This window comes from Spirillospora sp. NPDC048819, from assembly GCF_040650055.1.
Classification (GTDB): domain Bacteria; phylum Actinomycetota; class Actinomycetes; order Streptosporangiales; family Streptosporangiaceae; genus Spirillospora.
Map to the genome: position 1 here is coordinate 1 of NZ_JBEZGN010000053.1, position 46,862 is coordinate 46,862.

The following is a 46,862-nucleotide window of genomic DNA, read 5'->3' on the forward strand; positions in this document are numbered from 1 at the left end:
AGGGCGTGGACGCGGGCCGCGTGGCCCTGGAACCCATCCGCACGGAGCACTCCCCGAGGGTGACGCACCTGACCTACGCCGTCCGGGAGCGGTAGACGCACGGCGGACGACACACCGCGGACGCGAAGGGAACACCCCATGCGGTTGGCACGCAGACGGGTTTTCCTGCCGGGATGACCAGCCCACCAGCTGAACGGCCAGGACGGCGCCGCCCATGCGGGAGAATCGCCAGGTGGGAAGGCCAGGAACGAGCCTTTCACGTGAGCCGAGTCAAGGACCAATTGATGAGGTGCGCACTAGCCGGAGGCGAGTTAGGGGAGACGGCCGCGAGTCGGAGCAGATCCCGGGCCGGTGATGGCTTCTTCGACAAGCCGTCCCGGTGCGGCAGCCCGAGATCGTGGTCTGTGTGAGGATTGCTCCAGTCTGTGACTCAGACCGTACGGAAACCCCCGGCTGGAGGGTTCAGGACGATCCGGGCACCACCTCGATCCGTGGGGTGGTGCCTGCCGAGCCGTGCACCACTACCCGGTCGGTGCCGACCGCCAGCCGCACCAGTTCCCTGCGACGCAGAAGCATCCCGTGCTCGGTCGTCCAGTCCGCGGTCAGTGCCTTGTCGTCGACCAGCGCCTCAGTCGGCCCAAGGTCCCGCCACTGGGTGCCGACGAGGAGATCCCAGAACCGGTCCTGGGCCTCCTCCAGACGCCGGGCGGCGGCGAGGCTCGGCCGGAGGAGCATCGAGGCGGACATCGCCGAGGTGTAGGCGGTCCGGGCCTCGCGCAGGGCGTCCACCCGGGTACGGCCGGCGGCCCGCACCGGCCGCCCGGCCAGCGCGACGACCTGTCCGGCGAGCTCGTTCCCGAGGTTGTACAGCCTCTCGCGCACTTCCCCCAGCGGCGTATATCCGATCAGCATGGACGGCAGCATGTGTGGTGCGCGCCACCAAGCGAAGGCGCGCGCCACCTGCCGCCGGTGCTGCGGGTCGGCATACCAAGCCCATAACTCGCGTGCTTTGGTCAGCTCCGCATCGATGAGGGTGAGCCGGGCGAGTTGCCATCCAGCGCTGGGTGAGGGGTCCGACAGCCGACGACGGGTGAACTTCTGGAGTTCGCGGTCCACCAGTTCGGTGCAAACCCAGACCACCAGCCCGCAGTCGTCGTCCGCGCACTGGTAGTACATCGCCCCATAGCCGTAACCCGACTGACGCGGCAGCGTGGCGTGCAGGACGTGGCCGCAGTGGGCGCAGTGGATCAGGCCATTCCCGACGCGCATCACGCGGTTATGCCTGACGTTCACGTGCCGCGCGAGCACCGTCGTGAACACGTCCAGATCCAAGGCGGTACCTCCTCGACGCGACCGTGTTCGGCGTCAAGACGTCACCGTAACCGCTGGCGGCCGGGACCGGTCCCGGCCGCTGCGGTGTGCGGACACGACAGCGAAGGCCCCATGGAAGGCCGGGGGCGCCGCGCCTGACCGGAGTGGACCAGCACCAGGTCTGTCACTGGACCGCGATCCGCGCCGTACGTGCGCTGCAGCTCGCGTTTGGCCAGTGCCGGCCAGGGCGTCACGGCGGCTCGCCGCCTACAACTCGATTCTTGAACATCACAGGCACCGGCCCCCTTCGGTCGCCAAGCACCTCGTTCGTCCCACCGCAACGACCCGAATAATCTCAAACTCACCAACACAGCCCAACCGTCAAGGCCAGCCGCTCTCGGGTCTTGAGGCAGGCTCTCCGTGTGAACCGCCGATACCACTATGTCGGGCCTGCTGAGATCCGTGAGCAGTTGGCAGTCGGTGGTTGTCCCGGGCATCTGCTGCACGGAGCGCGAGAGAGGGCCGCGGCCTGGATGTGGTCGAAGCCCTCTCGGCGCGTGTGGGGCGTGCGGGTCATGCGGTTGCCGGGCGGCCGCGGCCGAGGCGGCGGGCGATGCGGCTCATGAGTTGGGACATCTTGGACGGGAACGCGTTCGGCTCGGGGACGGCGATGGGGCGGACCCGGCCGTTGTGGATGGCGGTGATGCGCCAGCCCTCGTCGGTGTTCACGACCACGATGGTCTGGCGCGACAGACGCCGCTTGGGGAGCTTGGACCTCCAGGGCATCAGCACCGAAGCGGTGCCGTACAGGATGGCGACGTCCGGGGTGATGTAGCGGATGGACTCCAGGTCGCCGACCAGGGCCGAGCCGGCGAGCACGCCGCGGAAGAGCTTGTCGTGGTTCTCCTGGTGCTGTTCGCGGCCGGTCGCGCGGGTGCCGTCGTAGGAGACGTAGTCGGAGTCGTCCGTGAAGCAGGCGCCGAAGGCTTGGGCGTCGCCTGCGGTCCAGGCCTGCATGAACCGCTCGAACAGGTCCTTGATCTGAGCGTCGGTGTGCTGGGTGCTCATGGCGTCCTCCACAGTGCTATCGTTTCGATCAACGAAACCTACGATAACAGAAAGCTTCGAATGTCGAAAGATGGATTCGCGGAGAAGATCGCGATGCAGTTCCGACTGCTCCAACAGAGCTTTGACGCCTTCGACGAGGCCGTCGCGGCCCGCCTCAAGCTCAACCGCACCGACCTGCGCTGCCTGGACGTCGTCCTGGGCGGCGGGCCGCTGTCGGCAGGACAGGTCGCCGCCGCGCTCAAGCTCAGCCCGGCGGCCACCACCACCGTCATCGACCGCCTCGAACGCGCCGGCTACGTCCTGCGCTCCCGAGACGCCGCCAACCGGCGACGCGTACTGGTGGAGGCCACCGGCGCCGCACGGAAAGTGGAAGAGGAGATCTACCTGCCCGTCGGGGAGGCGGGCGCGCAGGCGCTACAGCGCTACGACCAGGACCAACTCGCCACCATCCTCGACTTCCTCCAAACCGCCCGGAAGGTCCAAGAGGACCAGACCACACGCATCAGCACATCCCCCGACGCGGCGGCGCCTCCGGCCGACCGGGAGTGATCGGACGGACCCTTCTCCCCCGCCCGCTGCCCATCAGGCACGAGCGAGGCGCCATCGCGTGGCGGCGGCGGAGTCGCGCTCCACCTTGCCGTTGTGGTGAGGCGTGTACGGCGTGATGCGTTGGCGCCCTGCGCCCAGTAGGGCTTGGGTGAACGTGCCGGCGCAGCAGGCGAGCCCCGTTGTCGGTGACGATGCTCTTGCGGCGCTCGACGGTCGTGGCCTGGGCGCTTCCCCGTCCCGGGACTCGCGAGCCGCCGCCGTCGGGGATCCGTCCGACCTCCTTCACGTCGATGTGGACCATGTGGCCGGACGACGAGCGGTGATCTTCTGCGGGGTCCGGTTCGTGCCGCCGCCGGCAGCGTTGGACGAGGCGGAGGCGCCCCTCGGGGACGGCGGGGCATTGCGGTGAGTCACGGGTGGTTAGCGCCAGGGATCGAGGGCGTGCTTGCCGTGGGTCTGGCCGGCTTCGAGTTGCTGCAGCACCTTGGGCCCTTCGGCCAGGGGGTGAACCCGGGGGGTGCCTGGCGGGTAGACGCCGTAGGCGATGAGTGCCTCGATCTCGGTGAGCAGCGACTGGTAGAGGGCTGGGGCCTCCGCCGCGAGCGCACCGATGTGCAGGCCCTTGATCTGGGCGTGATGGGTGAAGACCAGATCGTGCGTGGTCACGGTGGCATCGCCGGAGGCCGCACCGAACACCACGACACGTCCGGTGAAGGGCTTGGTGACCGCCAGACTGGTCTCGAGGGTGGCCTGGCCCACCGATTCCAGGACCAGGTCGACGCCGCCGGTCAGGCGGGAGATCTCCGCGGCCAGCTCGGGATTCCGGCTGTCCAGGACCTCGTCGGCGCCGAGCGCCTTGACGGTGGCGTGCTTGACCAGGGACGCCGTGGCGATCACGCGGGCACCGTAGTGGCGGGCGAGGCGGACCGCGGCCTGCCCCACACCGCCGGCCGCGGCATGAACGAGCACCACATCACCGGACTTGATCTCACCCAGCGGCTTCAGCGCCGCCAATGCGGTGGCCCAGTTCAGCACCATTCCGAGGGCCTCGGCGTCGCTCCAGCCGGACGGCACTGGGAGGACGCCCGCGGCCGGCATCGTCATGTACTGGGCGAAGGCGCCCGGGCCGACTCCGACGACGTGAGTGCCGGTCGGAAGTGGGCTCTCGACGTCCGGGCCGACGCCCACGATCTCGCCGGCGGCTTCGAACCCTGCCACGTAGGGCGCCTGCGGTCCACCGCCGTAGGTGCCACGGGTCTGCATGACGTCCGCGAAGTTGACGCCCGCGGCGCCGACGCGGATCAGGTACTCGCCGGCCACCGGGGCAGGGAGGCGCTGGTCGGTTGCGAGGGTCAGGTCCTGCGGTCCCTGGTGCGAGGGCTGGATCAGTGCTCGTATGGTCTGCTGCTCGTTGATCTCCATGTGGTGAACGTAGGAGTCTGACACTTACGTCAAGGTCAAGCAGCTGTTCATGAAGCGGTGCGGCGGGCCTGCTGAAGGTAGGTGTCGAGTGCTGCCTGCTGATCGCTGAGAGCGGCGATACGGGCAGCCAGTCGATCGCGGTAGCTCTGCACCTCGTGCAAGAACTCTGCGCACACCACGTCGGTGCCGACATCGGGTTCATCAGTCAACTGGGGCAGAACTTCCCGGATCAGCCGCACCGGCAGTCCGGACTCCAGCAGCGAGCGGATGACGAGTACCCGGTCGATCGTGGACTGGCAGTAGTCGCGGAACCCATTGCTGAACCGGCCGGGGACGATCAAGCCCTCATTCTCGTAGTGCCGCAGCGACCTCGCACTCACACCGCTCACTCGGGAGGCTTCGCTGATCTTCATATCTGGAGGCAACGTCGGTGAGCACCCCGATCTTCCAGCGCCAGTCACCCCGACGTGGTCAGGCGCCAACCACCTCATGTCCCGCAGCACCTAGGCGTCCCCGGCAACGGCATCTACCCGCGCTGCCGAAGGCACCACTTCCAGTGCAGAGCCAGGCACGGGTTAGAGCGCAGAGATGATCAGCGCGTCGCCCTCAGACAGCCGGCCCCCAGTCGCCCTCAGACAGCCGGCCTCCATGGGACCGTCCGCAACGTCACGGACACTCGTCGGCCGTGAGGCACCCGTCCGTTCGGGTCAAGGTCGGTCCTGTCGGTCGGCGACCGCCAGCGGCTGGATCAGAAACTTAAGTCTCCACTTGACTTTGCGGGCTCGGCGAATAAAGTTAAGTGCATGCTTAAGTATGAGGCGGAGGCGGCGGACCGGGTGTTCCACGCGCTCGCGGACGCGAACCGGCGAGCGATGATCGAGCGCCTGACCCGCGGCCCGGCCACCGTGAGCGAGCTGGCGGCCCAGCTCGGGGTGACCGTCGCCGCGACGGTCCAGCACCTGCGGGTACTGCAGGACGCCGAGCTGGTGCGGTCGGAGAAGGTCGGGCGGGTACGCACCTGCCAGATCGATCCGGCCGGCCTCCGCAACGCCGAGGCGTGGTTGCGGCGCCAGCGCACGACGTGGGAGCACCGCCTGGACCGCCTCGACGCCGTCCTCGACGACCAAGCGAAGGAGCAAGGGTCATGACCGACCACACGGTGAAACACAGCACGTTCACGCTGGAGCGGACCTACGCCGCCTCCCCCGCCGCGGTCTTCGCGGCCTGGTCCGACCGCGACACGAAGGCGAAGTGGTTCGCGGCCGAGGACGGCCGCTACTCGCTGGACTTCCGGGTCGGCGGCACCGAGGCCGTGCACGGCGGCGACGGGGTCGACCTCGTCGCGAGAAGCGACTACCACGACATCGTCGGCGACGAGCGCATCGTCTACACCACGGCCCTGTTCACCGACGGGGTCCTGTCGACCGTGTCGCTGACCACCGTGCAGTTCGCCCGCGACGGCGACGGGACCCGCCTGGTGCTGACCGAACAGGGCACCTTCCTGGACGACCGGGAACAGCCCGGGTGGCGCGAGCAGGGCACCGGCGACTGGCTGGACGCCCTCGGCCGCCAGGTGGCCGAGCGATGACGGCGGACGACGACCGGCAGATCCGCGAGCTGCTGGAGGCCCGCACCCGGGCGTTCGGCCGCCGGGACGCCGCAACCGCGGCCGCCGGCTACGACGACGACCTCGTGCTGTACGACGCGGTCGGCCCGTTCGTCCGCCGCGGCGAGGACCCGGCCGCCCGGATGGACGAGTGGATCGCGTTGTACCGGACCGGGATCGGGCACGAGATCCGCGACCTGGAAATCACCGCCGGAGCCGATCTCGCGTTCTGCCACTTCCTCGTCCGGATCAGCGGCACGATGCGGGACGGCACCGAGGTCGGCATGTGGGTGCGCGCGACGAGCTGCCTTCGCCGGCGGGGCGGCGCCTGGACGATCGTCCACGAGCACGCGTCGGTGCCCTTCGACGCCGACACCGGCCACGCCGTGCTGCGCGGGGAGCTTTGATGACCCTCCAACACCGGATTCAGGACATCCTGGACGAACTGGTCGCCTCTGGGGCCGAGACCGGCCTGCAGGTCGCCGTCCACCACCGGGGCCGTCGGGTCGTCGACGCGGTCGCCGGTGTCGCCGACGGCACGACCGGACGGCCGGTGACCGCGCAGACCTTGTTCTTCAGCTTCTCCACCGCCAAGGGCGTGGCCGCGTTGATCGCCCACCTGCTGGTCAAGAACGGCCTGGTCGGCTACGACACGCCGGTGGCGCAGGTGTGGCCGGAGTTCGGGGTGCACGGCAAGGAGACCGCGACCCTGCGGCATGTGCTGACGCACACGGTGGGAGTGCCGGCGATGCCCGGCGGACTCGGCCCCGCCGACCTGGCCGACTGGCCACGGGTCTGCGCGGCGATCGCCGCGGCACATCCGCGGTGGCCACCCGGCACGCGGACCGGCTACCACTCCTTCACTTTCGGCTTCCTGGTCGGCGAGATCGCGCGCCGGGTCACCGGGCAGCCGGTGCGGCGGCTGTTGCACGACTGGGTCGCCGCGCCCCTCGGGATCGCCGGTGAGTTGTACTTCGGCGTCCCTTCGACCGAACTCGCCCGGCTCGCCCGGCTGGAGGACGCCGAGCCGCATCCAGCCGGACCGGCCGAGCACGACAGCATCCTGGCGCCGTGGGAACTGCAACCGCGTGCGTCGATGGGCAACAGCCCCGACTTCCTCCAGGCCGACGTCCCGTCCGTGGGCACCTTCACCGCACGCGGGATCGCGACTGTGTACGCGGCGATCCTGGACGGCCGGCTGATCTCCGCGGACCAGCTGGCGGAGCTGTCGGCGGTCGCCTTCGAGGGAACCGACCAGGTCTTCGGGAACCCCGCACGGCTGGCCCTGGGCTACCCGCTCGGTCGCGTCGGCGCTCCGGCGGACGAGGCTCCCACCACGTTCGGCTGGCCCGGCGGAGGAGGCGGCTACGCCTACGCCAACCCCGCCACGGGCACGTCGTTCGCGGTCACCAAGAACCGCCTCACCCCCGACTTCGCCACCGCACAACGCCTCGCGGACGTGGTCACCGCCGAGCTCGACCCGCTCGCCTAATGCCGGCCGCCGGGATGGCGGCCTCGGTCAGCGTTCGGCCGCGAGGGTGACGCCCAGGCCGATGAACACGCTCCCGGTCGCGGCGTCGATCTTGCGGCGCACCGCCTGACGGCCGCGCAGCCAGCCGCCGATCCGTCCGGCCAGGACGCCGACCGTTCCGTCCGCCAGGAACTCCAGGACGATCAGGATGCCGCCGAGGACCGCGAACTGCAGCCAGACGGGCCCCGCCGCGGGATCGATGAACTGGGGAAGGAACGCGACCATGAACGTGAACGTCTGCGGGTTGGCCATGGAGGACACCACGCCGTTGAGGAAGGCACGCCGACTCGACATCCCGCCGACGGCCGGATCGTCGGCCTGACCGTTCTTCCGGCGGCGGATCATCTGGACGCCAAGGTAGATCAGGTACGCGGCACCGGCGATCCGTATCACCGTGAACACGACCGGGAACGCCGTCAGCAGCACGGCGAGCCCGGCGGCGGCCGCGACGATGTACAACGCGTCACCCGTGATCACGCCGACCGTGGCCAGCAACCCGGCGCGGGCGCCGCCCCGCACGCCGCACCCGAGCACGAACAGCATGTCGGGCCCCGGAGTGACCAGGGCGACGATGGTGGTCACCGTGAACACGGCAAGCAGATGCGGTTCGATCGGCACCCGATGATCATTTCATCTTCCCGCCACCGGCCAGCCCCGAGCCCGGATATCGGCTCGGACAGATAGTCGCGCCCGGACGCTACGGCCCGTCGCGCACCCAGGTGCACGCGCCGACGCGGGACGCGGCACCGACCGGCAGCACCGAGTCATGGATGTTCACCGACGCCGCTCTTTGGCGACGAGGTGGGGCCAGCATGTTCATGATCACCCATCCGACCTTGCGGTGGGCGGCGGCGACCTTGGTCTTGGCATTTGCGCCGGTTGGCCGAACCCCGCTGGCGGCGGGCCATGCGCCACTGGGTACCGGGCCAGGTTGCGCTGCTTGCGCTCCAGAGCTTGGGGTTGGCGATGCGGCCCCCGGCCGAGGTCAACGAACGCGGTGTGCTGGTGACGCAGCGCCTGCTGCAGCGGAACGCTGGACACCTCGTTCAGGAACGCCAGCTCTGGGGTCTTCTACCAGGCGGTCAGCGCGGCGTCGGTCTGCTTGTAGGAGGTGCGCTTGCGGCCGGTGCGCCAGGCGCGTTGGCGTTCGGTGAGGGTCTTGTTCCACACCAGGCGGACGCAGCCGAAGGTGCCGCGAAGAGGGCCGCGGTAACGGGTCTTGCCCGCGTCTAGATGGTGGTTGCGGAGTGTCGACCGTGGAGGTCGTAGGTGTTGAGCAGGGCGCCTGAGGCGAACCTTCGAGTGTTGGTGAGCCGGAGATCTTGCTTTGGATACGTCCCGTCGTACAGCGGTGTTCCGCCGCCGAGGAGGACGGGATTGACGAGCAGTCGCAACTCGTCCAGGACGCCGAGGCGGATGGCGGCGGTGGCGGCCTGGCCGCGGCGAAGAGGGCGAGGTCGCGGCCCTCTTGGTGCTTGAGGTCGGTGAGGGCGGTCGCCGGGTCGTCGCCGAGCAGGTGGGAGTTGTGCCACGCGGTGTCGCGGAGGGTGCGCGACATGACGTACTTCGGCAACTCGTGCATCCGGCGCCGCTGTGTGGACGAGACCTCATCGCCGGCCGTCGGCCAGTAGGCGGCGAGTTGTTCGAAGGCCGTCCGGCCGAAGACCATTCCGTCGATCGACTCCAGCATGTCGTCCAGGTGTGCCTGGAACTCCTCGTCGGCGAACCGCCAGTCGATGTCGCCCGCGGGGTCGGTGATGTAACCGTCGATCGACACGTTGATGTGCAGGAACAGACGCCTCATGGGATCTCCTCGGGTTGTTCTTGAACGGCTACGACTTTTTGGACAGTTGACCAAGAAGTCGCAGCCAGCACGCTACACTTTTTGAACGACATGTCAAGAAGTCGTACGATGCGGCCATGTCACGAACCGGACGGCCGCGCTCCTTCGATGACGACCAGATCATCGGAGGCGCCCTCGAGCTCTTCTGGCGCCGCGGCTACGCGGCCACATCGCTCCGGGACCTCAAGGAGGATCTCGGCGTGCTGCCGGGCAGCCTGTACGCCGCCTACGGCAGCAAGCACGCACTGTTCCTCCGTGCGCTGGGGCGTTATGCGGACGCCGCCCGGGAGCAGGCCGACGACATGGCCGCCGAGGGCGCCGTTCTGCCCCGCATCCGGGCACTTCTCCTCGACGTCCTGCAGGCCGCGCACACGACCCCCGGACGCGGCTGCATGCTGGGCAACACCGCGGCCGAACTGCTCCCCGGGGACGAGGCCGCCGGCCGGTTGGTCCACGGGGGCTTCGGCGCCTTGGAGATCGGCCTGAAGCAGGCTCTCCAGGCCGCACAGCGATCCGGCGAGGTCGGCCCCGCCATCGACTGCGGGGCCCAGGCGCGCCTCCTGCTCGGGCTCATGCAGGGACTCCACGTCCTCGCCCGCGCCGAACCCGAACCCCTCCGCCTGGCCGATGCCGTCGACGCCGCCCTTGCCGCGTTGACCAACCACCACGGGACCGACCAAGCATCCCAGTAGTGGGACACGACGCATTCGTGGAGGAAGGGACGGTCTCGCCCGGTGGCCATGGCATCGCCTTGTGTTCATCTGCTGGTTGGTTTCGGGGGCCCATTTGGACCTATCTGAGGTCTGCCTGGTCGGCCTCCTTGCGCAGGGCTAGACCGAGCAGCGCCCAGAGGACGCCCCAGCCTGCGATGGCGAACATCGGCGGTTCGGGGCTGGTCGCGGCGAACGGGATCATGAAGAGGAGCGGGTACACGCCGATGCCCAGGGGCACCAGGCGTCGCCACCCGGTCCAGTGACCCGAGCGCAGGACGACGATGCCGACCAGGATCATGCTGACCGAGGTCAGCATCGCCGCGACCGGCAGAAGAGGGGTTTCGTCGTTGCCCTGGGCCAGGGCCTGGATCTCGGCGGCGATGAACGCGAACCGTCCGAGGACGGCACCGCCGATGCCCGCGAGCCCGAGCCGTCCGGCCGCGGCCCTGGACGAGCCCAATCCCAGCAGCGCCACCAGCAGGAGGGCGTCCGCGACGATCCAGGCCACCTCGATGGTCGAGAACACCGTGCGGTCGTCCAGGTCGGCGACCCCGGCGGCGACCCCGGCGAGTAACCAGGCAACGCCGCCCAGCAGGGCCAATGCCCCGGCCGGCCGCAGCCGATCAGGCGTCCATGTGGTTGTTTGTGCCATCTTTCGCTTCCTTTCGGTGGGGATTCAGTGGGTCGCCGCGGAGCGGGCGATGAGAGCGGCGGCGCCCGGGCCGGTGAGGCCGGGCAGGACGGCGTACCGGCCGGTCAGCAGGAGCAGCAATGTGGCGATGGGAGCCTGGACGTCGTCGCCGTCCCCGGCCGACCAGGACACGTCGGTGGCGGTCAGCCGGAAGCCGCGCAACCGCCGATCAGGGTGAAAGGGGAAGCCCCGGTGCCAGATGTGCTCGGCGGACACGCGGGCCGCTTCCAGTGGCATGGGCCGATCGATGCCCAGGGGCAGCGCGATGTCCTGGCCGTGGACCAGGACGTCCATCATGGCGTCGGGGAGCCGCTGCCCCGGCGCCAGATGCCGGGAGCCGGACGCCGCGCGCAGGGCCGCGACCAGCTCATCGCGCGGGCGGACGGCCTCCCGCCGCGCGGTCCCGTCGACGAGACGGTTGAAACCGCCCCGGGCGCGGACGATCTCGACGAGGAAGGTGCCGAGCCCAATGCGCGGCCCCAGGCTCAGGTGCGCGGCCACCTCACGGACGGTCCAGCCCGCGCACAGCGACGGATGGGCCCACTGGCCGGCGGTCAGTGAGCCGAGCAGGTCGGCCAGACCCGCCCGCTCATCGTCGAGGACCTGCCACATCGCCGCCTCGTCCATGCCGGGCCCCCTGGATCGTTTAGTACGATGATCGGACGGATTTAGTCAGCCTCTCTGTCTAAATTAGACAGAACTTCTGACCAACGTCAAGGAGTCGCATTGGCCGAGAACCTCAACGTCGGTCTGCTGCTGTTCATCCCGTACCGCGCCGTGGAGAACCGGGTGTTCGCGGCGCTGGCCGCGGCGGGGCACGGTGACATCACCCTGGCCCAGGGCAGGCTTCTGCAGCGTGTCGACGACGGCGGCTCCCGGCTCAGCGAACTCGCCGAGGCGGCCCAGGTGACCAAGCAGACCGCCGGCTATCTGGTCGACCAGCTCGAACGCGCCGGATACGTGGAACGCACGCCGGACCCCACCGACGCCCGGGCCCGGCTGGTACGGCTGACCGAGCGCGCCCAGGCCCTGAAGCCCATCGGCGACGCGGCGGTGGCGGAGGTCGAGGCCGAGTGGGTCGCCCACCTCGGGCGGCGCCGCATGGAGCAGCTCCACGACACCCTCACCCGGCTCCGCGAGATCACCGACCCGTACTGGAAACCCTGACGCCCGCCCACCTGGTCGCGGGCGGCCGGCGCTTGCGGACGCTAGACGGTGACCAGCCGGGTGAGGGTGTTGTTCAGCCATTGCTCGTACTCCTCTGGGCTCCAGTGGTTCATCCGGGTGCCGAGCAGGTAGGTCTCGGCCGATGTCAGGATCGCGGAGGTCTCGGTCAGCCAGTCGATGTCGCGGCCGGCGGGGAGCAGGCCGTCGTCGTCCGCCCGCGTCCAGAAGAGCCGCATGTTGTCGCGGGTCGCCTCGCGGCCGGCCTGGGCCGCTTGTTCCAGATCCGGCTCGACCGGCGCTGCCTCCAAAACCACTGCGAGCAGGTCGCCGGCGCGGGCCATCATCTCGCGCACGCCGCGCGCCATCGCGTCGATCCGCTCGGCGAGGGCGGGCGCGGAACCGGCCAGGACGAACCAGGATCGGCCCTGGACGTCCACCGGCGCGGTGTCACCGACCAAGGCGACGTCGACGACCCGCTTGAGCAGGACGGCCTTCGTGCCGAACCGTACATAGACGGTGCGTGCGCCGACGCGGGCCTGCGCAGCGACGGCGGTGAGGGTCGTGCCCGCGTAGCCGTGTTCGCGGAACAGCCGGGTCGCGGCACGCAGAATCTTCTCCTCGGTGTCGGCCACTCGGCCCGCCCGCAGATCGGCCTTGACATCGTCTCCCATGCGTTGCAGTGTAACTGCATCAATGCAGTGTTACTACACTAAGTTGGGGGCGTCATGGAGAACGTGCCGGTCTTGGCCGGGGTCCATCACCTGAAACTTCCAGTCAGCGATCTCAAGCGGGCACGCGCCTGGTACGAGAGCCGCCTCGGCTACGAGCTCGTGCTCGAATTCGTCGAGCAGGGCGCGCTGATGGGCGTGGTGATGCGGCATCCACGCGGCGGACCCGACCTCGGCCTCCGGCTCGACCCCGAGCGCGCCAAGGCGGCGGCCGGATTCGACTACTTCGCCATCGGCGTCCCGCACAAGGCGGCGATGGACGACCTCGCGGCCCACCTCACCGAACTGGGCGAGTCCCACGCCGGGGTGCACTTCGCGACCATCGGCTGGATCCTGCCGGACCTGCACGACCCGGACGGCCACGAGGTCCGCTTCTACACGGTCGAGCACCACACCGAGCCCGCCGATCCCATGACCGTCCTAGACCCGCGCGAGACCGCGGAACACCACGAACGCGAACTCCGGCAACGACCGGCTGATCCGCCCCGATAACGGTGAAGATCACTGAGACGTCGTGCGCAGGAGTGCTTCGGCGCCCAGCCGGGCATGGTGAGCCGCCGCGGTGCCGCCATGGATTCCCGCCACCACGATGGCTCCCTCGGCCAGCAGGTGCACCGGTTCGGTGAAACGGGCGTCGACGGGGGCGACCAGTTCGGCGACCTGGTCATGGAACGCCTGCTTGTGCGATCGCACTTCGGCGGCGACCGCAGGGGATGACGACCCGAGTTCACCGTGGACGTTGGCCCATGCACATCCGCGGAAGCCGGGTTCGGCGAACCAGTCGCCGAGCCAGTCGAACATCGCGAGGATGCGTTCCCGAGGGTCGGGCACCTGGTCCAGGTAGGCCGCCAGGCTTCCTCGCCACCGGCGGTCGCGGCGTTCCAGCATCGCGACGACGAGGGTCTCCTTCGTCGGGAAGATCCGGTAGATGCGCTTGAGGGGCAGACCCGACACGGTCCGCAACTCGTCCATGCCGACCGCCTGGACGCCCCGCCGGTAGAAGAGATCCTCCGCGACGTCCAGCAGTGCGTCCCGGTCCAGGAGGGTCTGCTCCTCGGTGATCGCCGCCGGCATGGGCGCCTCCTTCCCTTGACGTTGAGAACGATCGTTCCCTATCTTAGGGCGAGCCCAGTCGAGAACGGGCGTTCTCAACAGAGGGGGAGTGCAGTGTCCGGAGAAGAAGATCGTCCGCCCTACCCGCCGTTCACCGAGGAGACCGCTCTGCAGAAGGTCCAGGCGGCCGAGGACGCGTGGAACACCCGCGACCCGCGTCGGGTGGCGCTGGCCTACACCCCCGACTCGGTCTGGCGGAACCGCGACGTGTTCGTCACCGGCCACAAGGAGATCATCGCCTTCTTGGAGTCGAAGTGGGAACGGGAGCTCGACTACGCGCTGCGCAAGAGCCTGTGGGGATTTCGCGGGAATCGGATCGCCGTCCGGTTCCAGTACGAGTGGCACGACCGCGACGGGCAGTGGTGGCGCAGCTACGGCAACGAATTGTGGGAGTTCGACGAGCGCGGACTGATGCGGCGCCGCGAGGCGAGCATCAACGATCTGCGGATCGACGAAGCCGACCGGCGCATCCACGGCACGCGGCCGGAAAGCGAGTACGGGGAGGTCATCCCGCTTCAGTAGGCATTTGCAGCGGGGGCGGGTCGTCCGCTCAGTCGTTCGCGTGGCGCCGGTAGTGGCGCGCGACCCTGCCCCGGTTGCCGCAGCCCGCTGAGCACCAGCCGCGTCGCGGGTGCGAACGGTGATAGTAGAGGACGCAGCCGGGCCCGTAGCAGGCGCCGATCCGGACCTCCGGTCGCTCGGACAGCAGCTCGCCGGCTTCGAGCGCCAGGGCGGCGAGTTCGCGTCCGAACCCGTCGACGCTGAACCGCCAGTCCCGGTGGAACCCCCCTTCGCCGTCCCGCCTCAGCTCGGGGGCGCTCGGCGCGGTGAAGCCGTTCAGTGTCGCCAGGGCGCGATCGACCGACAGACCCGCGTCCACGGCGGCGGGACGTTCGTCGTTCGCCACGGTGGCGGCCAGCCGGCGCAGCGCATCGCGCAGTTCCCGGGCCCGGAGCAGGTCGGCTTCGCCGAGCGGGCCGACGGTCGGGATCCCGCATTGCCGCACCCACCGGTCCAGTTGCCCGACCGTCGCCAGGGCGTCGTGCGTCCCTGCCTTGTCCGCCCAGATCGTGTTCATCAGGCGCACCGGCCGCGGCTCGGAGGGATACAGGTCGGGCACGTCGTCGGACGCCATGGCCCCTCCTCCTCGCAGTCGATCCCGGCTCGGCCCGCAGCGCGCTCGCGCCGAGCCTCACCGTCCGCTTCCTAATGTATCAGCGCTTGCTTTGCATTAGTGGAGCCTCTAGTCTGCACCTAATGGCAAGCGTCTTTCTAAGCATTAGAGTCATCCGCCGAGGGTGACGAGACGCATGGCCGGCCTGGAGGAACCATGAGCAACCCGGCGCTGAAGACGGGCCACGTCGCGCTGAACGTGACGGACCTGAACCGGTCGACGGAGTTCTACGAGAAGCTGTTCGACTTCGACGTCGTGGCCCGCTCGGACGCCGAGCGGAAGTTCGCGCTCCTTGGCAGGGACGGCCGCGTGATCGTCGCCCTGTGGCAGCAGGCCGACGGCAGGTTCCCCACCGGACTGCCCGGGCTGCACCACCTGTCGTTCGAGGTCCCGACCGTCGACGCCGTGCGCCGGGCCGAGCAGACGCTCAAGACGCTCGGTGTCGAGTTCGCCTACGACGGCGTCGTCGCCCACGCCGAGGGGGCGGGCTCGGGGGGCGTGTTCTTCACCGACCCCGACGGCGTCCGGCTCGAGATTTACGCGCCCAGCGGCGTCGACGGCGACAGCGCCCCCGTCAAGGACGCGCCCACCTGCGGCTTCTTCTGATCCCCCGCGCTGAAGCCACTGGGCCCGGGGCCGCGTGCCCCGGGCCCTTCCTTGAAAGGAGAACCGGATGTTCCACCCAGGCGAAGTGGACGTCCAGCAACGCGCCGGCGTGCACGCGGACGCACACGGCAGCGCCGGCGTCGGCGACACGATCCCCGACGTGGCCCGGCAGTTCCTGACGGCTCAGCGAATGATCGTCGTGACGGCCGAGCACCGCGGCTCGCCGTGGACCACGCTCCTGGCCGGCGAGCCGGGGTTCATCGGCGTCCCGGACGAGTCGACGCTCCACATCGATGCCGGCCTCCCCGCGTTCGATCCGCTCGCCGGGGCGTTCACCGCCCCCGTCGAGATCGGCATGCTCGCCATCGAACCCGAGACACGCCGCCGCATGCGCGTCAACGGGCAGGCGCACCAGGCGGACGGCGGACTGCTGGTGCACGCGCACCAGGTCTATTCGAACTGCCCGAAGTACATCCAGACCCGCCGCGCCGACTCGGTGGAGCAGTCCGGATCCACGACGCGGACCGAGGGCAAGGCACTCGACGCCGCGCAGCTCGCGTGGGTCCGCGAGGCCGACACGTTCTTCGTCGGGACCAGCGCGCCCGGCCTCGGCGCGGATACGTCCCACCGTGGCGGCAGCCCCGGGTTCCTCGACGCCGAGCCGCAGCGCATCAGCTGGCCTGACTACGTCGGGAACTCGATGTACATGACCTTCGGGAATCTCCTGCTGGATCCCCGGGCCTCCTTGCTGTTCATCGACTGGACGGCCGGACGCACCCTGCACCTGAGCGGAACGGCCGCCGTCGACTGGGACCCGGACCGGGCCGCCCGCCGCCCGGGAGCCCAGCGTTTCGTCGACTTCGACATCGATCGTGTGATCCAGCTCGACCACCGCGTCGCTCTGCGGTGGCGGCTGGAGAAGCCGTCCCGGTTCAACCCGCCCGCGAGAGGAACATGACCATGCAGATCGACGTCGACCGGGCCGTGTGCGAGATCCACGCCCAATGCGTCTTCGCGGCGCCCGAGGTCTTCGAGCTGGACGATGACGACGAACTCGTCTACGACCCCTCACCGGACGCCCGGCACGACGACGCCGTCCACCGAGCGGCGCGCGCCTGCCCCGTCCAGGCGATCCGGCTCGGGGCGGCGGCGCCATGACGTACCCGGCCAAGTGAGACGAGAAGCAGCTTCTTGGGGCATCGACTTTGGTCGTTCTGAGGCAATGGGGCGGCTGACGCCCCAAGCTTGAGTTGCTGCTGTTTCGCTTGCGGTGGGCCCATTGCTCCCCGCGTCCCCGGAAATGGGTGGTTGTGGTGGTCGACGAGGTTCGTGGCGGAGGGAAAGTGCGCACCCGTCAAGAGCAGCCGTCAGCGAGCGGCTCGGGCCGGCAAGTGAGCTGAACCGCGGGGTGGTTCCGGCCGTTTGGGCTTGGCTCGTCCGGCGTTCATCTGCTGGTTGGTTTCGGGGGCTAGTCATGCTTTGTGCGGTGCATTCTGGGGATTCTGGTGCTGGCTTTCGGGCTTGTGGCGTGTGCGGCCGCGGAGGCGTCCATTGCCGACGGTGACGTCATTGTGATCGGGGTCAAGGCCGATCAGCCGCGGCTCGGGTTCCGGGAGAAAGGCGTCTTCACGGGGTTCGAGGTCGATGTGGGGACGTACATCGCCCGGCATCTCGGGGCTTCCCGGGTCACGTTTCGTGAGGTCAGGTCGGACAACCGGGAACAGAAGCTGAACGATCACACCGTCGATCTCGTGCTGGCGTCCTACTCGATCACCCCTGACCGCGCCAAGCTCGTCACCTTCGGCGGCCCCTACTACGTCGCCCACCAGGACGTCATGGTGCGGCGCGGGGAGACACTGATCCGGGGTGTGCGAGATCTGGCCGGGCGCCGGATGTGCCAGGCGAGCGGGTCGGTTTCCACCGAGCGTGTGGTGGTCGGGTTGAGCATTCCGGCGAAGCTCGTTCCCGGGGCGTCCTATAGCGATTGTGTGGCCAAGCTTCGGAGCGGCGAGGTCGACGCGGTTTCGACGGGGGATCTGGTGCTGGCCGGGTTCTCGGCGCCGGATCTGGAGATCCTCAACTCGCCGTTCACCGACGAGCGGTACGGCGTCGGGATGCGGAAGGGCGACATCGACGGATGCGAGGCGGTGAACCGGGCCGTCACCACGATGTACCAGGACGGGACGGCCGTCGAGCTGCTGCGCAAATGGTTCGGGCCGAGCGGTCTCAAGCTGGTCGGGGAAGTGCCGCAGTTCGAGGGCTGCTCATAATGTCGGTGCCCGCGGCTATCGTCGAAGGGTGGCTGAGGACCGGGTTGCGTGGGACGAGCTCTTGGCGGCGGGCTTCCTGCACGGTGTGCGGGAGGCTCACCGTGAGGCGACGCTGGCCCTGTTCGGAGGGTTGAGCCGGGCGGCGGGCTTCAAGGAGCGGACGTACGGGGTCGGCGCGTTCGAGTTGCTGGAGAGCCACCTCGACCGCGTGTTCGGCAAGGGCGACCTGGCGAAACAGGTCGTCCGGGACGATCTGAACGGCTCGCCCGGATGGCGGTACGGGCCGTACCGCGTCCTCCTCAAGAGGCACGAGTTCGGGAACGTCAAGGGCATCCGCTGGGACAGGGACAGCCCCACCAAGCAGGCCGTCGCGCGGCAGGGCTACATCGAGGACCCGCAGCTGACCCTGCCGCTCGGGCTCGAAGCCCACGACACGCCCGGGGTCGTCACGCTGGTCCTCGCGCACAGCGCCAGCGAGGAGCCGCTGGAGCTTGAGCTCTTCCTGGGCCGTCCCAGGTGGAACGCCGACGGCGGCACCGCCTGGCATTGGGTGAAGCAGCTGGACGACACCATCGGGCGCGATCCACGCCGTAAGCTCGTCGAGCGGACCATGCCGCTGTGGGACGAGCACGAAGACGTCCCCATGCGGCTTCGCGGGGAGACGAAGACGGCCTAGCAAAGGGTGGCGCAGGGTGCTGTTCGACTGCGAGCGGCTGACGCTTGCCCGGCGGCTCCGAGGGTTGCGCAAGAACCAACTCGCGCAGGCCGTGGGGACGACGCCGAAAGCGATCGGGCAGTACGAGGCGGGCGTGCAGCGGCCCGAGGAGCCGACGATGAGGCGCCTGGCCATCGCGCTCGGGGTCCCGGTCGAGTTCTTTCAGGCGGGGCGAAGTCCGGTCTCCATGGACGGCGCCCATTTCCGGTCGCTGAGGTCGACGAGTCAGATCGAGCGGGACCAGGCGCTGGCGTACGGCCGCATCGCCACGGACGTCGTCGCCGTCCTCGAAGGCCTCGTCGATTTCCCCGGGGTTGACCTGCCCGAGTATCCGGTCTCGCCGGACGAGATCGCCGGGAGCGGCCCCGTCGAGGCGGCGCGGCTGACCAGGAAGTCGCTGGTGGAACAGCCGGGGCCGGTGGCACATGTCGTCCGTTTGCTGGAGGCGCAGGGAGTGATCGTCCTCGTGCTGCCGGACGCGGCGGAACGGGTCGACGCGTTCAGCGTGGGGATTCATCCGAGGCCGATGGTCTTCTTCAATCCCGCGAAGGGCGATTACTGGCGTAACCGGTTCGATGCGGCCCATGAGCTGGGGCATTTGGTGATGCACGCCGACGCCGAACCCGGGGAGAAGGTCGTCGAGGACCAGGCGCACAGGTTCGCGGCGGAATTCCTGATGCCGGAGGCCGACATCGCCGCCGAATTGCCGGCGAAGGCCGACTGGGAACGGCTGGGCGAGCTGAAGGCGGTCTGGGGTGTCAGCATCGCGGCGCTGCTCTACCGGGCGCGGACACTCGGGATCATGACGGAGACCGTGTACCGCAACGCGATGAGCACGATGAGCTCGCGGGGATGGCGGAGGCATGAGCCCGGAACGGCGAGGCCCCTTGAGCAGCCGACGATGCTGACGCGGGCGATCGAGATCGTGGGGCAGGCCGGAACCGGCCGCGACCGGGTCGCCGAACTGGCGCGGGTGACGAGGGCCGATCTCGACCTGCTGATTTCGCGGCGGTAACGCGGCCCAGCTCCACTAACGGCGGCGCCACTAATTGGAACGGTCCCCGAGAGATCGATTAACACGATGCCGTGTTTTGTACAGGCGTCCTGCAGTGACATATCTCTGTCCGGAGGTTTCCTGCGCGCTCGCCATTGCCTGTGAGACCCTCCGATGGTTGCCGTGACGTACGGAGAACGCTGGAGATCTTGTGCTGGACCATCGGCAGGCCGGCCCGAGTCCGACCGCCCTTCGCATGCAGATCGGCGCACGGCTGCGGCGGATGCGTGAGAACAAGGGAATAGGACGGGCGGAGGCGGGGGAGGCGATCCGCGGGTCGGCCTCCAAGATGAGCCGCCTCGAACTCGGAAGGCACGGCTTCAAGGTGCGGGACGTCCTCGACCTCCTCGACCTCTACGAGGTGGACGACCCCGACGAGCGCGACAGCCTCATCGAACTCGTGCGGGAGGCGAAGAAGCCCGGCTGGTGGCAGAGGTACGGCGACCTGGTGCCGAGCTGGTTCGAGCAGTACCTCGGCTTGGAGCAGTCGGCGACGACGATCCGCGGCTACGAGGTGCAGTACATCCCCGGCCTGTTGCAGACCCGCGAGTACGCGCGGGCCGTCATCGGCCTGGAGTACCACGACGCCGCGTACGAGGGTCTCGACCGGCGTCTCACCCTGCGGATGACCCGGCAGGAGATCCTCCACCGGCCGGTCTCCCCGGTGCGGCTGTGGGCGATCCTCGACGAGGCGGCGCTGCGCAGGCCGATCGGGGGGCCGGCGACGATGCGCGCCCAGATCGAGCACCTGATCACGGTGTCGGAGTCCATGCCCAACGTGAAGGTGCAGGTCCTGCCGTTCTCCGCGGGCGGCCATGTCGCGCTCGGCGGCCCGATCACGATCGTCCGGTTCGCGGAGCACGACCTCGACGACGTGGTCTACCTCGAACAGCTCACCGGCGCCCGCTACCCGGAGGGGCAGGAGGCGGACCGCTACCAGGAGATCATGGACCTGCTCGCGATCCGCGCCTCCCCTCCCGCCCGCACCACCACATGGCTGAAGGACCTCCTGAACGACTTCTGAGGCCGATACCGCCAGAGGCGCCAGAGACGCCGAGACCTCCGAGCCCGGCGGACCGTACGCCGGTCCCGCGCCGCTTCGGCCGGTCCCCCGCCCGGGTGAGGGGCTCCCCCGGCGGCGGGAGGCCGGGCACGGAGGCCGCTCGTTAGCGTCGCCTGCGGCAGTCAGGCACTCAGCAGGCGGTGGGCGGCTTTGGATACTTCGGCGACGGTGGTCGCGTTCGTCATCGGGACGACGATCAGCACATGGGTCATGGCGTACGGGGCGCGGCGGCTCCTCAACGTCCGGTTCTCCCTCTTCCGGACGATCACGGCGGGCGCGGTCGGGCAGGGCATGGCGAATCCGATCACCACCTCGCTGATCGGCGACCTGGGCGAGCGCCGGCAGTTGACGCCGATGCTGTGGTTCGTCTGCCTCGGCTTCGCGTGCGCCCTCCTCGTCTCGATGACCCTGCTGGTGCTCTGGGAGGCGTTCGTCCCGACCGGTTCGGTCCCGTCGCCGCTCTCCTGGTTCGGCGGCGTCCGGTCGCGGGTGGCGCGCACCCGGCGCTACTGGCGGATCACGTTCATCTTCCTGCGCCACGGCCTGGGCCCCTACCTGCGCGGACGTGCCCGTCCGACGTCCCCGGAGGGACGCGAGCGGCTCGCGCGGGAGCTGACGCAGGCCCTCGAACAGGCGGGCGTCGCGTTCGTGAAGCTCGGCCAGGTGATGTCGACGCGGCGGGACGTCCTGCCGCCGGAGTTCGTGTCGGAGCTCGGGCGGCTGCAGGACCGCGCCGCGCCCGTCCCGTGGCCGGAGATCGAGAGGGTGATCCAGGAGGAGTTGGGCGCGCTGCCCGAGGACGTCTTCGCCGCCTTCGACCGCACCCCGCTGGCCGCCGCGTCGGTCGCGCAGGTGCACACGGCCACGCTGCGCTCGGGCGAGGACGTCGTGGTCAAGGTCCAGCGGCCGGGCATCCGAACGGTGGTGGAGCGCGACCTCGACATCGTCGGCCGCCTGGCGCGGACGCTGCAGGGCCGCGCCGGGTGGGCGAAGGCGTTCGGCGTCGTCGATCTCGCCGACGGGTTCGCGGCCGCGCTGCGCGAGGAGCTGGACTTCCGGGTCGAGGCGCGCAACATGGCATCGGTGGCGGCGGCCGGGACGGCGCGCGGGTCGGACATCGTCGTCCCGCACCCGTACGACGACCTGTGCACCGGGCGGATCCTGGTGATGCAGCGTCTCCACGGCGTCGCGATCGGCAAGGCCGGTCCGCGCATCGACCGCCAGGGGATGGACCGGGCGAAGCTGGCGCACACCCTCCTCGACACGGTGCTGCGCCAGATCGTCCTGGACGGCGTGTTCCACGCGGACCCGCATCCCGGCAACATCATGCTGCTCGACGACGGCCGCCTCGGGCTGATCGACTTCGGTTCGGTCGGGCGGCTGGACACCGAACTGCGCGGCTGCCTCCAGCGCATGCTCCTCGCCATGAACCGGGGTGACGCGGTCGCGGTGACGGACGCCTTCCTGGAGGTCGTGGCCCGTCCGGACGAACTCGACGAACAGGGCCTGGCGCGGGCTCTCGGCGCGTTCATGACGCGGCATCTCGGCGCGGGCTCCATCCCGGACATGACGATGTTCACCGACCTGTTCCGGCTGGTCGCGCGGTACGACCTGGCGGTCCCGGCGGAGATCGCGGCGGTGTTCCGGGCGCTGGCGACGCTGGAGGGCGGCCTGACGGAGCTGGCGCCCGGCTTCGGCATCGTCGGCGAGGCGCAGGAGTTCGGTGAGACGTACCTGCGGGAACGGCTGCGTCCCGGGTCTCTGCAGGAGGCGGCGGCCGACGAGCTGATGGGGCTGCTGCCGATGCTGCGCCGCCTGCCCCGCCGGCTGGACCGCATCACCGCGGCCGCCGAGGCCGGGCGCCTGACGTTGAACGTCCGGCTGTTCGCGGACGAGGGCGACCGGCGGACGGTCACCGGGCTGCTCCAGCAGGTGCTGCTCACGATCCTCGCCTCGACGTCCGGGGTGATGGCCGTCCTGCTGCTCGGCCTGAAGGGCGGCCCGGTCATGACCCCCGCCGTGTCGCTGTACCAGTTCTTCGGGTACTGCGGGCTGGTGGTCTGCAGCGTCCTGTCCCTGCGCGTCCTGGCGGTGATCTTCCGCCGCTGAACGCGCCCACGGATATGATCGAACACATGTTTGACTTGCGCGTTACAGTGGGGGCATGTTCCAAGGGTCGCTGCTGGACGACACGGACGAGCGCGGTCCGCGTCCGCTGAGTTCCGCGCGGCGGACGCGGCTGGCCCACGGCGCCTGGGTGGACGTCCTGCCCGCCTGGATCCGGGGGGCGGACGCGCTGTTCGAGCGGCTGCACACGTCCGTCCCGTGGCGCGCCGAGCGGCGCCACATGTACGACAAGGTTGTGGACGTGCCGCGTCTGCTGGCGTTCTACGACGAGGGCGAGCCGCTCCCCGATCCCGTCCTGGACGAGGCGAAGGCGGCGCTCGACGCCCATTACGCCGCCGAACTCGGGGAGCCGTTCCGGACGGCGGGTCTCTGCCTCTACCGGGACGGCCGCGACAGCGTGGCGTGGCACGGCGACAGGTTCGGGCGCGGCGCCACGCACGACACGATGGTCGCGATCCTGTCGGTCGGGACGCCGAGGAGCCTGCTGCTGCGTCCCCGCGGCGGCGGCGAGACGGTCCGCCACGAGCTCGGGCACGGCGACCTCATCGTGATGGGCGGGAGCTGCCAGCGCACGTGGGAGCACGCGATCCCGAAGAGCACCCGTGTGGCCGGGCCGCGGATCAGCGTCCAGTTCAGGCCCCGGGGGGTGCGCTGACTACGCCGGACCGGGCCGCCTCATGGCACCATAAACGGTGATTTCATGAGGAGGCCCGTTTGCTTCGTCTGGTGGTGTCACAGACCTCCCCAGGTGCGTATCGGACGATCCTGGACGCGCTGCAGGCGCCGGCTCCGCCGTACGGGCCGCCCGGCCGGCACATCCTGATCGAGCCTGGCCACTACCCCAACACCGGGTTCCGCAGCTCCGGCGACTTCATGCTGACGGCGGTCGGCGGGCCGGGTTCGGTCACGCTGGACGGCGCGACGGACGCGACGATCGAACTCACCGGCAACGTGACGCTGCAGGGCCTCATCGTCCGGAACTGGAGCGAGGAGGGCGCCGCGCTGGACGTGTCCGAGGGCAGCGTCCTGGTGGAGCAGTGCCAGTTCGTGAGCCGCGCCGAGACGGTGGCGGTGCGCGGCTGGGGCGGCGCCCGGCTCGCGCTCAAGAACTGCCGGGTCCAGGACGGCGCCGTCGTCTACGCCGCCGCGTCCGGGATCATGGAGGCCACCGATGTGGCGGGGCCGAACGGCAACGCGGTGGCGTTGCGCAAGGGCAGCGCCGTGACGGTCCGGTCGTGCCGGATCGAGGGCTCCGGCGGCAGCGGCATCTGGGTGACCGAGGGGTCCAAGCCGCTGATCGAGCAGTGCACGATCAAGGACGCGGGGGCCGCCGCGGTGCTGGTGGACGACCGCGCGGACGCGGCGATCCGCAACTCGGCGATGCACGGGTCGCAGCGCTGCTCGCTGGTCGTCCGGGACAACGCGACGGCGGTGGCCGAGGACTGCCTGATCACGGGCGCGGCCATGGAGGCGGTGTGGGTGACCGCCGGCGGGACGCTGACGGGGCGGCGCATCCGGATGGAGTCGCCGCGCCGCAGCGGCGTCGCCGTCGAGGACGGCGCCGGGGTCTTCGAGGACTGCGAGGTCGTCGGCGCGGCCAAGCACGGCGTCGTCGTCGGCGACAAGGGGCGGGCCACGTTCGTGCGCGGGCGGGTGGACGGCGCGCAGGAGATCGGCATCGCCGTCGCCGGGGGCGGCGCCGGGACGGTCGAGGGCACGACCGTCACCGGCAGCGCCCTGTTCGGGGTGAGCGCCGACCCCCGTTCCGAGCTTTCCCTGCGCGGCTGCACGGTCGTGGAGAGCGGCCGGGCGGGCGTGTTCGCGGACGCCTCCGCACGCGTCCACATGGACGGCGTGACCAGCGAGCGGAACGCCGCGCCCGACGTCCTCGACTTCCAGACGGAGGCGGAGGCGGGCGAGACCGCGCAGGTCAAGGAGCCGGTGACGGTCGTGGACGCGGGCGCGGCCGGGGCCCAGGCGGCGCCGGAGGAGCCGGGCGCCCCGACGGCGGACGTCCTGCTGGCCGAACTGGACGCGATGGTCGGCCTCGCCGCGGTGAAACGCGAGATCAGGAAGCTGACGAACCTGCAGAAGGTCGCCGAGCAGCGGCGTCTCGCGGGGCTGCCGCCCGGACCGACGATCGGCCGGCACATGGTGTTCGCGGGGCCGCCGGGGACGGGCAAGACGACCGTCGCCCGCCTCTACGGACGGATCCTCGCGGCGCTCGGCGTCGTCGAGAGCGGCCAGGTCGTCGAGGTGAGCCGGTCCGACCTGGTGTCGGAGAACGTCGGCGGGACGGCGCTGAAGGCGACCGGTGCGTTCGAGCGGGCCAAGGGCGGCGTGCTGTTCATCGACGAGGCGTACACGCTCTCCCGCAAGACCACCGGCACCGACTTCGGGCAGGAGGCCATCGACACGCTCGTCAAGCTCATGGAGGACCACCGCGACGAGGTCGTCGTCATCGCGGCCGGGTACTCGGCGGAGATGCGCGAGTTCCTCGCCGCCAACCCGGGCCTGAAGTCGCGGATCTCCCGGACGGTGGAGTTCGAGAACTACAGCCCCGCCGAGCTGCTGCAGATCACCGAGGCGCAGGCGGAGAAGGACGGCTACCGGCTCGCGGACGGCACGCGCGAGGCGATCCTCGAACATTTCACGTCCGTGAAGCGGGACGCGAGCTTCGGCAACGGGCGGGCGGCGCGGCGCGTGTTCGAGGCGGCGGTGGAGCGGCAGGCGCAGCGGTTCGCCGACCTGGAGGAACTGCCGTCCGGGGAGGAACTGAGCCTCCTGCTCGCCGAGGACCTCGACGTCGAGACGGGCCTCGCGGCGCGGTTCGGGAAGGCCCGCGACTCCGACCAGGTCACGGCGGTCCTCGGCCGGCTCATCGCGATGACGGGGCTCGCCGAGGTCAAGCAGGAGATCAGCGACCTGCTCGACCTGCTGGCGTCGTCGCGGCGCCGCCGGGACGCGGGGCTGGAGGCCGAGCCGTTCACCGGGCACCTGATCTTCGCGGGGCCGCCGGGGACGGGCAAGACGACCGTGGCGCGGCTGTACGGGGAGCTGCTCGCGGCCCTCGGCGTCCTCGCGCAGGGCCAGGTCGTCGAGGCGGCGCGGATGGATCTCGTCGGGCAGTACGTGGGGCACACGGCGCAGAAGACGGCGGAGGTGTTCGAGCGGGCGCGCGGCGGGGTGCTGTTCATCGACGAGGCGTACTCGCTGTCGCGGCCCACCGGGAGCGGTCACGACTTCGGGCAGGAGGCCATCGACACGCTCGTCAAGCTCATGGAGGACCACCGCGACGAGGTCATCGTGATCGCGGCCGGGTACACGTCCGAGATGGACGGGTTCCTGTCCGCGAACCCGGGCCTGGCGTCGCGGTTCGCCCGGACGCTGACGTTCCGCCCCTACGACGTGGACGGCCTGGTGGCGATCTTCCAGGGCAAGGCGGAAGCGGCGGACTACCGCGTCCCGGAGCCGACCCGGGAGGCCCTCACCGCACACCTCGGCGCCGACCGCGACCGGTACAGGGAGGGCAACGGCCGCGAGGTGGACAAGCTTTTCCGGTCCGCCGTCACCGCGCACGCGCGCCGCACCGAGCAGCTCGCGAGCGGCGGCGCGGACCTCACGACGGAGCAGCTCACCACGCTGCTCCCCGAGGACATCACTTCCTGACCGGCGCGGTCTCGCAGGCCGCGCGTCCGTCCGGGAGCAGCGTGCAGAGCAGGTCCCGGATCGCGCTGCGGTGGTCGTCGGCCCGCCACGCCACCGCGAGACGGCTCGGCGACAGGCCGGTGACCGGAACCGCCGCGATGCCCGGACGCCGGTAGATGGCGGCGTTCCCGGACGCCATGAGCACGACGCCGCTGCCGTCCTCGATCGCGGCGAACGTCTCATCGGCGTTCGACACCGTCGCACCCACCCGGACGGGACGTCCCCCACGTTCATCGGTGGCGAGCCAGAAGTCGCGCAAGGGGCCCGCGTCGTCCGGAAGCGCGAGGAACGGCTCGTCCAGGAGTTCCTCGAACGCCACGGTGTCGCGTCCGGCGAGCGGGTGGTCGTCCCTGAACGCGACCCAGCGCGGCTCCTCGGCGACGACCTGCACGTTGAACGTCTCCTGGCGCGGGATCGGCAGCCACACGAACGCCACATCGACGTCACCGTCGGCCAGGCCCGCCGTGGGGTCCTCCCAGTTGACCTGCCGGAACCGGATGCTCCACGTGGGGCGCCGCTCGGTGAACCGCTCCCGCACGTCCGCGAGGAGGCCGCGCCCCACGCTGGTGGACATGCCGACCGTCAGGACGGACGCCTCCCTCGCCGCGGCGTCGCTCACCGCACGCTGCGCCTCGTCCCACGCGCCCAGCATCTCCCGCGCCGCCGGAAGCAGCGCCCGTCCCGCCGCGGTCAGCGACACGGTCCGCCGGTCGCGGTCGAGGAGCCGCACCCGGAGCTGCTCCTCAAGCTGCTTGATCTGCTTGCTGAGCGCCGGCTGCGACACGAACAGCCGCTCCGCCGCCCGGGTGAACGACAGCTCCTCGGCGACCGCGACGAAGTAGCGCAGATCCCGCAGATGTGCGTCCATAACCGAAGGTAATCACGACGGCCATTGGACGCGCACCCGTTCCCTGTTTGATCCTTTTCCTGTCGGCGAGGGAGGGGGCAGCGTGACGATCTCACTGGTCACCGGCGGGAACCGGGGCATCGGCCTCGAAGTGTGCAGGCAGCTCGCCGCACGCGGCCACGACGTGCTGCTCGGCGCCCGCTCACCCGGGGCGGCCGAACGCGCCGCCAAGGAGGCCGGGGCGACGCCGCTCCGCCTGGACGTCACGTCCCCCGCCGACATCGACCGGGCCGCCGCCGAGATCGGGCGCCTCGACGTCCTGGTCAACAACGCCGCGATCACCTACGACACGTGGCAGCGGGCGGCGACCGCCGACCTGTCGGTCGTCCGGGAGGCGGCCGAGACCAACCTGTACGGGCCGTGGCGGCTGACTCAGGCGCTCCTCCCCCTGCTGCGCCGCAGCGCCCACGGGCGGATCGTGAACGTCTCCAGCGAGATCGCCTCCCTGACGAACATGGGCGGCGGCACCCCCGCCTACACCGCGTCCAAGGTCGCCCTCAACGCGCTGACCCGCATGTTCGCCGCCGAACTGCGCGCCGACGGCGTCCTGGTCAACGCCGTCTGCCCCGGCTGGGTCGCCACCGACATGGGCGGCCCCGGCGGACGTCCCGTCGCCGACGGCGCGGCGGGCGTCGTGTGGGCCGCGACCCTTCCCGACGACGGCCCGACCGGCGGGTTCTTCCGCGACGGCCGCGCGCTCCCCTGGTGAAAGGACTACCTGAAATGATCTTGGTCACCGGCTCCACCGGCAACATCGGCTCCGAACTCGTCGGCATCCTGGCCGCGTCCGGCGAACCCGTGCGCGCCCTCGTCCGCAAACCGCCCGCGTCCCCGGTCGCCGGCGTCGAACACGTCGTGGGCGACCTCGACGACCCCGCGTCCCTGGCCCCCGCCCTCGACGGCGTCACCGGCGCCTTCGTCCTTCCCGGCTACAGCGACATGCCGGGCGTCTACGCCGAGGCCCGGCGCGCCGGCGTCCAGCGCATCGTCCAGCTCTCGGGCGCCTCCGCGGGCAGCGGCGACATGACCAACGCCGTCACCCGCTACATGGCCGCCACCGAACGCGCGCTCCACGAATCCGGCCTGCCCTGGACGATCCTGCGCCCGAGCGCCTTCATGTCGAACGCGCTGCGGTGGCTCCCCCGGCTCCGGGCGGGCGACACCCTCCGGCTGCCGTTCGCGAACGTCCGCACCGCCACCGTCGACCCGCACGACGTCGCCGCCGTCGCCGCCACCGCCCTCCTCGACGACGGGCACGAAGGCCGGACCCACTACCCGACCGGCCCCGAATCCCTCCTGCCCGCCGAACAGGTCGCCGTCCTGGCCGACGTCCTCGGCCGCGACCTCCGCTTCGAAGCCCAGCCCGACGACGAGGCCCGAGCCGAGATGACCGCGCAGATGCCCGCCGAATACGTCGACGCCTTCTTCGACTTCTACGTGAACGGCTCCCTGGACGAATCGATCGTCCGTCCCACAGTGCAGGACGTCACCGGCACCCCGCCCCGGACCTTCCGCCAGTGGGCCTCAGCCCACGCCGCCGACTTCGCATGACGCCCGTCGAGCCCCTCACCAGGATCGAGGCGGCGACCGGCGACCTGCTCGCCACCGCCGACCGGCTCACCGACGACGACGTCCGCGCCCCCTCCCTCCTCCCCGGCTGGACACGCGGCCACGTCCTCACCCACCTCGCCCGCAACGCCGACGGCGGCACCCGCCTGCTCACCTGGGCCCGCACGGGCGTCGAGTCCTGCGAGTACTCGAGCATGGAGGCCCGCGCCGCCGAGATCGAAGCCGGCGCACGGCGACCCGCCGCTCTCCTCGCCGCCGACGTCCGGGCGAGCGCCCGCCGCTTCGCCGACGCCTACGCGCTGATGCCCGGCGAGGCGTGGGAACGGACCGTCCAGTGGACGTCGGGCGCCCGCCACCCCGCCGCCCGCGCCGCCGACGCCCGCCTCACCGAGGTCCTCGTCCACCACGTCGACCTGGACGCCGGCTTCGGGCCCGGCGACTGGCCCGCGGACTTCACCGCACGAACCCTGGCCGGCGTCGTGGCGTCGTTCGCGCGCCGCGACGACGCCCCGCGCCTGCGGCTGCACGCCACCGACACGGGCACCGTCCTGGGCGACGGCGACACCATCGTCACCGGCACCGAGGCGTCCCTCCTCGCCTGGCTGATGGGCCGCTCCCCCGGCCACGACCTGACAGGCGCCGCCGGAATCAGCGTCCCCTTCCTCTACTGACTCATGTGCCGGCGGGCGGGGTGGCGATGCGGTCGGTGAAGGAACCGTGGAAGCCCATGGGGATGTGGTGGCGCAGGTGCGCGACGGCGACGGGTTCGGCCTCCACGTCCCGGGCGTCCAGGATGATCAGGCGGGAGCGGTGGGCGTCCGGGTCGTAGGCGAGGGTCATCAGCCATCCGTCGCCCTCCGCGGCGTCGGGCGCGCGCGGCACGAAGACCGGCTCGCCGAAGCCGTGACCCGGGGGCAGCTCGTGGACGGTGCGCCGCCCGGTCGTGTGGTCGTAGGCGTGGATGCCGGTGCTCGCCTCCGTCCGTCCCGCGAAGTAGGTGTAGCGGTGCGGGCGGCCCGCCTGCCGGACGTCGGCGTGCGGCAGCTCCATCGGCAGCGCGCACACCTCCTGCCCCTCGACCTTCCCGGACGGGGTGACGCGGTAGCGCATCAGCGCGTCCCCCCACGGGAAGTCACTGGTGCGGAAGTCGCGGAACCTTGTCGCGACCTGGTCCCAGTCGGCGAAGCGGACGAACTCGATGACGGTGTCGTCGCCGTCCTCGAAGGCGTTGACGAAATGGAACCCGAGCAGCGCCTCGTGCTCGATGACCCGCGCCTTGCCGCCGTCCCGGGGGACGAGGGTGAAGCACGTCGGCCGGTGCGGCTCGTAGGTGAGGCCGTCGGCGATCGACCCGCTCCCCAGCAGGATCGGCGCGGCCTTCGGGATGACCGGGTTGACGACGAAGACGAGATGCCGGCGGGTGAGCGCGAAGTCGTGGTTCCACGGGGTGTACGGGAGTGACACGCGCGGCATGTGGTGCAGCGCCCCGGACGGGTCGACCCGGTAGCAGCGCAGGCTGCGGACCCGCGTGAAGTCCATCCCGAAGTTGAACAGCTCGCCGGTCACGGGGCAGCGGGACGGGTGCGCGGAGAACGCCGACGCCATCTTCAGGCGTCCGCCGAACGAATGCTCGCCGACGGTGTCCAGGCTGTCGGGGTCGAGGCGGAACGGCCGTCCGCCCTCCCAGAGCGCCAGGAGCTGCCCGCCGTGCAGGACCACGCCGGTGTTGGCGACGTTCGCGGGCGGGCGGAACATGTTGCCGAGGCGGCCGCCCGGACGCTGGGTGCCGAGCCCGCGCAGCCCCACCCGCCCCTTGCGCTGCCCGTACCGGTAGTGCCTCGTCCGGACGTACCGGTTGCGGTAGCGGATCCGGCCGTCGCCGGGGAACACGAACATCGACAGCATGCCGTCGCCGTCGAAGATGTGGTCGAGGAGGCTCTCGCCCACCTGCCAGCGCCCCGGGCCGTTCCGGTAGAGCGTCCCGGCCAGGCCGTCCGGCAGCCTGCCGTCGATCTCTCCGACGTCGTAGTCGCGCTCCTCGTCGAGGGCCTCGTAGATCCGATGCCACGCGCCGATGTCCACGGGTGACTCCTCGTCCGGCGGTCGACGGTCCGGTGACGGCAGGCTGTCACACCGGCAACCCGTAGTTCAATGCCTAACGACTACACCCGTCCGCCTGGACGGCCGGAGGCCGGACTCAGCGTGGATTCAGGTTCTATTCAGGTTTCCGAATCCACGCTCCCCATTCGCAGTCTTGTCAAGAGTCGCTAGTCAATGCTTCGGGAGGTCGTCAGTTTCGACAATTTCTGCGATAGGCGCGATAAATGAGGCGCGTGACTCAGCGTCCGTCCAGCCGCCCGTGGTGGATGGCGTCCACCAGCGCATTCCACTGGGCGGAATCGAGCGCGAGGACACCGGTGGAGCGATCTCGCGAGTCACGGACGAGCACCGCCGGGCCCAGGGCGGCCACCTCCACGCAGTCCTCGACGTTGCTCGCGCTGCTCTTGCGCCAGTACAGCGCCGCCTCTTGCATCGACCGGTCCACCATCCAGCAACCCTCCATCCATTGCCGGCGGGTGCCGTCTCGCCGACCGATCGGACAAGAACACCCACCCGGCGAGTACCAAGCAGGGCACGACAAACCACGACCTTGTGGATAATTTCCCGGTCACGAGTGTAAACGGTTCTAGTTACCTCGCCTACAACCGGGCCACAAGATCACGCTGCGTGTTATGAAGGCCACTCGCCTTGTGGGTGCCTGCGGCGGCTGTCACCTCCGGTGGAAGTCGGGTCGTCGAGTTGCGGTCCTGGAGTCAGGCCATGAGGTCCTCGGCCGCCTGCCGCATCAGTGCGATCGATTCATCGGCCGGCAGTGCCTGCTCGCGGAGGATCTCGAACGTGTCGCGGTACTCCGGGATCTTGTCGTCGTCGCCGGAGACCATCACGCTGGCCCCGGGCCGCCCCTCCAGGTAGAGGACGTCGTCGAGGTCGCCGTCGAACTCGAGCAGGCTGAACGGCCCGTCGAGACCGGGGTGCGCGCCCGCGCCGAACGGGATGACCCTGATGGTCAGCAGATCGTCGCGCTCGGAGGCGTCGGCGATGTGGTTGAGCTGGGCGGGCATGATCCCGGGATCGACCAGGATCCCGACATGGCGGCGTATGACCGCCTCGTCGATGATGTAGTGCTGGCGCGGGGGGTTCTGCCGTCTGGCGAGCTCCTCCTGCCTTTGGATCCGCAGCTTGACCGCGAGCCCCCGGGCCCGGTCGGTCGCTTTGCTGGTGGACAGCACATCCGCGTATTCGGGCGTTTGGATGAGCCCGGGGACGAGGGTCCCGTGGAACTGCCGGATGTAGGCCGCGCCCGCGCTGTACGCCACGTAGTTGAGGAAGCCGGGGTCGAACTCCCCGCGGTAGGCGTTCCACCAGGCCGGCTCCCGCGCGCCGCGGGCCAGTGCCTGCAGCCGCTCCTGGCGCTCCTCCGAGGTGACGTCGTAGACCCCGAGCAGGGCCTGCAGGTCGGTGCGGGTGATGGCGTTCTTGCCGCCTTCGACCCTGATGAGCTTCGACGGGGACCATTCGAGCTGCCGCGCCACCTGCTCCTGCGTCAGCTTCTTCGCCTTGCGCAGGCGGACGAGTTCGCTGCGCAGCAAGGCGCTCTGGACGATCGGGCCCTGATCACTGGTCATCTCATTCGCTCACTCTGAGTAGTAGGTGACACCAGCCTGCATGCAATCTGGCAGCGCGCCATGTTGCGCGGTACACCCCGGCATAGCGCTACCTGACCTGGTCACATGAACCCACATCCCCAGGCACAGACCCGTCATATCGCCTAAAACTCGCCCTGAAGCTTCCAGACTGCTGCATGACTGAGAACAATGTTGTAATGTGCTAGGTAGCATATAGCAGACTCCGGCTTGCCACCAGGCGGCCTGCTACATCGGAAATCTGAACGATCTCGACGCAGAGTGAGGGCTCGGACGGGACGCGCGCGTCCCCCGCCCGAGAACTCCCCACCGGCGGACACGGGCCACGGACGCCGCCGGCCAACCAAGGACGGACGCGCCTGACGGGGAGGTCGCCACGAGACACCGATATTTCGGCACTGCCAGAAAAGACAAAAGAGTCGCTCACCGCTTCCCGCCGATCACCGGTTGCGAGCCAAGACGATCGATGGAAAGCGGAGAGCGACTCCCCGGGCCCGCGTGAGAATGAGCTGACCGATCGTCACCGGACCACTCGCGACAAGCAGCGAGATCCGGGGCTGACCTGCCAAAACGTTCCCTGCGGACTCACCCAGTCTAACCGCGACCCCGCGGTGCGGGCTATAGGTGAAAGCGACTTCGGGCCCCCGAACGGCCAATGCCGGGCAATCCCCGGCAACCGGGCGGACGGCATCCGAAGATGCGATTCGAGGCATGGGGTTCTCGATATGTCAAGACAAAAGATGGTGCACTCCCCGACCTTTGACATCCACCCCGCAAACCCATCAAACCCATCAATCACCGTCCGGCCGAGCGTCAGGCGGGTGTGCTGATGGTCGATTACACCCGCCAGCACAACCCGGACCAGGTCCCGTCCGAAATGGGTCCCTACGAGGGTGCCCAGCCTCCGCAGATCCACGACACCCCCGAGGCCGTGTGCCGGGACACCGAGTGCCCGCGCCAGCTCCAGCCCGCCACGCCGCCGCCGCGGCACGGTTTCTGGGATTCGCTCACCGAGATCGAGCGGGCCGCGCTCCTCGCGTCCGCCGAGGAGATCGTCTACCCGGTCGGGACGGTGCTCTGGTTCGAGGGCCAGGCCGCCGACCAGGCCGTCATCATCCGCTCGGGCTCGATCAGGGTCTCCGTGGAACGCGGCGGACACGAGCGGATCATCGCCTTCCGCGGTCCCGGCGACATCGTCGGCGAACGCGCCGCCCTGCTGCTGCGCCGGCGGTCGGCGACCATCGTCGCCATGGACACCGTCCACGGCCTGCGCATGACCACGCAGCAGTTCGTCACGTACCTGAGCGACCACCCCCGCGTGGTCGCCATCATGGAACGCGAGGTGTACGACCGGCTGACCGAGCAGCCGGGCGTCCCGCAGCAGACGCCGCCGTCATACGCCCACACCGCCCACCACGAACCCCAGTCGCCGTACCTGACCGGGACTCAGCCCGGCTACACGATCGCAGCCCACCAGCCCTATGCGCCCGGGCCCCAGCCCAACACGGTGGCAACGCAGCCATACGCGACGGGGATGCAGCCATACGCGACGGAGATGCGACCCCACGCGATCGGGGCGCAGCCCTACGCAGCTGGGACGACACATCCGCACGCGACCGCAGCGCAGCCCTACCGGACCGACGCGCAGCCCTACGCGGTCGGAACCACGCAGCCCTACGCCGTCGGCACGCAGCCCTACGCGGTCGGCACGCAGCCCTACGGGACCGCTGGGCAGGCCTACGCGCCCGGGCCGACACCGTTGACCTACCCGGCGGCTGGCCAGGCCCCGGACCCCGCAGCCGCCGGAGGGGCGGCCTACATGGTGCAGTCGCAGGGCGGCGGGTCCTGGCCGGTCCACCCGGTGGCGGCCACCAGCGCCCCGTCCCATGCACAGGCGACGCAGCCCATGGCCATCTCCCCGCCCGGTCCGGAAGGCCTGTCCTGGGCGGGCCAGAACTGCACGATCGTCTACACCGACATCGCCGGCTTCAGCGCGTCCCACCGCAACGACGCGGACCGGCTCGACATGCGGCGCGCCATGTACGCCGTCCTGCGCGAGGCGTTCGAGGCGTCCCGGGTCCCCTGGGACGCCTGCCACACCGAGGACCGCGGCGACGGCGCGTTGATCGTCGTCCCGCCCGAGGTGCCGACCGCCGCCGTCATCGACCCGATGCTCACCGCCCTCGCCGTACGGCTGCGCCGCCACAACCAGCGGTCGAGCGGCGCCGTCCGCATCCAGCTCAGGGTGGCGGTGGACGTCGGGCCCGTGATGCCCGACCCGCCGGGCGTCACCGGCTGGGCCCTCATCCACACCGCCCGGCTCCTGGACGCGCGTCCCCTCAAAGACCGGCTCGCCGCGACCGGCGCCGACCTCGGCTTCATCGCCTCGCAGTTCGTCTACGAGTCCGTCATCACCCACAGTGCCGGCCACGTGAACCCCGCCGAGTACGAGCCCATCAGCTGCCGGGTGAAGAAGCTCAAGACCGAAGGCTGGATCCATCTGCGCGGCGTGCCCGCCCAGTCGGCCGTCTGACCTGCAGCACCACGCCCGGCCCGTCCCCGCGCGGGCCCGCACACCCCCGCTGACCCCGCGTGCACGCCGCACCGCGGGGTTTTCCGCGTCCCGCCCCTTTCCGCGGTCCGGGTTCCTCTTCCGCGGCCCGGGTTCCTCCTCCGCTGCTCATGCGGGGTTGTTGTTGATCTTTGGGACGGACTGGGGGATGCGCAGGACGAACCGGGCACCCCGGTCGCTGTCCTCGATGGTGAGCGTCCCGCCGTGGAGCCTGGCGATCTCGCGGGCGATGGGGAGGCCGAGGCCGGTTCCGCCGGCGTCGCGTTCCTTGCCGGCCTCAAGGCGGGCGAAGCGCTGGAAGACGAGGTCCCGGTCCTCCTCGGCGACGCCGGCGCCGTCGTCCTGGACTTCGAGGACGGCGGCGTCGTCGTCGCGGCGCACGGTGATGTCGACCCGCGTGTCGGCGTGGCGTTCGGCGTTGTCCATCAGGTTCGTCAGCAGCCGGACGAGTCGGAGCCGGTCACCGCGCACCGTCACGCCTTCCTGGAGGTGCGGGACGATCCGTTTCGTGCGTTCGGACCTCGCGACCTCGATCGTGACGAGGGCGCCGAGGTCGACCGGCTCGGCGCCCTGCCAGGCCGCGGCGTCCAGGCGGGCGAGCTGCAGCAGGTCGATCACGATCGCCTGCAGCCGTTCGAGGCTCTGCAGGACGGCGCGGCCGGTCTGCGGCCAGTCGACCTGGTCCGGGAACAGCAGCGCCTCCTCGATCTGGGCGCGGGCGGCGGTAATGGGGCTGCGCAGGTCGTGGGACGCGTCCGAGGTGAAGGTGCGCTGCCTGCTCAGGGCGCTGTCGAGGCGGTCGAGGGTCGCGTTCACGGCCTCCGCGAGCCATCTGATCTCGTCCTGGTTCTTCGGCACCGTCACGCGGCGGCCCGACTTGCTCGCGGTGATCTCCGACAGTTCGGCGCGGATCGCGTCCACCCGGGCGAGGGTGCGGTCGACCGTCCCCCACGCCCGCAGGCAGACCAGCAGCGTGACCAGGAGGGACGTGCTGATCAGGAACAGGAGGAGACCGGGGCTGACATACCAGGGGGTGACGGGGGTGGCCGCGTAGACGATCCAGTCTCCGCCCTGCCTGTAGACGCGGATCCCGATCACCCACATGCAGCGGTCGAGCCCCGGGGGCGGGCAGAGGACCCGCGCCGAGTAGATGTTCCTCTCCGCCGGGCGGAAGTGGGCGATCGGCGGGCCGTTCAGCACCTTCTCCGTGCCGGCGATCACCTTGCGCCGGTCGTTCAGGAGTTGAAGGACGACGTCTTCGGGCGCGGTGATGCGGCCTCGCACGCTTCGCCGGTCGACCTCGTAGGCGAGGCGCAGCGCAGACGACGCCGCCTCGTTCCGTTCGAAGTCCTCCGCGCGGCCACGGACCCCGACGACGATCGACGTGTTCAGGATCGCGCAGATGAGCGCGGCGACCGTCCCGGCAATCACGGTCATCCGCACCCGTATGGACCATGTGCGCCGTCCGTTCACCCGACCTCCCGCAGGTGAGGTAATCACCGCCCAGACCGGAATCAGTCCTCTGAGCAGCCGCGACGCACCCAAGAGACGACAAAGAAATCGTTGTCCGCCCTCGGGCGACGGCAGAAGCCCCAGCGCTGGCAGAGCCCGCTGTTAGCATCACCGGTTATGGAGCTGCGCCAGCTTGAGTACTTCGTGGCGGTGACGGAAGAGGCCGGCTTCACCAGGGCGGCGGCGCGGCTGCACGTCGCCCAGCCGGGCGTGAGCGCCCAGATCCGGCAGCTGGAACGGGAACTGGGGCAGCCGCTGCTCGACCGGTCCGGACGGACGGTCCGGCTGACCGAGGTCGGCGCGGCCGTCCTCCCCTACGCGCGTGCGGCGCTCGCGGCGGTCGAGGGCGCGCGGCGGTCTGTGGACGAGCTGACGGGGCTGCTCCGCGGGCACGTAACGATCGGCACGATCGACTGGATCCAGTCCCTGGACCTGCCCGGCATGTTGTCCGGTTTCCACCGGGACCACCCGAACGTGGAGATCACGGTCATCCAGGACGACGCCGCGTCGCTGGCCGACGCGCTGCGGGACGGACGGGTCGATCTCGCGTTCCTCAGCCTCGGCGGCGAATCACCCGAAGGCATCGCGACCCGCGTCATCATCGAGCAGCGCCTCTTCGCCGCCGTGGGCCGCGGCCATCCGCTGGCGCGGCGGTCCACGATCCCGCTGCGGGCCCTCGCCGACGAGGACCTCGTCAGCCTTCCGAAGGGCACCGGGCTGCGGGCCGTCCTGGACGAGGCGTGCACGGACGCCGGCCTCAGCCCGCGCATCGCGTTCGAGGCCGGCGAACCGCCCGTCCTGGCGCAACTCGCCGCGCACGGTCTCGGCGTCGCCGTCCTGCCCGAGTCCGCCGCCAGGGACCTGCCCGGCGGCCTGCACGCGGTGCCGATCGTCCGGCCCCGGCTGACCGGGCGGATCGCGCTCGCCTGGCGAACCGAGGGCCCGCGCAGCCCGGCGGCCCGCGCCGTGATCAGCCGGGCCCGCGAGCACCTCCCCGCACCCCCGGACCAGCCGGCCCCATGATCACGGCGATCTCAGCTCAGGCCGCCGCCGAGCCTGGGGCGGACTCCCGGAGGACGCGGCGGAGCACGTCCGGCCTGTTGGTGATGATCCCGTCCACGCCGAGTTGGACGGCCTTCCTCATCTGCCCGCGGTCGTTCACCGTCCAGGTGAACACGTCCATGCGGGCCGCGTGCACCTTCTTGACGTAGGACGCGGTCAGGTCGCCGTACGCGGGGTTGATCTGATCGGCGTAGGACGCCAGCTTGCGCAGGTCCTTGACCTTCGGCTTACCGAGCAGCCCCGTCGGCACCCGGGGCATCACCGAGTGGAAGCGGCGCACGGACCTCCGGTCGAACGACTGGACGGCCAGGCGGCGCTCGCTCGGATCGTGCCGCAGCCAGGACGGCGAGCGCTTCAGCGAGGCGGCGATGCGCTTCTCGATGCCCGGGTACAGCGCCGGGCTCTTGATCTCCAGCAGCAGCCCGAGGCCCTGCCCGCGCATGGCCTTGAGCATCTGGTCCAGCGTCGGAACACGCTCACGCTTGTACTTCTTCGCGAACCAGGAACCCGCGTCCAACCTCTTGATCTCGGCGAGGGTGAAGTCGGAGACCCTCCAGGGCGCCCGCTTCGGATACACCTTCTCGACGTTCGTCGTCCGGGTGAGCGTGGTGTCGTGCATCAGGACCAGCTTGTGGTCCTTGGATTCCTGGACGTCGATCTCGAACACGTCCGCACGCTGCGCCTTGGCGAGCCTGACGGCGGCGAGCGTGTTCTCCGGCGCATAAGCGGACGCCCCGCGGTGCGCGACATTCGTGACCCCGCCGCCCGGCGCGGCGTTCAGACGCGGGCGCGGCTCCGGCGCGTCCGGCTGCCGCGCCGGGACCGGACCGGGATCCGCTACGGCGGACGCGGCGGGGACGGCGATCGCCGTCGACGCCGCGACGGCGATGAACGCGATACGAGTACCTCGATGCATGGTCACCTTCCGGGAGCTGAGGCGTGTCCGCCCCAACCCTCGGGCCGTCCGATGACACCAGAGTTACAAGTCGGTAGCAGACCGTGTACGGCCGCTGACGATACGCATTGGGCCCGGCGGACACACCGGCGGACACGGTCCTTTGATCAGAACAGAGGGACTATTCGCCGTCGTCCTGCTTGGCGTCCTTGGCCGCCTTCGACAGGATCAGCGCGCCGAGCAGCAGTTTCCGGCTCCGCCGCAGCGGACGCGGGATGCGGACACGCCGCACGGGCGGCGTTCTCACCGTCACCCGCTCACCGGACAGTGCCGGCACGGCCGGCCGAGGCGTGCCCAGCCGGGTCGGGCGGCTCCGGCCCCGCAACGTCACCGACCTGCCGAGGTCCCACTCGTCCGACTCGGCGAGGTGCGCGAGCTCCAGGACGACCGCCGACGCCAGCACCCGCCCCGCCGTCGTCTTCGCCATGTCGCTGAGCCGGGCCGCCTCGTTCACCGGATCACCGATCACCGTGTACTCGAACCGCTGCTCCGCCCCGATGTACCCGGCCACCACGGGACCCGCCGACACGCCGATCCCCGCGTCCAGCATCGGAACCTCGACCCGGAGCCGCACCGCCAGCTCCCGCGCGGCCCCGAGCGCCGCGCCGGCCGAATCCTCCACCTGCGTCGGCGCCCCGAAGATCGCGAGCGCCGCGTCCCCCTCGAACTTGTTGATCCATCCCCCGTGCCCGGCCACCACCGTCACCACCACGCCGAAGAACCTGTTGAGCAGCCCGACCACCTCGTCCGGGCTCCGCGTGTCGGCCAGCCGCGTCGAACCGGTGAGGTCGACGAACAGAACCGCCACCTCCCGGGTCTCCCCGCCGAGCGTGATGTCGCCGCGCTCCAGCGCCAGGTCGGCGACCTCCTCACCCACATGACGTCCGAAGAGATCACGCAGCCGCTCATGCTCACGGAGCCCCGCGACCATGTGGTTGAACCCGGCCTGCAACTGCCCGACCTCACTGGCGTCGTACACGGCGACCTCGGCACCGAGATCCCCCCGCTCGACCCGCGCCATCCCCTTCCGAACCGCCTTGATCGGATCAGCGATCGCCCGGGTCGCCATATAGGTGACATAAACCCCCGCCAGCAGCGCGACCCCGCCAAGCCCCAAGATCGTGATCGCCAGCTGCGCGACATTGATGTCCGGCGCGGCCAACGCGGCGACGGCGACACAGATCAGCCCGAACACCGGAATCGCCGTCCCCAGCGCCCACGCGAGCATCACCCGCGTCGTCACCCCCGGCAACCGGAACCGGCGCGGCCGCTCCGCCGCCAGCACCAGCGCCGCCGCGGGCCGCAGCAGCCGCTCCGACAGCAGATAGACGATCGTGCACGTCGTCGCCGCACCCAGCAGGCACGTCAGCCCCGTCTTCACGGCCAGCCGCCCGGTGAACAGCACAAGATCGAGAACAGCCCACCCCAGCGCCCCGACAACCCACAACCCACCGACGAGCAGCGTCAACCGAAGCGGCCCGAGCAGCACGGCCCGCCTCTGCTGCCGATCGGCACTGCCCCCGTCCCGGACCAGCGAGACGACAGGCCGCCACAGCCACAACCCCGAGACCAACGCCACAGGCACCGCGACCACGGGATAACTGAAGAACGCCACCGCGTTCACCTGGTGGGCATAGTCACGATCGTCCAACGGCGGATCAGGCACCACGAACGTCGCGAACAACAGCACGACCAGGGCACCGACCAGATTCGCGGACCCCACCACCACAAGCAGGACCCACCGCACCCGGATCTCGAGCATGCTGGTCACGTGCGCCTCCGGAGGGAAGGAACCGCCACGACGGATCATCCCACGCCCGCCCCCGACGCACATACCGCCCCGATGACCCCCACGGATATCGAGTTGGCGACCACCTCGGCCATCGCGTATGCTCTCGGACGTCGCCAAGCGCGGGGCAACCCGCCAAGACATCCCTCCGAAGCCACTAAGCTCGGAACAGCAAGGTCCTGTGGAGCAGCTAGGAGTGCTCGCCACCCTGTCAAGGTGGAGGCCGCGGGTTCAAATCCCGTCAGGACCGCCAGGCGCACCAAGCGTCCTGGGCAGGTAGCTCAGTCGGTACGAGCGTCCGCCTGAAAAGCGGAAGGTCGGCGGTTCGACCCCGCCCCTGCCCACCCCATACGACCAGCAAAAACGCCCTGGAGCCACACGGCCCGGGGCGTTTTCGACGACAACGCTGACGACAACACCGCCTCACACCGGCTCCCAGCGGCCCAACCGACGACCACGCGCAGCGAAGTCGTGGTACTCGTCCCCAAGGACTCCCTCATTTACCCAGCGCCCTGGGTCAGCGCCGAGTTCCCGCTCAGCAAGAGTGATCGCTTCCTCAGCGGATTCCGTCTCCCCCACGGTCTCGGCGCCGTCCCCATACTCGTCCTCATAGAAGGCTCCAAACTCGTCGACAGGGAGGCCCGCCACTTCTTCGACGACGTGCACCCGGACCACGAAACCCCGGTGACGGTTCGCCGGCCAGATGCAGGCGTAGCGGATTCCTCGCCGCCCCTCCTCTTCAAAGCCGCTGAGAAGCTGCTCAATGCCCTTCCCACGCCGAAGGGCACCAGCAGCGAACGACCTCAGCAAGTAGCGCATGGCGCCACCATACGGACCCTCAGAGACAGCAATGAGGCCCGGACAACAAGTCCGAGCCTCACATGCTGACGCGCCTAACCGAGGGCATCTCCCAGCTTGCGGAGGGCCGCGCGCTTCTCGTCGAGGGCCGCGTGTGCGTAGATCGTCATGGTCACCTCGATGTCGCTGTGTCCGACGATCTCTCGCACGATGTGCGGCGGAACGCCGAGGTCCAGGAGCAGCGAGACGCAGGTGTGGCGCATGTCGTGCAGTCGCATCGAGCCGAGTCCGGCAGCGGCACGGATACGGCCCCAGCTACGGCGAAGGTTGTCCGGCTCCATGGGAGTGCCAAGGCGGGACGGAGTACCGATGCCTGATGAACGCCGCCTACGGCAACATCGACTGCGGCGTATCGATCATCCTCGCCGCCCCGTTCATCACCGAACTGGGCAACCCGAGTTGGCTCCCCCGCCTCACCCACCGATGCCAAGCCAAAGGTGTGGACGTCACCTCCATCTGGGTCCACAGCACATCGACACCATGCACGAGTACATCGAACAACGCGACGCCCCACGCAACGGTTGGAAACTCGCCAACTGGGACGCCTACGCCAGCACCGTCAACACCGACGACCCACCCGACGCAGCACACATCACCATCGACAACCGCCTAGGCGCAGCCGTCAGCCTCGCCGACCAAACCCGCCGAACCCTAACCAAGCTTCTTGTGTGATCGCGATTCGGCATGTCCCCCCTCGATGAGGCGCCGCATCCGTTCGGTGACATCGAGCAGTACGGCCAACAGCTCTTCCTGAGCCGCGTGGCGCTGCGGGGACAGCTGCTCATGCCTAGCTGTGCGCTCTTCAGCAGCCGGGAGGGCGTTCGCCGCCTCCAGGGCTTCGGGGAAGCCATGAGCGCGGTAGCGGTCCCAGGCAGCTTCGACCTCATCGCAGCACTCGGCGTACTCGATACCGAACGTCAGGAACTCATCAGGACCGAACTGGCTCTTACCGACCTCCACCATCCACTGGTTCACCCGAGCATCAGCAGCGACCAACAGACCAAGCGCCTCACGGACCCGCAGGCCAACCCATCCGTCCTGGAGTGCCCCCACGGCCGCGACGACGATCGCCGATTGACGCTCAGACACAGTCGCCCCTCATCCGCCGACACAGGCACCAGCAGCCTAGCCAGGGCAACCAGAACCCCGGATGAGAACTTTCTCTACGTCTTCAAGGGCGCCGCTACGCGGCCGCCGGCGGCCGCCCGCCCCGGCGCGCCGGGCATGCGGCCTCTCCGGTCCGGTCCCGCCGCGCCGGTTCGCCCGTCCGCCGACAAGGAGAGCACCCAGGAAGCATGAGAAGTCACCCACTCCCGAGTACGCGCGACGAAAGGCCGACACATGACGAGCCCGAGCTTCACACCGCAGCCCTACCCGCTCTTCGCCGCAACGTTCGACGTGGCGGACAACCTTGCCCGGTTTGTGCCAACCATTGTGCCTGTACACCTTGTGCTCGGTTGGACTCACCAGGACGGCCAGCTTCGCCCTGTCCTCGACGGCTCCCCCGAGCTGACTATCTGGACGGGGGCGATCAACTACAGCGAGACTCGGGAGCAAGCAGAGACCATGGTCAAGGCGATAGAGAAAGCGGCCCGCGGTGAGATCCGCCGCCACGAGATCTCACAACTCTTGCGCAAGCTGACTGGCGCGAAGGACGAGGAGGACACCAGCAAGGCCGGTTGAGCGAGCTCGAACAAGGGGGCTGACGCCGCCCCCCTGGACCCCCGCGAGCCGGGACACTCGTTCGCGCGAAACGGTCTGTCACGTATTGCGCGCCGTTCGCGCGAACGAGCACCCCGGAGCGTCGTGCGTCTGTGCATGTGGGTGCCGGGAGTCTGGGCGATCGTGGAGTGGAGGCGGCCGGCTTGGTGCAGGTCAGCGGGTAGGTAGACTTAAGTGACTAGTAGGACGATGAGCAATGCGCCCACGGCACACGCTGCGCCGATCGCGGTCGCGATTTTCGGATCCCGGTAGGCCGCAATGGCGACCACGATTAGAACGAACACAATCAGCACTACGTTCGTGCTGACCGGCGCGTTGTCGGGTGGCTGCGTGCCACACAAGATTGAGCGCAGGTCCATAACAGGTTTTAGCCTCCAGCAGGGGACTCGGTACGGGACGACTATGGTTCGCTACAACCAAAGGGACCTTCGCCGTAAGGCGAGCCGGCCCCGCAGCCGCCACCTGGACGAGGCTTGCGCATGATGTACCCTAAGCACAAGCGAGTCTCAGCGATGGTGACCATAAGACTTCATGACGCTCTGCCTGAGAACGGTGAACGCTGGACAGCTCGTGCGGGACTCGTCTGCGCGCTTGCGGAAGCGTATGGTCGTCGCTGACTCGGTCTCTAGCAGGGGACTCGGGTTTAGACGGCCCTTGGTGCGCTACCGCCAAGGGCCGTCGCTTCGCCCGGCGACGTCTGAACCGCTGGGGCGCCAGCAGGTCCGCGGCGGGCGATTAAGCAGGGTGATCAAGGGGCAACAGCGGTCACTTGTGGACAGGCGGATCAACAGATTGGGCCCAGTGACAGGCGTGATCGGTTTGTTTTCAAGCTGACAGCGCGGGTTCGCCTCGTGAACCGTCGGCCGATCCTGTCGTCGTCGCCCGGACTCGTCCATGCTGATGGGAGCGGCGAAGAAGGGTGCTAACGCGGGTGCTAACGGCGGGTCTGGACGGACTTGAACGAAGGTGGAATCGAGGGGCGGTCCGGAGGGCTCCCTAGCAGGTCAGCGGACAGATCTGGACGAGTGTGGACCTGGTTTGTGAGACTCGTAATGAATCGCTCCGCTGCCGCATATTTAGCCGTCTTTAGTCAAGGCCGCTCTCAGTTTGGCGATCTCGTCATGCCAAGGATGGTCGTCAGCAGTCTCGGCCCAGAGCTCCTTGACCTCCGAGTCCGGGGCGACGACGCGATCGAGTACGTCAGCGGCGAGGGCGACAAGATCGTGTGGAAGCGGCGGGATGGGCTCTTCAGGCCCATAGACGCTGTCGGTGGGCGCTCCGCCTGGTTGCTGAGCGGCAACCAAAGCGGCCGCAGCAATACCAGGGTCAGCGGCCCTGCTCGTGGTCTGGCCATGCCCCGCGACCGCGGACAAAGCTTGGCGGATGACGTCAGCGCGCTGATCGGCTTCGGTCTCGTCGAGGTCGTCCGCAAAGTCGGCAGCGTGATCATTGTCGAAGGGGCCAGGTCCCCAGGTGCCCAACTTCGTCCGCCTTCGCTTCACTTGGTGTGCTCCGGCATCCTCACATGGGTGTCACTGCTGACGCGCCGCTTCCGGTGCTCGCTTCGCTGCGCTCCGGGTCGGCTTGTCCTCGGGATCGGTCGGATGCCGTCGTGGGTGGGGCCCGGTGGTTGCCCGATCGGCGAGGGGTGGGCGTCCTGGTGGTGGGCGGGAAGTACAGCAGGGAAGTACCGCAACGGAGGCTTACGGCTGCTGGCAGCGGCTACCGGGCGCACACGGGGTGAGCTGCGGCGCGAGAGTCGATCTTGGGTGGCCGGTTTCTTGTAAACAGATGTTTGGTTCAAGTCCCTCGTCGGCTCCCACCTCGGAGGCCCCGCCGCACCCGGAGAGGGCGCGCCCAGAGACATCACGCCGGGCCAGTACGAGCGTCACGTCCGGCGGCTGAAGCCCGAGGCCGGGGGGCCGACCGGTGACGGCAACCCTGACGGCAACGACGGCACACGGCGACCACCACGGGCGTACGTCGGGCACCTTCTGACCTTGGTGGACAGGGTGGCCGCAGGGTGGTTGCTACTTCTGAAAGCGGAAGGTCGGCGGTTCGACCCCGCCCCTGCCCACCCTCCTGAACAGCCAAAAGGCCCGGAACCATCATCGGTTCCGGGCCTTTTGACAGCAGTAGTGACAGCAACGGCCTCAGCCGAGCGCATCCCCCAGCTTCCGAAGCGCCGCCCGCTTCTCGTCGACGGCCGCGTGAGCGTAGATCGTCATGGTCACCTCGATGTCGCTGTGGCCGACGATGTCCCGGACGATGTGCGGTGGAACGCCGAGGTCGAGCAGCAGCGAGACGCAGGTGTGGCGCATGTCGTGAAAGCGCACCTCGTCCAGTCCGGCCGCCGCGCGGATCCGGCCCCAGCTACGGCGGAGGTTGTCCGGCTCCATGGGCGTACCGAGGCGGGACGGGAAGACGGAGCCCGTGATACTGCCAGTCCGGCCAGGCGTCGGCTCTCTCGGCGTCCTGCTTCACCTTGTGCTCGCACAGAGCGGTGATGCACGGGTCCGGGAGCGGAACGGTGCGCTTGGAGTCCGCCGTCTTGGGCGGGACGAACCGCAGCGCTCCCCCGACCCGCTGAAACGTCTGGACTACTTCTAGCGTGGCCGACTCGACGCACCGCTGGCACGGGTCGCCGTCGAGGGTGCCGCCCTCCCCGCCGCAAGCCCGGCAGCCGACGAGCCGGACGTCCTCCCACCGCAGCCCGAGCAGTTCCCCGCGCCGCAGGCCGAGGCAGAGCGCCAGGACGTACAAGGCGTAGAGCCGCTCATCCTGGGCCGCCTTGAGGACGTCGCGCACCTGGTCGACCGTGAGCCCGCGATTCACCCCGTACTTGGGCGTTGAGACCGTGACGAGCTTGGCCACGTTGCGCGGGATGACCTCCTCACGCACAGCCGTTTGGAGCGCGTTGCGCACGACCGCGTGAACGAACTGGACCATGCGCGGCGATAGCCGGGACTGGCAGCACTCGCCGCCCTTGAGCGAGCAGCAGCGCGGCACCTCACGGATGGCGTCCCCGCCGTTGCGGCAGCACTGGCACGCCTCACGGATACGGGTGAAGGGATTGACAGTCCGTCGTCATGAGGTGCGAGCTCTTGGAGCAACGGGAGTCCGATTGTGGTCGAGCACTTCCATGGCTCCAGGTCTTCTTGATTACGGGATCTCGACGTCATCCCCGGTGACGAGCCGGCCCTGGGCGTCGTACACGGTCGCGTGGGCTGCTTCCAGAGCGGAACGGGACGCGATGAAGTGATGACGGCAGAACGGCAGCTCCGTCGGCCTGCCCTTGGGCGGGGCAGGATGGCCGATCAGGTCGTTGCCGCCGTCGCGGCGGTCGTCGGTGAGCACACGACGGGCTCCTTGCAGATGCTGGCCGTCATCGGAGATTCTGGAACGCGGCTTCCACGGTCCGGTGGAAGGTCGGATAGGTGTAGAGATTCGGCGACCCGGCCCCAGGCCCACGACTACCACATCAGCTTGATCGGTCATGCCGTTCTGCTCCTTCTCGCCGGAGTCCCGTCTCGCGCGCGAGCATGAGCAGGTTGGGAATCTGGCTCCACCCCACCAGATCCATGAGCTTGACCAGATGGGGCGCGACCGAGCGCAGTACCAGCCGCCGGTCCTGAATTTGCAGCCGGCACGCGGCGGCGGCCAGGGCACGGAGTCCGCCGACGTCGATGAAGCTCAGCTTCTCCACGTCGATCCACACGTCACCGGATCCGTGTTCGAGCATGCCCGACAGCG

52 protein-coding genes, 2 tRNA genes and 2 pseudogenes are annotated in these 46,862 nt (G+C 69.7%); 28 read left to right on the forward strand and 28 right to left on the reverse strand.

What is annotated here, in order from left to right:
• Window positions 1–462 precede the first annotated feature (462 nt).
• Both AB0C35_RS41785 and AB0C35_RS41790 read right to left on the reverse strand, forming a co-directional pair.
• Complete coding sequence (locus AB0C35_RS41785; RefSeq protein ID WP_358468720.1) at window positions 463–1,332, reverse strand: hypothetical protein; 870 nt, start codon at window positions 1,330–1,332, stop codon at window positions 463–465.
• A gap of 552 nt (window positions 1,333–1,884) precedes the next feature.
• Window positions 1,885–2,379, reverse strand: coding sequence for an SgcJ/EcaC family oxidoreductase (locus tag AB0C35_RS41790; protein WP_358468722.1), 495 nt, complete (start codon window positions 2,377–2,379; stop codon window positions 1,885–1,887).
• Between the two features lie 60 nt (window positions 2,380–2,439).
• On the opposite strand from AB0C35_RS41790, the gene AB0C35_RS41795 reads away from it, so the two are divergent.
• Entirely contained in the window at window positions 2,440–2,928 is a 489-nt protein-coding gene (locus AB0C35_RS41795; protein WP_358468725.1) for a MarR family transcriptional regulator, read from the forward strand.
• A gap of 420 nt (window positions 2,929–3,348) precedes the next feature.
• Here AB0C35_RS41795 and AB0C35_RS41800 read toward each other — a convergent pair whose 3' ends face one another.
• Complete coding sequence (locus tag AB0C35_RS41800; protein WP_358468728.1) at window positions 3,349–4,350, reverse strand: zinc-binding dehydrogenase; 1,002 nt, start codon at window positions 4,348–4,350, stop codon at window positions 3,349–3,351.
• A 47-nt stretch (window positions 4,351–4,397) separates the two neighbouring features.
• Complete coding sequence (locus tag AB0C35_RS41805) at window positions 4,398–4,763, reverse strand: MerR family transcriptional regulator (RefSeq protein WP_358468731.1); 366 nt, start codon at window positions 4,761–4,763, stop codon at window positions 4,398–4,400.
• 390 nt (window positions 4,764–5,153) lie between these two features.
• On the opposite strand from AB0C35_RS41805, the gene AB0C35_RS41810 reads away from it, so the two are divergent.
• The 4 genes from AB0C35_RS41810 to AB0C35_RS41825 are packed head-to-tail and all read left to right on the forward strand — an operon-like array spanning window position 5,154 to window position 7,448.
• Window positions 5,154–5,498, forward strand: a complete 345-nt coding sequence (locus AB0C35_RS41810) for a metalloregulator ArsR/SmtB family transcription factor (RefSeq protein ID WP_358468734.1) — start codon at window positions 5,154–5,156, stop codon at window positions 5,496–5,498.
• Window positions 5,495–5,938 (forward strand): SRPBCC domain-containing protein, encoded by a 444-nt coding sequence (locus AB0C35_RS41815; RefSeq protein WP_358468737.1) that lies wholly within the window; start codon window positions 5,495–5,497, stop codon window positions 5,936–5,938. Before AB0C35_RS41810 ends, AB0C35_RS41815 begins: the two co-directional genes overlap by 4 nt.
• Entirely contained in the window at window positions 5,935–6,363 is a 429-nt protein-coding gene (locus AB0C35_RS41820) for a nuclear transport factor 2 family protein (protein ID WP_358468740.1), read from the forward strand. The genes AB0C35_RS41815 and AB0C35_RS41820 overlap by 4 nt, the downstream gene beginning before the upstream one ends.
• Complete coding sequence (locus AB0C35_RS41825; RefSeq protein ID WP_358468743.1) at window positions 6,363–7,448, forward strand: serine hydrolase domain-containing protein; 1,086 nt, start codon at window positions 6,363–6,365, stop codon at window positions 7,446–7,448. Before AB0C35_RS41820 ends, AB0C35_RS41825 begins: the two co-directional genes overlap by 1 nt.
• Before the next feature lie 27 nt (window positions 7,449–7,475).
• Here AB0C35_RS41825 and AB0C35_RS41830 read toward each other — a convergent pair whose 3' ends face one another.
• The 4 genes and pseudogenes from AB0C35_RS41830 to AB0C35_RS41845 form a co-directional block, all read right to left on the reverse strand.
• Entirely contained in the window at window positions 7,476–8,105 is a 630-nt protein-coding gene (locus AB0C35_RS41830; RefSeq protein ID WP_358468746.1) for a LysE family translocator, read from the reverse strand.
• Window positions 8,106–8,477: 372 nt separating this feature from the next.
• Window positions 8,478–8,678, reverse strand: a pseudogene (locus tag AB0C35_RS41835) (helix-turn-helix domain-containing protein); the annotation flags it as partial.
• A 38-nt stretch (window positions 8,679–8,716) separates the two neighbouring features.
• The gene (locus AB0C35_RS41840) at window positions 8,717–9,019 is read right to left on the reverse strand and encodes a dihydrofolate reductase family protein (RefSeq protein WP_358468861.1); all 303 of its coding nucleotides are present in this window, start codon (window positions 9,017–9,019) and stop codon (window positions 8,717–8,719) included.
• Window positions 8,953–9,291, reverse strand: a pseudogene (locus AB0C35_RS41845) (dihydrofolate reductase family protein); the annotation flags it as partial. The gene AB0C35_RS41840 and the pseudogene AB0C35_RS41845, both read right to left, overlap by 67 nt.
• A 116-nt stretch (window positions 9,292–9,407) precedes the next feature.
• On the opposite strand from AB0C35_RS41845, the gene AB0C35_RS41850 reads away from it, so the two are divergent.
• Window positions 9,408–10,022, forward strand: a complete 615-nt coding sequence (locus AB0C35_RS41850) for a TetR family transcriptional regulator (RefSeq protein ID WP_358468749.1) — start codon at window positions 9,408–9,410, stop codon at window positions 10,020–10,022.
• Window positions 10,023–10,122: 100 nt separating this feature from the next.
• Here AB0C35_RS41850 and AB0C35_RS41855 read toward each other — a convergent pair whose 3' ends face one another.
• Together AB0C35_RS41855 and AB0C35_RS41860 are read right to left on the reverse strand one after the other, a co-directional pair.
• Window positions 10,123–10,695: a hypothetical protein gene (locus tag AB0C35_RS41855; RefSeq protein WP_358468752.1), complete on the reverse strand. Its 573-nt coding sequence runs from the start codon at window positions 10,693–10,695 to the stop codon at window positions 10,123–10,125.
• Window positions 10,696–10,719: 24 nt separating this feature from the next.
• Entirely contained in the window at window positions 10,720–11,361 is a 642-nt protein-coding gene (locus tag AB0C35_RS41860; protein WP_358468755.1) for a maleylpyruvate isomerase family mycothiol-dependent enzyme, read from the reverse strand.
• 99 nt (window positions 11,362–11,460) lie between these two features.
• Here AB0C35_RS41860 and AB0C35_RS41865 point away from each other — a divergent pair, with 99 nt between their 5' ends.
• Window positions 11,461–11,901, forward strand: coding sequence for a MarR family transcriptional regulator (locus AB0C35_RS41865; protein ID WP_358468758.1), 441 nt, complete (start codon window positions 11,461–11,463; stop codon window positions 11,899–11,901).
• A gap of 41 nt (window positions 11,902–11,942) precedes the next feature.
• On the opposite strand, the gene AB0C35_RS41870 is transcribed toward AB0C35_RS41865, so the two are convergent.
• Complete coding sequence (locus AB0C35_RS41870; protein ID WP_358468761.1) at window positions 11,943–12,572, reverse strand: helix-turn-helix domain-containing protein; 630 nt, start codon at window positions 12,570–12,572, stop codon at window positions 11,943–11,945.
• Window positions 12,573–12,626: 54 nt separating this feature from the next.
• Between AB0C35_RS41870 and AB0C35_RS41875 the strand changes: the two genes are divergently transcribed.
• Window positions 12,627–13,121: a VOC family protein gene (locus tag AB0C35_RS41875; protein ID WP_358468764.1), complete on the forward strand. Its 495-nt coding sequence runs from the start codon at window positions 12,627–12,629 to the stop codon at window positions 13,119–13,121.
• 9 nt (window positions 13,122–13,130) lie between these two features.
• Here the strand turns inward: AB0C35_RS41875 and AB0C35_RS41880 are convergent, their stop codons facing one another.
• Complete coding sequence (locus AB0C35_RS41880) at window positions 13,131–13,703, reverse strand: TetR/AcrR family transcriptional regulator (RefSeq protein WP_358468767.1); 573 nt, start codon at window positions 13,701–13,703, stop codon at window positions 13,131–13,133.
• Window positions 13,704–13,796: 93 nt separating this feature from the next.
• Between AB0C35_RS41880 and AB0C35_RS41885 the strand changes: the two genes are divergently transcribed.
• Complete coding sequence (locus AB0C35_RS41885) at window positions 13,797–14,264, forward strand: nuclear transport factor 2 family protein (RefSeq protein WP_358468769.1); 468 nt, start codon at window positions 13,797–13,799, stop codon at window positions 14,262–14,264.
• Between the two features lie 28 nt (window positions 14,265–14,292).
• Here AB0C35_RS41885 and AB0C35_RS41890 read toward each other — a convergent pair whose 3' ends face one another.
• A complete protein-coding gene (locus AB0C35_RS41890) occupies window positions 14,293–14,877 on the reverse strand; it encodes a CGNR zinc finger domain-containing protein (protein WP_358468772.1) in 585 nt (194 codons plus the stop codon).
• A 195-nt stretch (window positions 14,878–15,072) separates the two neighbouring features.
• Between AB0C35_RS41890 and AB0C35_RS41895 the strand changes: the two genes are divergently transcribed.
• From AB0C35_RS41895 to AB0C35_RS41940, 10 genes are all read left to right on the forward strand, one after another.
• Window positions 15,073–15,522 (forward strand): VOC family protein, encoded by a 450-nt coding sequence (locus AB0C35_RS41895; protein WP_358468775.1) that lies wholly within the window; start codon window positions 15,073–15,075, stop codon window positions 15,520–15,522.
• A gap of 67 nt (window positions 15,523–15,589) precedes the next feature.
• Entirely contained in the window at window positions 15,590–16,480 is an 891-nt protein-coding gene (locus AB0C35_RS41900; RefSeq protein ID WP_358468778.1) for a pyridoxamine 5'-phosphate oxidase family protein, read from the forward strand.
• Complete coding sequence (locus tag AB0C35_RS41905) at window positions 16,477–16,680, forward strand: ferredoxin (protein WP_358468780.1); 204 nt, start codon at window positions 16,477–16,479, stop codon at window positions 16,678–16,680. The genes AB0C35_RS41900 and AB0C35_RS41905 overlap by 4 nt, the downstream gene beginning before the upstream one ends.
• Window positions 16,681–17,027: 347 nt before the next feature.
• Entirely contained in the window at window positions 17,028–17,792 is a 765-nt protein-coding gene (locus AB0C35_RS41910; protein WP_358468783.1) for a glutamate ABC transporter substrate-binding protein, read from the forward strand.
• A 28-nt stretch (window positions 17,793–17,820) separates the two neighbouring features.
• Window positions 17,821–18,468, forward strand: a complete 648-nt coding sequence (locus tag AB0C35_RS41915; protein ID WP_358468786.1) for a hypothetical protein — start codon at window positions 17,821–17,823, stop codon at window positions 18,466–18,468.
• A gap of 16 nt (window positions 18,469–18,484) precedes the next feature.
• Entirely contained in the window at window positions 18,485–19,522 is a 1,038-nt protein-coding gene (locus AB0C35_RS41920) for an ImmA/IrrE family metallo-endopeptidase (protein WP_358468789.1), read from the forward strand.
• 235 nt (window positions 19,523–19,757) lie between these two features.
• Window positions 19,758–20,585, forward strand: a complete 828-nt coding sequence (locus AB0C35_RS41925) for a helix-turn-helix transcriptional regulator (protein WP_358468792.1) — start codon at window positions 19,758–19,760, stop codon at window positions 20,583–20,585.
• 189 nt (window positions 20,586–20,774) lie between these two features.
• A complete protein-coding gene (locus AB0C35_RS41930; RefSeq protein WP_358468795.1) occupies window positions 20,775–22,733 on the forward strand; it encodes an AarF/UbiB family protein in 1,959 nt (652 codons plus the stop codon).
• 55 nt (window positions 22,734–22,788) lie between these two features.
• On the forward strand, window positions 22,789–23,406 hold the full coding sequence (locus tag AB0C35_RS41935; protein WP_358468798.1) for an alpha-ketoglutarate-dependent dioxygenase AlkB: 618 nt from the start codon (window positions 22,789–22,791) through the stop codon (window positions 23,404–23,406).
• A 59-nt stretch (window positions 23,407–23,465) separates the two neighbouring features.
• Entirely contained in the window at window positions 23,466–26,420 is a 2,955-nt protein-coding gene (locus AB0C35_RS41940; protein WP_358468801.1) for an AAA family ATPase, read from the forward strand.
• Here AB0C35_RS41940 and AB0C35_RS41945 read toward each other — a convergent pair.
• On the reverse strand, window positions 26,410–27,327 hold the full coding sequence (locus AB0C35_RS41945) for a LysR family transcriptional regulator (protein WP_358468804.1): 918 nt from the start codon (window positions 27,325–27,327) through the stop codon (window positions 26,410–26,412). The two genes, AB0C35_RS41940 and AB0C35_RS41945, sit on opposite strands and share 11 nt — an antisense overlap.
• An 82-nt stretch (window positions 27,328–27,409) precedes the next feature.
• Between AB0C35_RS41945 and AB0C35_RS41950 the strand changes: the two genes are divergently transcribed.
• Genes AB0C35_RS41950 through AB0C35_RS41960 form a run of 3 tightly spaced genes read left to right on the forward strand, consistent with a single transcriptional unit; the run spans window position 27,410 to window position 29,606 of the window.
• Window positions 27,410–28,075 (forward strand): SDR family oxidoreductase, encoded by a 666-nt coding sequence (locus AB0C35_RS41950; RefSeq protein ID WP_358468807.1) that lies wholly within the window; start codon window positions 27,410–27,412, stop codon window positions 28,073–28,075.
• 14 nt (window positions 28,076–28,089) lie between these two features.
• Window positions 28,090–28,917 (forward strand): NAD(P)H-binding protein, encoded by an 828-nt coding sequence (locus AB0C35_RS41955; RefSeq protein ID WP_358468809.1) that lies wholly within the window; start codon window positions 28,090–28,092, stop codon window positions 28,915–28,917.
• On the forward strand, window positions 28,914–29,606 hold the full coding sequence (locus tag AB0C35_RS41960) for a maleylpyruvate isomerase family mycothiol-dependent enzyme (protein ID WP_358468812.1): 693 nt from the start codon (window positions 28,914–28,916) through the stop codon (window positions 29,604–29,606). The genes AB0C35_RS41955 and AB0C35_RS41960 overlap by 4 nt, the downstream gene beginning before the upstream one ends.
• A 1-nt stretch (window position 29,607) precedes the next feature.
• Here AB0C35_RS41960 and AB0C35_RS41965 read toward each other — a convergent pair whose 3' ends face one another.
• The 3 genes from AB0C35_RS41965 to AB0C35_RS41975 all read right to left on the reverse strand — a co-directional run bounded on the left by AB0C35_RS41965 (window position 29,608) and on the right by AB0C35_RS41975 (window position 32,621).
• Window positions 29,608–31,017, reverse strand: coding sequence for a carotenoid oxygenase family protein (locus AB0C35_RS41965; protein WP_358468815.1), 1,410 nt, complete (start codon window positions 31,015–31,017; stop codon window positions 29,608–29,610).
• 256 nt (window positions 31,018–31,273) lie between these two features.
• On the reverse strand, window positions 31,274–31,483 hold the full coding sequence (locus tag AB0C35_RS41970) for a DUF397 domain-containing protein (protein WP_358468818.1): 210 nt from the start codon (window positions 31,481–31,483) through the stop codon (window positions 31,274–31,276).
• Between the two features lie 265 nt (window positions 31,484–31,748).
• Entirely contained in the window at window positions 31,749–32,621 is an 873-nt protein-coding gene (locus tag AB0C35_RS41975) for a helix-turn-helix transcriptional regulator (protein WP_358468820.1), read from the reverse strand.
• 847 nt (window positions 32,622–33,468) lie between these two features.
• Between AB0C35_RS41975 and AB0C35_RS41980 the strand changes: the two genes are divergently transcribed.
• The gene (locus AB0C35_RS41980) at window positions 33,469–35,172 is read left to right on the forward strand and encodes a cyclic nucleotide-binding domain-containing protein (RefSeq protein WP_358468823.1); all 1,704 of its coding nucleotides are present in this window, start codon (window positions 33,469–33,471) and stop codon (window positions 35,170–35,172) included.
• 147 nt (window positions 35,173–35,319) lie between these two features.
• On the opposite strand, the gene AB0C35_RS41985 is transcribed toward AB0C35_RS41980, so the two are convergent.
• Window positions 35,320–36,648 (reverse strand): HAMP domain-containing sensor histidine kinase, encoded by a 1,329-nt coding sequence (locus AB0C35_RS41985; protein WP_358468826.1) that lies wholly within the window; start codon window positions 36,646–36,648, stop codon window positions 35,320–35,322.
• Window positions 36,649–36,840: 192 nt separating this feature from the next.
• Between AB0C35_RS41985 and AB0C35_RS41990 the strand changes: the two genes are divergently transcribed.
• Window positions 36,841–37,746 carry a LysR substrate-binding domain-containing protein gene (locus AB0C35_RS41990; RefSeq protein WP_358468829.1) on the forward strand — a complete coding sequence of 302 codons (906 nt, stop codon included), beginning with the start codon at window positions 36,841–36,843 and terminating at the stop codon, window positions 37,744–37,746.
• Window positions 37,747–37,762: 16 nt separating this feature from the next.
• On the opposite strand, the gene AB0C35_RS41995 is transcribed toward AB0C35_RS41990, so the two are convergent.
• Window positions 37,763–38,701 carry a glycerophosphodiester phosphodiesterase family protein gene (locus tag AB0C35_RS41995; RefSeq protein WP_358468832.1) on the reverse strand — a complete coding sequence of 313 codons (939 nt, stop codon included), beginning with the start codon at window positions 38,699–38,701 and terminating at the stop codon, window positions 37,763–37,765.
• 160 nt (window positions 38,702–38,861) lie between these two features.
• Window positions 38,862–40,502: an adenylate/guanylate cyclase domain-containing protein gene (locus AB0C35_RS42000; protein WP_358468864.1), complete on the reverse strand. Its 1,641-nt coding sequence runs from the start codon at window positions 40,500–40,502 to the stop codon at window positions 38,862–38,864.
• A gap of 202 nt (window positions 40,503–40,704) precedes the next feature.
• Here AB0C35_RS42000 and AB0C35_RS42005 point away from each other — a divergent pair.
• Window positions 40,705–40,782 (forward strand) — tRNA-Asp (locus tag AB0C35_RS42005).
• A gap of 17 nt (window positions 40,783–40,799) precedes the next feature.
• Window positions 40,800–40,873 (forward strand) — tRNA-Phe (locus AB0C35_RS42010).
• A gap of 79 nt (window positions 40,874–40,952) precedes the next feature.
• Here the strand turns inward: AB0C35_RS42010 and AB0C35_RS42015 are convergent.
• Complete coding sequence (locus tag AB0C35_RS42015; RefSeq protein WP_358468835.1) at window positions 40,953–41,348, reverse strand: hypothetical protein; 396 nt, start codon at window positions 41,346–41,348, stop codon at window positions 40,953–40,955.
• Between the two features lie 74 nt (window positions 41,349–41,422).
• Window positions 41,423–41,740 carry a tyrosine-type recombinase/integrase gene (locus AB0C35_RS42020; RefSeq protein WP_358468866.1) on the reverse strand — a complete coding sequence of 106 codons (318 nt, stop codon included), beginning with the start codon at window positions 41,738–41,740 and terminating at the stop codon, window positions 41,423–41,425.
• 127 nt (window positions 41,741–41,867) lie between these two features.
• Here AB0C35_RS42020 and AB0C35_RS42025 point away from each other — a divergent pair, with 127 nt between their 5' ends.
• The gene (locus tag AB0C35_RS42025) at window positions 41,868–42,059 is read left to right on the forward strand and encodes a hypothetical protein (RefSeq protein ID WP_358468838.1); all 192 of its coding nucleotides are present in this window, start codon (window positions 41,868–41,870) and stop codon (window positions 42,057–42,059) included.
• On the opposite strand, the gene AB0C35_RS42030 is transcribed toward AB0C35_RS42025, so the two are convergent.
• Window positions 42,039–42,476: a hypothetical protein gene (locus AB0C35_RS42030; RefSeq protein WP_358468841.1), complete on the reverse strand. Its 438-nt coding sequence runs from the start codon at window positions 42,474–42,476 to the stop codon at window positions 42,039–42,041. The genes AB0C35_RS42025 and AB0C35_RS42030 overlap by 21 nt on opposite strands.
• Window positions 42,477–42,728: 252 nt before the next feature.
• Between AB0C35_RS42030 and AB0C35_RS42035 the strand changes: the two genes are divergently transcribed.
• Window positions 42,729–43,070, forward strand: coding sequence for a hypothetical protein (locus AB0C35_RS42035; RefSeq protein ID WP_358468844.1), 342 nt, complete (start codon window positions 42,729–42,731; stop codon window positions 43,068–43,070).
• Between the two features lie 1,115 nt (window positions 43,071–44,185).
• Here the strand turns inward: AB0C35_RS42035 and AB0C35_RS42040 are convergent.
• The 5 genes from AB0C35_RS42040 to AB0C35_RS42060 form a co-directional block, all read right to left on the reverse strand.
• Window positions 44,186–44,590, reverse strand: coding sequence for a DUF4259 domain-containing protein (locus AB0C35_RS42040; protein ID WP_358468846.1), 405 nt, complete (start codon window positions 44,588–44,590; stop codon window positions 44,186–44,188).
• 672 nt (window positions 44,591–45,262) lie between these two features.
• Window positions 45,263–45,508: a tyrosine-type recombinase/integrase gene (locus AB0C35_RS42045; protein WP_358468849.1), complete on the reverse strand. Its 246-nt coding sequence runs from the start codon at window positions 45,506–45,508 to the stop codon at window positions 45,263–45,265.
• Window positions 45,483–46,058 (reverse strand): site-specific integrase, encoded by a 576-nt coding sequence (locus AB0C35_RS42050; RefSeq protein WP_358468852.1) that lies wholly within the window; start codon window positions 46,056–46,058, stop codon window positions 45,483–45,485. The genes AB0C35_RS42045 and AB0C35_RS42050 overlap by 26 nt, the downstream gene beginning before the upstream one ends.
• Window positions 46,059–46,271: 213 nt before the next feature.
• Window positions 46,272–46,466: a hypothetical protein gene (locus AB0C35_RS42055; protein ID WP_358468855.1), complete on the reverse strand. Its 195-nt coding sequence runs from the start codon at window positions 46,464–46,466 to the stop codon at window positions 46,272–46,274.
• A 124-nt stretch (window positions 46,467–46,590) separates the two neighbouring features.
• A partial coding sequence (locus AB0C35_RS42060; protein ID WP_358468858.1) for an STAS domain-containing protein occupies window positions 46,591–46,862 on the reverse strand: 272 nt, incomplete at its 5' end.

Coding starts and splice junctions, on each gene's coding strand:
- AB0C35_RS41790 (WP_358468722.1), bottom strand. CDS start 2,379: ATGAGCACCCAGCACACCGACGCTCAGATCAAGGACCTGTTCGAGCGG.
- AB0C35_RS41795 (WP_358468725.1), top strand. CDS start 2,440: ATGTCGAAAGATGGATTCGCGGAGAAGATCGCGATGCAGTTCCGACTG.
- AB0C35_RS41800 (WP_358468728.1), bottom strand. CDS start 4,350: ATGGAGATCAACGAGCAGCAGACCATACGAGCACTGATCCAGCCCTCG.
- AB0C35_RS41805 (WP_358468731.1), bottom strand. CDS start 4,763: ATGAAGATCAGCGAAGCCTCCCGAGTGAGCGGTGTGAGTGCGAGGTCG.
- AB0C35_RS41810 (WP_358468734.1), top strand. CDS start 5,154: ATGCTTAAGTATGAGGCGGAGGCGGCGGACCGGGTGTTCCACGCGCTC.
- AB0C35_RS41815 (WP_358468737.1), top strand. CDS start 5,495: ATGACCGACCACACGGTGAAACACAGCACGTTCACGCTGGAGCGGACC.
- AB0C35_RS41820 (WP_358468740.1), top strand. CDS start 5,935: ATGACGGCGGACGACGACCGGCAGATCCGCGAGCTGCTGGAGGCCCGC.
- AB0C35_RS41825 (WP_358468743.1), top strand. CDS start 6,363: ATGACCCTCCAACACCGGATTCAGGACATCCTGGACGAACTGGTCGCC.
- AB0C35_RS41850 (WP_358468749.1), top strand. CDS start 9,408: ATGTCACGAACCGGACGGCCGCGCTCCTTCGATGACGACCAGATCATC.
- AB0C35_RS41855 (WP_358468752.1), bottom strand. CDS start 10,695: ATGGCACAAACAACCACATGGACGCCTGATCGGCTGCGGCCGGCCGGG.
- AB0C35_RS41860 (WP_358468755.1), bottom strand. CDS start 11,361: ATGGACGAGGCGGCGATGTGGCAGGTCCTCGACGATGAGCGGGCGGGT.
- AB0C35_RS41870 (WP_358468761.1), bottom strand. CDS start 12,572: ATGGGAGACGATGTCAAGGCCGATCTGCGGGCGGGCCGAGTGGCCGAC.
- AB0C35_RS41875 (WP_358468764.1), top strand. CDS start 12,627: ATGGAGAACGTGCCGGTCTTGGCCGGGGTCCATCACCTGAAACTTCCA.
- AB0C35_RS41880 (WP_358468767.1), bottom strand. CDS start 13,703: ATGCCGGCGGCGATCACCGAGGAGCAGACCCTCCTGGACCGGGACGCA.
- AB0C35_RS41890 (WP_358468772.1), bottom strand. CDS start 14,877: ATGGCGTCCGACGACGTGCCCGACCTGTATCCCTCCGAGCCGCGGCCG.
- AB0C35_RS41895 (WP_358468775.1), top strand. CDS start 15,073: ATGAGCAACCCGGCGCTGAAGACGGGCCACGTCGCGCTGAACGTGACG.
- AB0C35_RS41900 (WP_358468778.1), top strand. CDS start 15,590: ATGTTCCACCCAGGCGAAGTGGACGTCCAGCAACGCGCCGGCGTGCAC.
- AB0C35_RS41905 (WP_358468780.1), top strand. CDS start 16,477: ATGACCATGCAGATCGACGTCGACCGGGCCGTGTGCGAGATCCACGCC.
- AB0C35_RS41925 (WP_358468792.1), top strand. CDS start 19,758: ATGCAGATCGGCGCACGGCTGCGGCGGATGCGTGAGAACAAGGGAATA.
- AB0C35_RS41935 (WP_358468798.1), top strand. CDS start 22,789: ATGTTCCAAGGGTCGCTGCTGGACGACACGGACGAGCGCGGTCCGCGT.
- AB0C35_RS41945 (WP_358468804.1), bottom strand. CDS start 27,327: ATGGACGCACATCTGCGGGATCTGCGCTACTTCGTCGCGGTCGCCGAG.
- AB0C35_RS41955 (WP_358468809.1), top strand. CDS start 28,090: ATGATCTTGGTCACCGGCTCCACCGGCAACATCGGCTCCGAACTCGTC.
- AB0C35_RS41960 (WP_358468812.1), top strand. CDS start 28,914: ATGACGCCCGTCGAGCCCCTCACCAGGATCGAGGCGGCGACCGGCGAC.
- AB0C35_RS41970 (WP_358468818.1), bottom strand. CDS start 31,483: ATGGTGGACCGGTCGATGCAAGAGGCGGCGCTGTACTGGCGCAAGAGC.
- AB0C35_RS41975 (WP_358468820.1), bottom strand. CDS start 32,621: ATGACCAGTGATCAGGGCCCGATCGTCCAGAGCGCCTTGCTGCGCAGC.
- AB0C35_RS41980 (WP_358468823.1), top strand. CDS start 33,469: ATGGTCGATTACACCCGCCAGCACAACCCGGACCAGGTCCCGTCCGAA.
- AB0C35_RS41985 (WP_358468826.1), bottom strand. CDS start 36,648: ATGACCGTGATTGCCGGGACGGTCGCCGCGCTCATCTGCGCGATCCTG.
- AB0C35_RS41990 (WP_358468829.1), top strand. CDS start 36,841: ATGGAGCTGCGCCAGCTTGAGTACTTCGTGGCGGTGACGGAAGAGGCC.
- AB0C35_RS41995 (WP_358468832.1), bottom strand. CDS start 38,701: ATGCATCGAGGTACTCGTATCGCGTTCATCGCCGTCGCGGCGTCGACG.
- AB0C35_RS42000 (WP_358468864.1), bottom strand. CDS start 40,502: ATGCTCGAGATCCGGGTGCGGTGGGTCCTGCTTGTGGTGGTGGGGTCC.
- AB0C35_RS42015 (WP_358468835.1), bottom strand. CDS start 41,348: ATGCGCTACTTGCTGAGGTCGTTCGCTGCTGGTGCCCTTCGGCGTGGG.
- AB0C35_RS42025 (WP_358468838.1), top strand. CDS start 41,868: ATGCACGAGTACATCGAACAACGCGACGCCCCACGCAACGGTTGGAAA.
- AB0C35_RS42035 (WP_358468844.1), top strand. CDS start 42,729: ATGACGAGCCCGAGCTTCACACCGCAGCCCTACCCGCTCTTCGCCGCA.
- AB0C35_RS42045 (WP_358468849.1), bottom strand. CDS start 45,508: ATGGAGCCGGACAACCTCCGCCGTAGCTGGGGCCGGATCCGCGCGGCG.
- AB0C35_RS42050 (WP_358468852.1), bottom strand. CDS start 46,058: ATGGTCCAGTTCGTTCACGCGGTCGTGCGCAACGCGCTCCAAACGGCT.